The 57,671-nt window shown below is 71.4% G+C and carries 47 protein-coding genes, 9 tRNA genes, 1 pseudogene and 1 riboswitch (1 of these 58 running past the window's edge); of the genes and pseudogenes, 30 read left to right on the plus strand and 27 right to left on the minus strand.

Features of this window, described 5'->3' with window-relative positions; genetic code table 11:
- The 5 genes and pseudogenes from ACP4IX_RS31145 to ACP4IX_RS31165 all read left to right on the plus strand — a co-directional run.
- Positions 1–977: pseudogene (locus ACP4IX_RS31145) on the plus strand (DNA polymerase III subunit gamma and tau); the annotation flags it as partial.
- A 129-nt stretch (positions 978–1,106) separates the two neighbouring features.
- Complete coding sequence (purD, locus tag ACP4IX_RS31150) at positions 1,107–2,360, plus strand: phosphoribosylamine--glycine ligase (protein WP_426523006.1); 1,254 nt, start codon at positions 1,107–1,109, stop codon at positions 2,358–2,360.
- A gap of 298 nt (positions 2,361–2,658) precedes the next feature.
- On the plus strand, positions 2,659–4,917 hold the full coding sequence (locus ACP4IX_RS31155; RefSeq protein WP_426557868.1) for a hypothetical protein: 2,259 nt from the start codon (positions 2,659–2,661) through the stop codon (positions 4,915–4,917).
- Between the two features lie 294 nt (positions 4,918–5,211).
- Positions 5,212–6,714, plus strand: coding sequence for a N,N-dimethylformamidase beta subunit family domain-containing protein (locus ACP4IX_RS31160; protein ID WP_426523008.1), 1,503 nt, complete (start codon positions 5,212–5,214; stop codon positions 6,712–6,714).
- A gap of 214 nt (positions 6,715–6,928) precedes the next feature.
- Positions 6,929–7,837 (plus strand): phosphoribosylaminoimidazolesuccinocarboxamide synthase, encoded by a 909-nt coding sequence (locus ACP4IX_RS31165; protein ID WP_426523009.1) that lies wholly within the window; start codon positions 6,929–6,931, stop codon positions 7,835–7,837.
- A 58-nt stretch (positions 7,838–7,895) separates the two neighbouring features.
- Here the strand turns inward: ACP4IX_RS31165 and ACP4IX_RS31170 are convergent.
- The 8 genes from ACP4IX_RS31170 to ACP4IX_RS31205 all read right to left on the minus strand — a co-directional run bounded on the left by ACP4IX_RS31170 (position 7,896) and on the right by ACP4IX_RS31205 (position 12,884).
- Positions 7,896–7,968, minus strand: a tRNA-Gly gene (locus ACP4IX_RS31170).
- Between the two features lie 35 nt (positions 7,969–8,003).
- A complete protein-coding gene (locus ACP4IX_RS31175) occupies positions 8,004–8,618 on the minus strand; it encodes a response regulator (RefSeq protein ID WP_426523010.1) in 615 nt (204 codons plus the stop codon).
- A complete protein-coding gene (locus tag ACP4IX_RS31180) occupies positions 8,615–10,030 on the minus strand; it encodes a sensor histidine kinase (RefSeq protein WP_426557870.1) in 1,416 nt (471 codons plus the stop codon). Before ACP4IX_RS31180 ends, ACP4IX_RS31175 begins: the two co-directional genes overlap by 4 nt.
- Positions 10,031–10,115: 85 nt before the next feature.
- Entirely contained in the window at positions 10,116–10,931 is an 816-nt protein-coding gene (locus ACP4IX_RS31185; RefSeq protein WP_426523012.1) for an ABC transporter permease, read from the minus strand.
- The gene (locus ACP4IX_RS31190; RefSeq protein ID WP_426523013.1) at positions 10,928–11,899 is read right to left on the minus strand and encodes an ABC transporter ATP-binding protein; all 972 of its coding nucleotides are present in this window, start codon (positions 11,897–11,899) and stop codon (positions 10,928–10,930) included. Before ACP4IX_RS31190 ends, ACP4IX_RS31185 begins: the two co-directional genes overlap by 4 nt.
- A 156-nt stretch (positions 11,900–12,055) precedes the next feature.
- Positions 12,056–12,128: transfer RNA gene (locus ACP4IX_RS31195), tRNA-Gly, on the minus strand.
- Positions 12,129–12,208: 80 nt separating this feature from the next.
- Positions 12,209–12,280 (minus strand) — tRNA-Gly (locus ACP4IX_RS31200).
- Positions 12,281–12,566: 286 nt separating this feature from the next.
- A complete protein-coding gene (locus tag ACP4IX_RS31205) occupies positions 12,567–12,884 on the minus strand; it encodes an Lsr2 family protein (protein WP_398134142.1) in 318 nt (105 codons plus the stop codon).
- A 340-nt stretch (positions 12,885–13,224) separates the two neighbouring features.
- Between ACP4IX_RS31205 and purS the strand changes: the two genes are divergently transcribed.
- From purS to purM, 9 genes are all read left to right on the plus strand, one after another.
- Positions 13,225–13,497, plus strand: coding sequence for a phosphoribosylformylglycinamidine synthase subunit PurS (gene purS / locus ACP4IX_RS31210; protein ID WP_053133538.1), 273 nt, complete (start codon positions 13,225–13,227; stop codon positions 13,495–13,497).
- Positions 13,494–14,174, plus strand: coding sequence for a phosphoribosylformylglycinamidine synthase subunit PurQ (purQ, locus tag ACP4IX_RS31215; protein ID WP_426523014.1), 681 nt, complete (start codon positions 13,494–13,496; stop codon positions 14,172–14,174). The genes purS and purQ overlap by 4 nt, the downstream gene beginning before the upstream one ends.
- Positions 14,171–16,429 (plus strand): phosphoribosylformylglycinamidine synthase subunit PurL, encoded by a 2,259-nt coding sequence (gene purL / locus ACP4IX_RS31220; protein ID WP_426557872.1) that lies wholly within the window; start codon positions 14,171–14,173, stop codon positions 16,427–16,429. The genes purQ and purL overlap by 4 nt, the downstream gene beginning before the upstream one ends.
- A 339-nt stretch (positions 16,430–16,768) precedes the next feature.
- Positions 16,769–17,278, plus strand: coding sequence for an ArsR/SmtB family transcription factor (locus ACP4IX_RS31225; protein WP_426523016.1), 510 nt, complete (start codon positions 16,769–16,771; stop codon positions 17,276–17,278).
- Positions 17,279–17,311: 33 nt separating this feature from the next.
- A complete protein-coding gene (locus tag ACP4IX_RS31230; RefSeq protein ID WP_426523017.1) occupies positions 17,312–18,148 on the plus strand; it encodes a M23 family metallopeptidase in 837 nt (278 codons plus the stop codon).
- A 9-nt stretch (positions 18,149–18,157) separates the two neighbouring features.
- A complete protein-coding gene (locus ACP4IX_RS31235) occupies positions 18,158–18,955 on the plus strand; it encodes a sterol carrier family protein (RefSeq protein WP_426557874.1) in 798 nt (265 codons plus the stop codon).
- A 45-nt stretch (positions 18,956–19,000) separates the two neighbouring features.
- Positions 19,001–19,798: an META domain-containing protein gene (locus tag ACP4IX_RS31240; protein WP_426523019.1), complete on the plus strand. Its 798-nt coding sequence runs from the start codon at positions 19,001–19,003 to the stop codon at positions 19,796–19,798.
- A 62-nt stretch (positions 19,799–19,860) separates the two neighbouring features.
- Complete coding sequence (gene purF / locus ACP4IX_RS31245; protein ID WP_426523020.1) at positions 19,861–21,387, plus strand: amidophosphoribosyltransferase; 1,527 nt, start codon at positions 19,861–19,863, stop codon at positions 21,385–21,387.
- A 52-nt stretch (positions 21,388–21,439) separates the two neighbouring features.
- Entirely contained in the window at positions 21,440–22,525 is a 1,086-nt protein-coding gene (gene purM, locus ACP4IX_RS31250) for a phosphoribosylformylglycinamidine cyclo-ligase (RefSeq protein WP_426523021.1), read from the plus strand.
- 159 nt (positions 22,526–22,684) lie between these two features.
- Here the strand turns inward: purM and ACP4IX_RS31255 are convergent, their stop codons facing one another.
- Positions 22,685–22,936, minus strand: coding sequence for a DUF3073 domain-containing protein (locus tag ACP4IX_RS31255; RefSeq protein ID WP_398134132.1), 252 nt, complete (start codon positions 22,934–22,936; stop codon positions 22,685–22,687).
- A 454-nt stretch (positions 22,937–23,390) separates the two neighbouring features.
- Positions 23,391–24,485, minus strand: coding sequence for a Leu/Phe/Val dehydrogenase (locus ACP4IX_RS31260; RefSeq protein WP_426523022.1), 1,095 nt, complete (start codon positions 24,483–24,485; stop codon positions 23,391–23,393).
- A gap of 243 nt (positions 24,486–24,728) precedes the next feature.
- On the opposite strand from ACP4IX_RS31260, the gene ACP4IX_RS31265 reads away from it, so the two are divergent.
- Positions 24,729–25,580 carry a hypothetical protein gene (locus ACP4IX_RS31265; protein WP_426557876.1) on the plus strand — a complete coding sequence of 284 codons (852 nt, stop codon included), beginning with the start codon at positions 24,729–24,731 and terminating at the stop codon, positions 25,578–25,580.
- Positions 25,581–26,113: 533 nt separating this feature from the next.
- Entirely contained in the window at positions 26,114–26,320 is a 207-nt protein-coding gene (gene bldC, locus ACP4IX_RS31270) for a developmental transcriptional regulator BldC (protein ID WP_003949541.1), read from the plus strand.
- A 431-nt stretch (positions 26,321–26,751) separates the two neighbouring features.
- Here the strand turns inward: bldC and ACP4IX_RS31275 are convergent, their stop codons facing one another.
- From ACP4IX_RS31275 to ACP4IX_RS31305, 7 genes are all read right to left on the minus strand, one after another.
- A complete protein-coding gene (locus ACP4IX_RS31275) occupies positions 26,752–26,946 on the minus strand; it encodes a DUF6274 family protein (protein ID WP_426523024.1) in 195 nt (64 codons plus the stop codon).
- 282 nt (positions 26,947–27,228) lie between these two features.
- Positions 27,229–27,303, minus strand: a tRNA-Asp gene (locus ACP4IX_RS31280).
- Between the two features lie 93 nt (positions 27,304–27,396).
- Positions 27,397–31,347: an ATP-dependent RNA helicase HrpA gene (gene hrpA / locus ACP4IX_RS31285; RefSeq protein WP_426523025.1), complete on the minus strand. Its 3,951-nt coding sequence runs from the start codon at positions 31,345–31,347 to the stop codon at positions 27,397–27,399.
- Positions 31,348–31,464: 117 nt separating this feature from the next.
- Positions 31,465–31,538 (minus strand) — tRNA-Phe (locus ACP4IX_RS31290).
- Between the two features lie 24 nt (positions 31,539–31,562).
- Positions 31,563–31,637 (minus strand) — tRNA-Asp (locus ACP4IX_RS31295).
- A 36-nt stretch (positions 31,638–31,673) separates the two neighbouring features.
- A tRNA-Glu gene (locus tag ACP4IX_RS31300) sits at positions 31,674–31,746 on the minus strand.
- Between the two features lie 80 nt (positions 31,747–31,826).
- Positions 31,827–33,497: a metallophosphoesterase family protein gene (locus ACP4IX_RS31305; protein ID WP_426557878.1), complete on the minus strand. Its 1,671-nt coding sequence runs from the start codon at positions 33,495–33,497 to the stop codon at positions 31,827–31,829.
- A 146-nt stretch (positions 33,498–33,643) separates the two neighbouring features.
- Between ACP4IX_RS31305 and ACP4IX_RS31310 the strand changes: the two genes are divergently transcribed.
- From ACP4IX_RS31310 to ACP4IX_RS31335, 6 genes are all read left to right on the plus strand, one after another.
- Positions 33,644–33,994, plus strand: a complete 351-nt coding sequence (locus tag ACP4IX_RS31310; RefSeq protein ID WP_426523027.1) for a metallopeptidase family protein — start codon at positions 33,644–33,646, stop codon at positions 33,992–33,994.
- A 250-nt stretch (positions 33,995–34,244) separates the two neighbouring features.
- On the plus strand, positions 34,245–34,811 hold the full coding sequence (locus ACP4IX_RS31315) for a hypothetical protein (RefSeq protein ID WP_426557880.1): 567 nt from the start codon (positions 34,245–34,247) through the stop codon (positions 34,809–34,811).
- Between the two features lie 283 nt (positions 34,812–35,094).
- On the plus strand, positions 35,095–37,308 hold the full coding sequence (locus ACP4IX_RS31320) for a DEAD/DEAH box helicase (RefSeq protein ID WP_426557882.1): 2,214 nt from the start codon (positions 35,095–35,097) through the stop codon (positions 37,306–37,308).
- 177 nt (positions 37,309–37,485) lie between these two features.
- Complete coding sequence (locus ACP4IX_RS31325) at positions 37,486–39,021, plus strand: amino acid permease (protein WP_426557884.1); 1,536 nt, start codon at positions 37,486–37,488, stop codon at positions 39,019–39,021.
- 118 nt (positions 39,022–39,139) lie between these two features.
- Positions 39,140–39,212, plus strand: a tRNA-Lys gene (locus tag ACP4IX_RS31330).
- Positions 39,213–39,525: 313 nt separating this feature from the next.
- On the plus strand, positions 39,526–39,690 hold the full coding sequence (locus tag ACP4IX_RS31335; protein WP_426557885.1) for a hypothetical protein: 165 nt from the start codon (positions 39,526–39,528) through the stop codon (positions 39,688–39,690).
- 491 nt (positions 39,691–40,181) lie between these two features.
- Here ACP4IX_RS31335 and ACP4IX_RS31340 read toward each other — a convergent pair whose 3' ends face one another.
- The 4 genes from ACP4IX_RS31340 to ACP4IX_RS31355 all read right to left on the minus strand — a co-directional run bounded on the left by ACP4IX_RS31340 (position 40,182) and on the right by ACP4IX_RS31355 (position 42,782).
- The gene (locus ACP4IX_RS31340; RefSeq protein ID WP_426557887.1) at positions 40,182–41,063 is read right to left on the minus strand and encodes an alpha/beta fold hydrolase; all 882 of its coding nucleotides are present in this window, start codon (positions 41,061–41,063) and stop codon (positions 40,182–40,184) included.
- A gap of 41 nt (positions 41,064–41,104) precedes the next feature.
- Positions 41,105–41,299 carry a hypothetical protein gene (locus ACP4IX_RS31345; RefSeq protein ID WP_426557889.1) on the minus strand — a complete coding sequence of 65 codons (195 nt, stop codon included), beginning with the start codon at positions 41,297–41,299 and terminating at the stop codon, positions 41,105–41,107.
- A 371-nt stretch (positions 41,300–41,670) separates the two neighbouring features.
- Positions 41,671–42,060, minus strand: coding sequence for a hypothetical protein (locus tag ACP4IX_RS31350; RefSeq protein WP_426557891.1), 390 nt, complete (start codon positions 42,058–42,060; stop codon positions 41,671–41,673).
- Between the two features lie 143 nt (positions 42,061–42,203).
- Positions 42,204–42,782, minus strand: coding sequence for a TetR/AcrR family transcriptional regulator (locus tag ACP4IX_RS31355; RefSeq protein WP_426557893.1), 579 nt, complete (start codon positions 42,780–42,782; stop codon positions 42,204–42,206).
- Between the two features lie 141 nt (positions 42,783–42,923).
- Between ACP4IX_RS31355 and ACP4IX_RS31360 the strand changes: the two genes are divergently transcribed.
- Positions 42,924–44,039: a hypothetical protein gene (locus ACP4IX_RS31360; protein ID WP_426557895.1), complete on the plus strand. Its 1,116-nt coding sequence runs from the start codon at positions 42,924–42,926 to the stop codon at positions 44,037–44,039.
- 697 nt (positions 44,040–44,736) lie between these two features.
- On the opposite strand, the gene ACP4IX_RS31365 is transcribed toward ACP4IX_RS31360, so the two are convergent.
- Positions 44,737–46,566: an alpha/beta hydrolase gene (locus tag ACP4IX_RS31365; RefSeq protein WP_426557897.1), complete on the minus strand. Its 1,830-nt coding sequence runs from the start codon at positions 46,564–46,566 to the stop codon at positions 44,737–44,739.
- Between the two features lie 6 nt (positions 46,567–46,572).
- Positions 46,573–47,022, minus strand: coding sequence for a hypothetical protein (locus tag ACP4IX_RS31370; protein ID WP_426557899.1), 450 nt, complete (start codon positions 47,020–47,022; stop codon positions 46,573–46,575).
- Between the two features lie 424 nt (positions 47,023–47,446).
- On the opposite strand from ACP4IX_RS31370, the gene ACP4IX_RS31375 reads away from it, so the two are divergent.
- The 7 genes from ACP4IX_RS31375 (at position 47,447) to ACP4IX_RS31405 (ending at position 53,256) form a co-directional block, all read left to right on the plus strand.
- Positions 47,447–47,743 carry a hypothetical protein gene (locus ACP4IX_RS31375; RefSeq protein ID WP_426557901.1) on the plus strand — a complete coding sequence of 99 codons (297 nt, stop codon included), beginning with the start codon at positions 47,447–47,449 and terminating at the stop codon, positions 47,741–47,743.
- The gene (locus ACP4IX_RS31380) at positions 47,731–47,868 is read left to right on the plus strand and encodes a hypothetical protein (protein ID WP_426557903.1); all 138 of its coding nucleotides are present in this window, start codon (positions 47,731–47,733) and stop codon (positions 47,866–47,868) included. The genes ACP4IX_RS31375 and ACP4IX_RS31380 overlap by 13 nt, the downstream gene beginning before the upstream one ends.
- Before the next feature lie 76 nt (positions 47,869–47,944).
- Positions 47,945–49,075, plus strand: coding sequence for a dihydrofolate reductase family protein (locus tag ACP4IX_RS31385; protein ID WP_426523041.1), 1,131 nt, complete (start codon positions 47,945–47,947; stop codon positions 49,073–49,075).
- Between the two features lie 78 nt (positions 49,076–49,153).
- A tRNA-Met gene (locus ACP4IX_RS31390) sits at positions 49,154–49,227 on the plus strand.
- Positions 49,228–49,428: 201 nt separating this feature from the next.
- Entirely contained in the window at positions 49,429–50,619 is a 1,191-nt protein-coding gene (locus ACP4IX_RS31395; RefSeq protein ID WP_426557905.1) for a PP2C family protein-serine/threonine phosphatase, read from the plus strand.
- 243 nt (positions 50,620–50,862) lie between these two features.
- Positions 50,863–51,020: riboswitch (cyclic di-AMP (ydaO/yuaA leader) on the plus strand.
- Between the two features lie 11 nt (positions 51,021–51,031).
- Entirely contained in the window at positions 51,032–52,069 is a 1,038-nt protein-coding gene (locus ACP4IX_RS31400) for a M23 family metallopeptidase (protein ID WP_426523043.1), read from the plus strand.
- A 242-nt stretch (positions 52,070–52,311) separates the two neighbouring features.
- Positions 52,312–53,256, plus strand: a complete 945-nt coding sequence (locus ACP4IX_RS31405; protein WP_426557907.1) for an aldo/keto reductase — start codon at positions 52,312–52,314, stop codon at positions 53,254–53,256.
- Between the two features lie 72 nt (positions 53,257–53,328).
- Here ACP4IX_RS31405 and ACP4IX_RS31410 read toward each other — a convergent pair whose 3' ends face one another.
- From ACP4IX_RS31410 to ACP4IX_RS31425, 4 genes are all read right to left on the minus strand, one after another.
- Positions 53,329–54,681, minus strand: coding sequence for a PrsW family intramembrane metalloprotease (locus ACP4IX_RS31410; protein WP_426557909.1), 1,353 nt, complete (start codon positions 54,679–54,681; stop codon positions 53,329–53,331).
- A gap of 10 nt (positions 54,682–54,691) precedes the next feature.
- Positions 54,692–55,531, minus strand: coding sequence for a tRNA (guanosine(46)-N7)-methyltransferase TrmB (trmB, locus tag ACP4IX_RS31415; protein WP_426557911.1), 840 nt, complete (start codon positions 55,529–55,531; stop codon positions 54,692–54,694).
- Positions 55,532–55,695: 164 nt separating this feature from the next.
- Positions 55,696–56,943 (minus strand): L-2-hydroxyglutarate oxidase, encoded by a 1,248-nt coding sequence (gene lhgO / locus ACP4IX_RS31420; RefSeq protein ID WP_426557913.1) that lies wholly within the window; start codon positions 56,941–56,943, stop codon positions 55,696–55,698.
- Between the two features lie 75 nt (positions 56,944–57,018).
- Positions 57,019–57,671, minus strand: partial view of an MFS transporter gene (locus tag ACP4IX_RS31425; protein WP_426523047.1) — the 3' end only. Its footprint extends 772 nt past the window's final position; 653 of the gene's 1,425 nt are visible here — the last part of the coding sequence; its start codon lies off the right edge, out of view — the gene reads right to left on this strand; it ends in the stop codon at positions 57,019–57,021.

Here is a 57,671-nt window from a genome sequence, read left to right on the forward strand (position 1 = left end):
CGGCCGGTGCCGGCACGGGGCCCGCTCCGCACGCAGGCGCACCCACGGGAGGCGGGCAGCCCCAGGACGCCGCCGCTCCCGCCTCGCCCCCCGCCGCTCCCGCCGCGGCGTCCCCAACGGCGCCCGCGCCCGGCGCCTGGCCGACCGCGGCTCCCGCCGGTGGCGGGCGGCGCCCCGGAGGGTGGCCCACGGCGGCACCGGCGGGCGGCGGTCAGCCACCCCGGTCACCAGCCGGCCCCGGTCCTGTCGCGGCCTCGGCACCAGCGCCGGCACCGGCAGCCGAGCCGACCGCCGCGCCCGCCCCCGCGCCAGCCCCTGCCTCTCCGGCGCCGGGTGCCGGAGTCGACCCCCGCACGATCTGGCCCAACATCCTGGAGGCGGTCAAGAACCGCCGCCGGTTCACCTGGATCCTGCTCAGCCAGAACGCCCAGGTGACCGGCTTCGACGGCACATCCCTCCAGATCGGGTTCGTCAACGCCGGCGCCCGCGACAACTTCCTGAGCAGTGGCAGCGAGGACGTGCTGCGGCAGGCCCTGGCCGAACAGTTCCACGTGCAGTGGAAGGTCGAGGCGGTCGTCGACCCCTCCGGCGGCTCGGCACCCCCGCCCCCCGCCGGGCCCTCCGGCGGCTACGGCGGTTCCGGTGCCGGTGGCGGCGGCTTCGGTGGCGGTGGCTTCGGTGGCGGTGGCGGTGGCGGCTTCGGGGGCGGCGCGCCCGTACAGCGCCCGCCGGCGCCGTCGCCCGCGGCCCCGCCGCCGGCTCCCGCGCCGTCCGCGCCCACCGCGCCGGGGCCGGCGTCCGGCCCGGCGTCCGCCCCCGCCCCCCGGCCCCCGGCGCCCGAGCCGCGCCCGGTGTCCCCGGAGGACGACGTTCCCGAGGACGACGATCCCGACCTCGACGAGTCGGCCCTGTCCGGCAAGGAACTGCTGGTACGGGAGCTGGGCGCGTCGGTGGTCGAGGAGATCCCGCACGAGTAGGAGGCGGAGTGCGGGACCGGAGGCCCCGGCTCCGTGCCCGCTGCGCTGGAGGAAGACACAAGCCTCCGCGCCCCGCCCTTTCGGAAGCCCGCACAAACCGCTCCGGCGCGTTCCCATTAGGCTGGCCCCGTGAAGGTCCTTGTCATCGGCGGCGGCGCCCGCGAACACGCCCTGTGCCGTTCCCTGTCCCTCGACCCCGACGTCACCGCGCTGCACTGCGCACCCGGCAACGCCGGTATCGCCGAGGTCGCCGAACTGCACCAGGTCGACGCCCTCGACGGCGCGGCCGTCACCGCGCTGGCCACGCGGCTCGGCGCCGAACTGGTCGTGGTCGGGCCCGAGGCGCCCCTCGTCGCCGGGGTCGCCGACGCCGTGCGCGAGGCGGGCATCCCGGTCTTCGGCCCCTCCGGGCAGGCGGCGCGGCTGGAGGGCTCCAAGGCCTTCGCCAAGGACGTCATGGCTGGCGCCGACGTCCCCACCGCCCGCTCCTACGTCTGTACCGACCCGGCCGAGGTCGACGCCGCCCTCGACGCCTTCGGCGCCCCCTACGTCGTCAAGGACGACGGGCTGGCCGCCGGAAAGGGCGTCGTCGTCACCGACGACATCGAGGCGGCCCGCGCGCACGCGAACGCGTGCGACCGCGTCGTCATCGAGGAGTTCCTGGACGGCCCCGAGGTCTCCCTCTTCGCCGTCACGGACGGCGAGAACGTACGCCCGCTCCAGCCCGCCCAGGACTTCAAGCGGGCGCTCGACGGCGACGAGGGCCCGAACACCGGCGGTATGGGCGCGTACTCGCCGCTGCCCTGGGCCGACCCCAAGCTGGTCGACGAGGTCGTGCACAGCGTCCTCCAGCCGACCGTCGACGAGATGCGCCGCCGCGGCACCCCGTTCTCCGGCCTGCTCTACGCCGGTCTCGCGATCACCTCGCGCGGCGTCCGCGTGATCGAGTTCAACGCCCGTTTCGGCGACCCCGAGACCCAGGTCGTACTGGCCCGCCTGAAGACGCCGCTCGCCGGTCTGCTGATGGCCGCCGCCACCGGCAACCTCGCCGACCTGGAGCCCCTGCGCTGGAGCGACGAGGCGGCCGTCACCGTGGTCGTCGCCTCCCACAACTACCCCGGCACCCCGCGCACCGGCGACCCGATCACCGGCCTCGACGAGGTGGCCGCAGAGGACGCCCCGCACGCCTACGTCCTGCACGCCGGCACCCGCGCCGAGGGCGACGCCGTGGTCAGCGCCGGGGGCCGCGTCCTGTCCGTCACGGCCACCGGCGCGGACCTCACCGAGGCCCGCGACCGCGCCTACCGGGCCGTCGCCCGCATCGGTCTCGACGGCTCCCAGTACCGTACGGACATCGCGGCGAAGGCAGCCGCGGGAGCCTGACCCGGCTCCGCGGGACACCCGCGCGCACCGAACCCGACAGGCCCCGGCTCCGTCTCAGGAGCCGGGGCCTGATCCTTGCTGTCAGCCGTCCACCTTTCCCCAAAGCCATTCCATCGAGTGACCGATGTGCCATACGGCTGACGGGCGCGAAGGCCCCAACTAGGGTGCCGCGCAAGCGTTCCGGCACTTGGCCCACCGGCATTGCGATGTCAGTGGCGGGTGCCACAGTGGGGGAATGAACGAGAGCCGGAGAGCAGCGCGAACGTCCAGGGCAGCAAGGAGGGGGTGAGGTCCGGCCGTGACCGGTATCGGTGGTGTGGAGATGGGCGCGCAGGCCGCGCGCTCCCGGGCGCTGGCCGTGCTGCGCATCCGCAGCCGGGCGCTGGCCGTCGCCCTGTTGCCCGCCGCCGCGGCCGTGATCCTGCTCGTGGGCGGCTCCACCGGGCACCTCGCGGGCGGGGGCTGGGACGTCGTCCGCTGGACCGTGTCCGCGCTGGCGCTTCTCGTGCTGGCCGCCGGCGCCTCGGTCGCCCTGGTCGTCGCCCGGTCCCGGCCCGCCGTCACCCCGACGGTCACGATCGCCGAGGAGTCGGCGCCGGACCTCTACCGGATGGTGCGTGACCTGGCCGACCGGCTCGACGTCCCCGCCCCCTCCGCGATAGCGCTCACGCCGGACTGCGACAGCTGGCTGGAGGACCGGACCCACCGGGCGCACGGCCCGCCGCCCGAGGAGGAGCACGACGACGTGGCCGGTACGGGCGGACCCGTCCACCGCCGGACCGCCGCCGCACCCGTCCTCGTCATCGGCTCACCCTTCCTGTGGTGGATGCGCGTCGGTGAGCTGCGGGCAGTCCTCGCCCCGGTCGTCGCGGGTACGGGGCCCTCGGCGCACCCCGACATAGCCGCCGCCCGCCGCTTCATACGCGGGCTGGACGCCGCGGTGGCGGTGACCTCCACGGGCGGGCGCGGACCCCTGTCCCGCGCGGTGCGCGCGGCCCTCGGCTGGGTGTCCAGGCTCCTGCTGCGCAGCTGCCGTGTCCACGCGGCCGAGATGGAACGTGGGGTCGCGGCGGCGGCAGCGGAGCGGGCCCAGGCTGTGGACTACGGTCTGCGGATCGTCGCGCAGGAGCAGGTCGGGCTCGCGTACGCGGGCTGGGACCGCCTGCTGACCCGGGTCGCGCTGCCCGCCTGGCGGATGGGCCGCTGGCCCGCCCGGCTGGACGTGGGCGTCGTCGCCGCGCTCACGGAGCTGTCGCGGCGCGACCGCCTGGCGGAGGGCTTCGCCTCCCGGCTGGGTGAGCGTCCCGCCTGCGACCTGCTGGAGGAGCCCGGGGCGATGGACGAGGCGGTCTCCCTCCTCGCCGCGCGCCTCTTCCACGGAGGGCCTGCCGAGACGGGCCCGGACTGGGCGCCGGTGGGGTGGGACGAGTACCCCGAGGAGGTCGTCGACCGGACCTGGCGCACGGACGCGGCCCGCCTCCACCGCGTCCTGGACGCCCTGGGTGTCCGTCGCGCTGCCGAAGGCGCAGCGCCGGGCACCGACGGCCCCACCCTGGCCCGTGTGCTGGACCACCTCACGACCTCGTCCACCCCGGCCGCCGACGGCCCCTCGGACCCACGGGAGACGGCCGCCGCGATCGACACGGGAGCCGCACCCGCACCGGAAACCGGGCCCCGCACCGAGCCCGGCGGCTGGGCCGGGCGCGGGTCCGGGGGCGCGACCGACGCGCGGACCGCTGAGGGGCGTACGGGGGCCGCCCCGGTGGCCGGGGCCGGGACCGGCGCTGAGCCCTGGACGGACACCGGCACCGAGGAGTGGCCCCGCGCCGACGCCGGAAGTCGCACCGACTCCCGGACCACCGGCACCGGCACCGCCACCGGCACCGGCACCGCCACCGGCACCGGCACCGCCACCGGCACCGCCACCGGCACCGGCACCGATGACGATGCGGGGGACGATGCCGGGGCCGTGTACGCGCCGTACGGCGTGCGCGACGCTCACACCAACCGTCTCGGCGCCCACGGTGACGCGGACGCCTCCCGGGCCCAGGGCGACGCGGACGCCCTCCGCGCCCACGCGGGCCCCCGCCCCGCCGACGCCCCTGCCGAGGACGACGACGACCTCGCCGGCACCACCGTCCGCGGTGCCGCCCTGGCCGCCGGGCTCAGTGCCCAGCTGGCCCGCGAGGAGGCGGAGGCGCAGCCGACCGGAGTCCAGCCGTCCGCCTCCGGGGCAGCCGCGGGACCGACCGGCCCCGACGCCGCTCTCTGGGCAGATGGCGCGCTCCCCCTCTTCCCCCTGCAACCCCCGCGCACCGGCCGCGAGATCCTCACCGCCCACATCACGGCGATGGTGTGCTGCGCGGCGATGGACACCGTCGGCGCCGCTCCCGGCCTCGACTGGCTCGACGGGCCGTCCCTCCTGGTCAACGGCGCCCGCGCCGCGGATCTGGCCCCCCACGTCCGCAGCCTCGTCGAGACCGGCGACCCGGGGCCCCTGCGCGACTGGATGAGCGAGCTCGGCATACGCCCGGAAAAGCCCGTGCGCCTGGTCTGACTCTCCCCGGCCCGGCCCTCCCGCCTCCCCTGCCCGGCCCCGCCCGACCCCGCTCGGTCCTGTTCCTGGGCCTCGGCCCAGGCCCACCCGCCCCCTCCGCCCCACCCGTCCCTGCACCGCCGTACGAAGCCGCATCGGAGCGCCGAATCGGACCCAGTGATTCCACTTTCGGCCACTTCGCAACGAACCGTGACAGCACGCGCGCGAAATGTGATGTGCTGGGACCGATCGCGCACATGGCAAGGGCGTTCGTCATAGGCACGACCGCGGGGGCACGAGGGAGGGGACTGTCCCATGGGGCCCGAGCAGATCCGCCGATGGGAGTCGGGAGCGCTCGCGCACGCCGTGACGGATCCCTTCGGACAGGGACCCGTCCCCTGGCTGCGCGGCGGCGAGACGTACTTCGGCGACACCGGCCAGGTCGTCGCCTGGTACGCGGACCAGGACGCCGTACCGGACCCGGACGGCAGGACCGGTGCGAGGGACCGGCGGCGGCGCACCGACGGCGGCGTCCCACGCGCCGCCGACGACGTTCGCCGCCAGATCAAGGGCTTCACCGCGACCGGAGCCGCCGCCCCCGGCGAGGCCATCGACTTCCACATCACCGTCGACCCTCCCCAGGAATTCAGCGTCGACGTCTACCGGATCGGCCACTACGGCGGTGACGGCGCCGCCAAGATCACCACCAGTCCCCGCCTGTCCGGCATCGTCCAGCCCGCGCCGCTGACCGCCGACCGCACGGTCTCCTGCCACCACTGGTGGCTCTCCTGGCGGCTGCAGATCCCGTCGTACTGGAACATCGGCGCGTACGTAGCCGTCCTCACCACCGCCGACGGCTACCGCTCCCACGTGCCCTTCACGGTCCGCGACAGCCACCCGGCCGACCTGCTCCTCGTGCTGCCGGACATCACCTGGCAGGCGTACAACCTCTACCCGGAGGACGGCCGCACCGGCGCCAGCCTCTACCACGCCTGGGACGAGGACGGCCGGCTGCTGGGCGAGGCGGACGCCGCGACGACCGTCTCCTTCGACCGCCCGTACGCGGGCGCGGGGCTGCCGCTGCACGTCGGCCACGCCTACGACTTCATCCGCTTCGCCGAGCGCTACGGCTACGACCTCGCGTACGCCGACGCCCGCGACCTGCACTCGGGCCGCGTCGACCCGACCCGCTACCGGGGGCTGGTCTTCCCCGGCCACGACGAGTACTGGTCCGCCGCCATGCGCCGCACCACGGAACTCGCCCGCGAGCACGGCACCTCCCTGGTCTTCCTCTCCGCCAACACCATGTACTGGCAGGTGGAGCTGGCCCCCTCCCCGTCCGGCGTCCCCGACCGCCTGCTGACCTGCCGCAAACGCCGGGGCCCTGGCCGGCCGGTGCTGTGGCGGGAGATCGACCGCGCCGAACAGCAACTCCTCGGCATCCAGTACGCCGGCCGCGTCCCCGAACCGCACCCGATGATCGTCCGCAACGCCGGTCACTGGCTCTGGGAGGCCACCGGCGCCCACGAGGGCGACGAGATCGAGGACCTGGTCGCAGGCGAGGCCGACCGCTACTTCCCGCGCGCCGCGCTCCCCGAGCACGACGAACGGGTCCTGCTCGCGCACAGCCCGTACACCGACGACGACGGCGCCCGGCGGCACCAGGAGACGTCGCTGTACCGGGCCCCGTCGGGTGCCTGGGTCTTCGCCTCCGGGACGTTCGCCTGGTCTCCGGCCCTGGACCGCCCCGGCCACGTCGACCCACGTGTCCAGCGCGCCACCGCCAACCTCCTGGACCGCATCTGCAAGCGTGACTGACCCGCCACCCCCGGCCCGCCACCTCCGGCCCGCCACCCCCGGCCCGCCACTCCCGACCCGCCACCCTCGCCCCGCCCCGTCCGGCCCGGACCCGATGGCCCGGGACCTGGTGCCCCGGACCCGATGGCCCGGGCTTCCGGACCCGCCCCCCTGTCCCCGGCACTCCGGACGTACGGGAGAATCGAGTCATTGGACAGAACCACGGGGAGGAACCGTGTCCGGATTCGTTGAAAAGCCCGAGCCGATCCAGGTTCCGGGTCTGGTGCATCTGCACACCGGCAAGGTGCGCGAGCTGTACCGGAACGAGGCGGGCGACCTCGTGATGGTCGCCAGCGACCGCATCTCCGCCTACGACTGGGTGCTGCCGACCGAGATCCCCGACAAGGGCCGGGTGCTCACCCAGCTCTCCCTGTGGTGGTTCGACCAGCTCGCCGACCTGGCCCCGAACCACGTCCTGAGCACCGAGCTGCCCCCCGGCGCCCCCGCCGACTGGGAGGGCCGCGCGCTGGTCTGCAAGTCCCTGCGGATGGTCCCCGTGGAGTGCGTGGCCCGCGGCTACCTCACCGGCTCCGGGCTGGCCGAGTACGACGAGAGCCGTACCGTCTGCGGCCTCGCCCTCCCCGAAGGCCTCGTCGACGGATCGGAGCTGCCCGCCCCGATCTTCACCCCGGCCACCAAGGCCGAGGTCGGCGAGCACGACGAGAACGTCTCCTACGAGGAGGTCGCCCGCCAGGTCGGCGCGGACACCGCGGCGGCGCTGCGCCAGGCGACCCTGGCCGTCTACTCGCGTGCCCGGGACATCGCCCGCGACCGGGGCGTCATCCTGGCGGACACCAAGTTCGAGTTCGGCTTCGAGGCCGGGCACCCCGAGGACCTGGTCCTCGCCGACGAGGTCCTCACCCCGGACTCCTCCCGCTTCTGGCCGGCCGACCAATGGCAGCCGGGCCGCGCGCAGCCGTCGTACGACAAGCAGTTCGTCCGGGACTGGCTGACCTCGGCCGGGTCCGGCTGGGACCGCCGCGGCGAGCAGCCCCCGCCGCCGCTGCCGCAGCAGGTCGTGGACGCGACCCGCGCCAAGTACGTGGAGGCCTACGAGCGCCTGACCGGCCTGAGCTGGTCGTAGACACGCTGAGGCGAACACGGGAAAGCCCCCGGCCGGAACCGGGGGCTTTCTCGTACGGAGCGAACGACGAGGTTCGAACTCGCGACCTCAACCTTGGCAAGGTTGCGCTCTACCAACTGAGCTACGTTCGCACTGCGACGTGGTCTTCGCCGTGGCGCGACAGCCACTATACCCAACCCCGCTCCCGCGCGAGCCGCACCGCCGCGTGCCGGTTCTCCGCCCCGAGTTTGCTCGCGGCCGACGACAGGTAGTTCCGTACGGTCCCCTCCGCGAGCGCGGCGCGGTCGGCGATCTCCGCGATGGGTGCCCCGTCGGCGGCGTGCTCCAGCACCTCGGCCTCGCGCGCGGTCAGCGGCGAATCCCCGGCGGAGATCGCGTCGGCGGCCAACTCCGGGTCGACGTAACGGTTTCCGGCATGCACGGTGCGGATCAGCTCGGCGAGCCGCTGGGCGCTGACCGTCTTGGGGACGAACCCGCGCACACCCGCCGCGAGCGCCCGCTTCAGGTGTCCGGGCCGCCCGTGACTGGTCACGATCAGCACTCTGCAGGCGGGCAGCGCGGTCCGCAGTGATGTGGCGACCTTCACACCGTCCGCGCCGGGCATCTGGAGATCCAGTACGGCGACGTCCGGCGTGTGCGCCCGTGCCATGGCCAGCGCCTCCGGGCCGGTGGCCGCCTCTGCGACCACGACGAGGTCGTCCTCCAGGGACAGCAGGGCCGCCAGCGCCCCGCGGATGAGGTGCTCGTCGTCGGCGAGCAGCACGCGTACGGGTTCCGTCACGACGCGACCTCCAGCACGGCCCCAGCCTCTGGCCCAGCTCCAGCCTTTGGCCCAGTCCCAGCCTTTGGCCCAGTCCCAGCCTTTGGCCCAGTCCCAGCCTCTGGCCCAGCTCCAGCCTCTGGCCCAGCTCCAGCCCCGGCCTCAGTCCCCGTCCCGGCGCCGCTCCCGGCCGGCGGCAGCGGCACCTCGGCCGTGAGCCGGAACACGCCCTTGCCGGCGCTCCCGGCCTCCAGCGTGCCGTCCACGGCGGACAGCCGTTCCCGCAGCCCCGCGAGCCCGGAGCCGCCCGCCGGCGCGGTACCGCCAGGGCCGTCCGGGCCGGCGGCGGGATCCGTCCCGGTCGTGTCGGCCACTCCGTCGTTCTCCACCGTCAGCACCACACGTCCCTCCGACATCCGCACCACGACGGCGACCTTCTCGGCGTCCCCGTGCCGCAGCACGTTCGTGGTCGCCTCCCGCACCACCCAGCCGAGCGCCGACTGCACCTCGGCGGGCAGCCCGGACGTCTCGCCGCGCACGTCGCAGTCGATTCCGGCCGCGGTGAGCACGCCCCGGGCGCCGGTGAGTTCGACCTCCAGGTCGGCCTCACGGTAGCCGCGTACGACGTCCCGGACCTCCCGCTGCGACTCCTGCGCGATGCGCTGCACTTCGATCATCTGCTCCACCGCTTCGGGCCGTCCGCGCCGGGACAGCTGGACGGCCAGCTCGCTCTTGAGCGCGATCACGGCCAGGTTCCGCCCCATCACGTCGTGCAGGTCCCGGCCGAACCGCAGCCGTTCCTCGGCGACCGCGAGCCGGGCGCGGGTCTCCTTCGCCTCGTCGAGCGTGTAGACCGCGTTGAGCAGCCAGACGGAGAAGACCGAGGTGAAGGCGAGGAACCCGCCGCCCACCAGCACCAGGCCCGCCACCGCGGCCGAGGCGATGCCCGGCATGCCCAGCGGGAACGAGACGACACCGGCCCCCAGCGCGAAGCCGCCGACGACGGCCACCACGCGCCGCCGGTTGCGCACGCCGAGCGTGATGGTGCCGGCGCCGAAGCACAGGGCGCCTCCGAAGACGGACCCGGCCGCGGTGTCCACCCCGTCGCCGCCCGGTCCGCGCTCCGCGATCCCGACCGCGCCGATCGCGATCACCGCCGTGAACACGGTGAGCACCCACATCAGCCGCAGGGGCTGCGCACGCCGGCCGCGCGTCCAGTCCAGTGCCCGGGAGGAGAAGAGCATGCAGACCGCGGCGTGCAGGACGACCAGCAGGGACAGCCCGGTGGCGAGCCGGGGCCCGACCTTGTCGAAGGCCGACAGCCCGATGGTGAGGATCTCGATGACCCCGAAGAAGTGGAACGACCACCGGGTGTACGTCTCCACCTTCGCCGGCGTACTCTTCCGCCCCCACCAGCGCCTTGGCCTGCGCATGCCCTCGCTCGCCCCGCTCTCCCTGGCCCGGTCCCGGCCCTGGTCCCGACTCCGGTCCTGGTCCTGGTTCCGGTCTTCCCGTACGTCAGTGCCGTGGCTCCCAGCGGAACCACCGCCGTACAGCAAACACCGAGACCACGGTCCAGGCCACCGCCGTGGCCACGGCGCCCAGCACCTCGTACGCCGGCAGGTCACCGGTCCAGCCACCGCGGACCAGGGTGACGACGGGCGTCAGCGGCAGCAGTTCGCAGACGGAGGCCAGCTGGTCGGGGAGCAGCTCCAGCGGGACGAACATGCCGGAGCCGAGCATCGAGACGAACGTGAACGGCAGCGGCGTGACCTGTGCGCTCTCGCCGGTCCGGGTGAAGCTCGCGGTGACGGCCGCGAGGGCGGCGCACATCACGAGGCCGAGCAGCAGGCCGAGGACGGCCAGATGGGGCGCGGACGGCACGGACAGGTCCAGCAGGGCGAAGCAGCCCGCCGCCAGCAGCAGGCTCTGCACGAGTCCGCTGAGCACGGCCGGCATCGCGGACCCGCTGAGGATCTCGACGTCCCGCAGTTCGCCGGTGCGCAGCCGCTTGAGGACGAGTTCCTCGCGCCGGACGACGAAGACGCCGACGAGGGCCGAGTAGACGGCGAACAGCAGGGAGAAGCCGATCGCGGCGGGCAGCACGAGCGTGCCGGTGGTCAGTCCGGCCTCGGCGAGGTCCATCTCCTGGGACGCCGACCAGACGCTGAACGGCAGCACCAGCGGGACGAAGAGGGCGGCGAAGACGGTGCCCTTGTTCCGCCCGAGCAGGGTCAGCTCGGCACGGGCGAGGGCGGTCATGCGCCCCATCGGCGTGGTGAGCGGGGCGTTCGTGGCGCGCCCCGTGGCGCGTTCCGTGGTCGGGGTGCTCATGCCGCGTACTCCTTCGTCGTCGTCCCCCGGGTGCTCCCCGCGGACGCCTCCTTCGCTATCTCCAGGAAGGCCTCCTCCAGGGACGCCGACCGTACGTCCAGGCGGCGCAGCTCCACGCCCGCCTGTCCGGCCCACATCAGCAGCCCGGTGGCCGCGCGCTGCAGTTCGTGGGTGCGCAGCCTGACCGTCCGGCCCTCGGTCTCGTGGCCGCTGACGCCGAGCTCGCCGAGCGGCGGCAGGTCGCCCACGAAGAAGCCGTCGGGCAGCTCGAAGGAGATCCGGGAGGGCCGTTCGGCGGTCACCTCGGCCGGGGTCCCGGTGGTGGCGATCCGGCCCTCGTGCATGATCGCGAGCCGGTCCGCGAGGTTCTCGGCCTCCTCCAGGTAGTGCGTGGTCAGCAGTACGGTCGTACCGCCGTCGCGCAGTGCGCTCACCAGCTCCCAGGTGTCCCGGCGGCCTTCGGCGTCCAGTCCGGTGCTGGGCTCGTCGAGGAAGAGCACCTCGGGGTCGCCGAGCAGTGCGAGCGCCAGGTCGAGGCGGCGCCGCTGGCCCCCGGACAGCTGCTTCACGCGGGTGCCGGCCTTGGACTCCAGCCCGACCACCCCCAGTACGTCCATCGGCGGGCGGGCCCCGCTCACGCATCCCGCCCACATCCGAGCGGTCTCGGCGACGGTCAGCTCGGACGGGAAGCCGCCCTCCTGGAGCATCACCCCGGTGCGGGGCCGTACGGCGTCCCGCTCGGTGTACGGGTCGTGCCCGAGGACGCGTACCCGTCCGCCGGCCGGGGCGGCGAGGCCCTCCAGCAGCTCGACCGTCGACGTCTTGCCGGCGCCGTTGGTGCCCAGCAGGGCGAATACCTCTCCGCGGCGCACGGAGAAGTCGATCCCGCGCACGGCCTCGAACCCGCCCCCGTACACACGTCGCAGGTCGGTGACCTCAATCACGTGTTCGTGTCCGCTTGATTGCATGCCTCAAGCATTCCGGCGCCCCGGGGCGGACGGCAGTGCGGTCCGTCATCACCCGGCATGACAAATGTCAGACGGGCGCCCGCGCTCCCGGGGCGGGTCCCGGTCAGGGGCACACGACAAGACCCCGGTCCTCGGAGGACCGGGGTCTGATTCCCGAGCGGACGACGAGGTTCGAACTCGCGACCTCAACCTTGGCAAGGTTGCGCTCTACCAGCTGAGCTACGTCCGCATTGCCCCCGACCGGCTTTCACCGATCGGTGCGAGCACCAGCCTACCCGATCGACTTGCGTGATCGGTATGGCGATGCAGAGCGGGTGACAGGAATTGCACACTGCGCCTTCCTCCTGGAAGGAGGATGTTCTACTACTGAACTACACCCGCATGTTCCGTGAGCTGGGCTTTCCGGCCCCGCCCCTCGGCGTGCTCCAGACTTTAGCTGATCACCCGGGGTGCTGCGCAAGTCGGTTGCCGCGAGGGGCGGCTGGACGGCTCAGCGGCGGTCGGCCGCCGGCCGTCGGAGCTCCGGTCACTGGGAGCGGCTCACCGTGTGGGACTCACCGGGGCGCGGCTCATCGTGTACGGCCGACCGGGTGCGGCCGGCCGCGTACGGCTCATCGCGTGCGGCAGGCCGCGTACGGTTCCCCGCGTCCAGTGCGCGGGTGCGGGCTCACTGCGCCTCGGCGAACGCCTCGTACACCTTCTTCGGGATCCGGCCCCGCGCGGGCACGTCCATCTTGTTCGCCTGTGCCCAGGCCCGGACCGCCGCCGGGTCGGGGGCGACCTCCGTCTGCCGGTACGCCTTGCCGGAACGCGACCGCTTGCGGCCGGCCGAGACGTACGGCTCGAGCGCCTTGCGCAGTTCCCGGGCATTGGTTTCGTTCAGGTCGATCTCGTACATCCGGCCGTCGACACCGAAGGCGATCGTCTCCGCCGCTTCCGAGCCGTCGATGTCGTCAAAGAGAGTGACTACGACACGCTGCGCCACGAATATCGGTCCCTTCGTGCGGCATCTCCGCCATGACGTGCCAGGACGCCGCGATGATGCCGACTGTTCGCCTGTAATTGGGCAAAGTATCGGCTAATGACATTTCATTTGTACAGTGCCCGGCATTGCATTGGGAAGCCCGACTAAATCTCTCCGCGTGTCCTCCGCGCAATAGGCGTCCAGGATCGATCCGGGATCTTTCCCGAAGCTTTTCGTGACCACGTCCCTCCGATGCCGGATCGTGACAGGGCTCACGTACTTTCCTCCAAGGCTACGCGCGTAGAAAATTTGTACGGGTAGTCTGAAGGGACCTGCTCAGCACCACACACCGGGAGTGCCAGTGGCACGCGTCGTAGTCGACGTCATGCTCAAGCCGGAGATCCTCGACCCCCAGGGCCAGGCGGTGCAGCGCGCACTGCCGCGGCTGGGTTTCGAGGGGATCTCGGACGTACGTCAGGGAAAGCGATTCGAACTGGAAGTGGACGGGCCGGTCGACGACGCCGCCCTCGCCCGCATCCACGATCTTGCGGAATCCTTCCTCGCCAACACCGTGATCGAGGACTTCACCGTCAAGGTCGAGTCCGATGACGTAGTCGCGGGGGCCGTGAAGTGACCGCTCGTATTGGCGTCGTCACTTTCCCCGGCAGTCTCGACGACCGGGACACGCAGCGCGCGATCCGCGTCGCCGGCGCCGAACCCGTCGCCCTCTGGCACAAGGACAAGGACCTCAAGCAGGTCGACGCCGTGGTGCTCTGCGGTGGTTTCTCCTACGGCGACTACCTGCGCGCCGGCGCCATCGCGCGCTTCTCGCCGGTGATGGACACCGTCATCGACCAGGCCAGGGCCGGCCTCCCGGTGCTCGGCATCTGCAACGGCTTCCAGATCCTCACCGAGGCGCACCTGCTCCCCGGCGGCATGCTGGGCAACGACCACCTGCACTTCATCTGCCGCGACCAGAAGCTGCGGGTGGAGAACACGGACACGTCCTGGACCAGCGACTACAGCGCGGGCCAGGAGATCCACATCCCGCTGAAGAACATGGACGGGCGCTACGTCGCCGACCGGCGCACGCTGGACGAACTGGAGGCCGAGGGCCGCGTCGCCTTCCGCTACCTCGACGTCAACCCCAACGGCTCGCTCAACGACATCGCCGGCATCACCAACGCCGCCGGGAACGTCGTCGGCCTCATGCCGCACCCCGAGCACGCCGTCGAGCCGCTGATCGGCACCGGCCGCACCGACGGCCTCCCGTTCTTCACCTCGATCCTCAAGAAGCTGGTCAACGCATGAGCCGGACGCCTCTGGACACGGTCGAACACGCGGCCGCGACCCCCGACGTCGAGCTGCCCTGGGCCGAGCTGGGCCTGAAGAAGGACGAGTACGAGAGGGTCGTGGAGATCCTCGGCCGCCGCCCCACGGGGGCGGAGCTGGCCATGTACTCCGTCATGTGGTCCGAGCACTGCTCGTACAAGAGCAGCAAGGTCCACCTGCGCCAGTTCGGCGAGAAGGCCCCCGAGTCCGACGCGATGCTCGTCGGCATCGGCGAGAACGCCGGTGTCGTCGACGTCGGCCAGGGCTACGCGGTCACCTTCAAGGTCGAGTCGCACAACCACCCCTCCTACGTCGAGCCCTACCAGGGCGCGGCCACGGGCGTGGGCGGCATCGTCCGCGACATCATCGCGATGGGCGCCCGCCCGGTCGCCGTCGTGGACCCGCTGCGCTTCGGCGCCGCCGACCACCCCGACACCAAGCGCGTCCTGCCGGGCGTCGTCGCCGGCATCGGCGGCTACGGCAACTGCCTGGGCCTGCCCAACATCGGCGGCGAGGTCGTCTTCGACGCCTGCTACCAGGGCAACCCGCTGGTCAACGCCGGTGCCATCGGCGTCATGCGGCACGAGGACATCCACCTCGCCAAGGCGTCCGGCACGGGCAACAAGGTCATCCTCTACGGGGCCCGCACCGGCGGCGACGGCATCGGCGGCGCCTCGATCCTGGCCTCGGAGACCTTCGACGACGCCAAGCCCTCCAAGCGTCCCGCCGTCCAGGTCGGCGACCCCTTCCAGGAGAAGCTGCTCATCGAGTGCACCCTGGAGGCGTTCAAGGAGAAGCTGGTCGTCGGCATCCAGGACCTGGGAGCCGCGGGCCTGTCCTGCGCGACCAGCGAACTGGCCTCGAACGGCTCCGGCGGCATGCGCGTCACCCTCGACGACGTCCCCCTGCGCGACTCCACGCTCTCGCCCGAGGAAATCCTCATGAGCGAGTCGCAGGAACGCATGTGCGCGGTCGTCGAGCCGGGCAAGGTGGACCGCTTCCTGGAGATCTGCGAGAAGTGGGACGTCATCGCCACCGTCATCGGTGAGGTGACCGACGGCGACCGCCTGGAGATCTACTGGCACGGCGGCAAGATCGTCGACGTCGACCCGCGCACGGTCGCGCACGAGGGCCCGGTCTACGAGCGCCCCTACGCCCGCCCGTCCTGGCAGGACGAGCTCCAGGCCGACGACGCGAACAAGCTGCCCCGGCCGGAGACGTCCGACGAGCTGAAGGACCAGGTCCTCAAGCTGGTCGCCTCCCCCAACCAGGCGTCCAAGCAGTGGATCACCCAGCAGTACGACCACTTCGTGCAGGGCAACACGGTCCTCGCCCAGCCCGAGGACTCCGGCATGATCCGCATCGACGAGGAGTCCGGCCTCGGCGTCGCCATCGCCACCGACGGCAACGGCCGCTACGCCAAGCTCGACCCGTACACGGGCGCGCAGCTGGCCCTCGCGGAGGCCTACCGCAACGTCGCGACGACCGGCGCGAAGCCCCTCGCGGTCTCCGACTGCCTGAACTTCGGCTCGCCCGAGGACCCGGCGGTCATGTGGCAGTTCGCGGAGGCCGTGCGCGGTCTCGCCGACGGCTGTCAGCAGCTCGGCACCCCGGTGACCGGCGGCAACGTCTCCCTCTACAACCAGACGGGCGAGGCCGCCATCCACCCGACCCCGGTGGTCGCGGTCCTCGGCGTCATCGACGACGTGGCCCGCCGCACGCCGGTCGCCTTCCAGGAGGACGGCCAGCTGCTCTACCTCCTCGGCGACACGCGTGAGGAGTTCGGCGGCTCGGCCTGGTCCCAGGTGATCCACGACCACCTCGGCGGCCTGCCCCCGAAGGTCGACCTGGAACGGGAGCGCCTCCTCGGCGAGATCCTGGTCTCCGCCTCCCGCGACGGCATGATCGACTCCGCGCACGACCTGTCCGACGGCGGTCTGGTCCAGGCGGTCGTCGAGTCGGCGCTGCTGGGCGGGAAGGGCGCGCGTCTGGTCGTACCGGACGGGCTGGACGCCTTCACGTTCCTGTTCTCGGAGTCGGCGGGCCGCGCGGTCGTCGCCGTCCCGCGCTCGGAGGAGCTCCGCTTCACCGACATGTGCGGTGCGCGGGGCCTGCCCGCCACCCGCGTGGGTGTCGTGGACGGGGACGCGGTGGAGGTCCAGGGCGAGTTCTCGCTGTCCCTGGCCGAACTGCGCACGGCGCACGAGGAGACGATCCCGGCGCTGCTCGCGTAGCGGTCGCGGGAGTCCGTACGAGTACGAGCCGAGGTCCCGTCCGGTCGGTTCCGGGCGGGACCTCGTCGTTCTCGTCGCTTCAGCGGACGTAGTTCCTGAGGATCTCCGTGTCGAGCTCGATGCCCATCGGGCCGGGGAGGGCGACCGCCCCCCGAACTTCGCGACACGGACGTCGCGGTAGCCGCCGACCCGCCGCGGTCCGGGGAGCTGTGCACCGTGACCGCGCAGGAGTCCCGCGGCGCTCCGCGTGCGGTTTTCCCGGCCGGACACACGTACGGGTGACTGGCCTTGTGCGTCTCACTCTTGCATGGGATTACGTAATTACGTACTCTCGGACGAGTGGAACAACTGGAACGACGCGTAACCGACCTCGAACGGCGCCTCGCCGCCCTGGAAGCCGCCGACCGCCCCGCGCCCCGCCTCTCGGAGGGTGACTTCTGGGCCCTGGAAGGGCTGAAGGCGCAGCTCGCCGAGGCGGGGGAGGGGGCGGCCGACGGCGGCGTGCTGTTCACCGGCGCCGTCCGCCTGCCTACCGGTGAGCGGTACGAGTGGCAGCACGGTGCTCTGACCGAAGGGCTGCTGGCCACCGACTGGACGGAGGCGGCGGAGGCGTTCGCGGCGCTCGGCCATCCCGTCCGGCTGCGGCTGCTGCGCGAGATCCTCGGCGGCCGGCGCACCGCCGCCGAGCTGGCCGAGCTGGACGAGGTGGGCACGACCGGCCAGATCTACCACCACCTCCGCCAGCTCACCGGCGCCGGCTGGCTGCACACCACCGGCCGGGGCCGCCACGAGGTGCCGCCGGGGCGGGTCGTACCGCTGCTGGTGGCGCTGTCGGCGGCCCGGGGCTGACCGGTCCGAACCAGGTCCGACCAAGGGGGAACCATGTCCGCACGCAAGTTGGCCATGATCGCTTTCCGGGCACTGCAACTGGGCTTCCTGGCCCTGGTGACCGCCCACATCGTCTTCGGCTTCGGGTACCCGTGGTGGTGGAACTTCCTGCCGCTCGTCCTGGCCTACGTCCTGATCACCGTCGTCAACCGGTGGGGCGGCGGCGCCCCCGACGCCCCGCGGGTCGCCCGGGAACCCGTCGAGGTGGGTCCGCCCGTCACCGGCCGCTGGTCCGCGCTGAACGGCCCCGCAGACCGCACCCCGAGCCACGGCACCCACGCCTACGGCCAGACCTTCGCCATCGACCTCGTCGCCGAGCCGGAGCCCGGCGCCCGTCCCGGCTTCCGCGTCCTGTGGCCGCTCACCCGCCGCAACCACCACTTCCCGGCGTTCGGCGCACCCCTGCTCGCGGTGGCCGACGGCACGGTCGTCCGGACCGACGACACCCAGCGCGACCACCTGAGCCGCAACTCACTGCCCGCGCTGCTGTACCTGATGCTCGTCGAGGGCTCGGTCCGCGAGATGGGCGGGGTCCGCCGGATCGTCGGCAACCATCTGGTGCTGGACCTCGGCGGCGGCACGTACGCGATGTACGCCCACGTGCGGCGCGGTTCGTTCGCCGTCCGCGAGGGCGACCGGGTGCGGGCCGGGCAGGTGCTCGCCCGGTGCGGCAACTCCGGCAACTCCACCGAACCGCACGTCCACTTCCAGCTGATGGACGGCCCCGACCCGGACACCGCCCGGGGCGTTCCCTTCACCTGGCGCGGCATCGGGGTCCCCCGCAACGGCGAGGTGTTCGACGCGCCTTCGCCGACGACCGCACCCGCATAGGCTCACCCCATGCCCCCGGCCAGAAAACGCCCCCGCGCCTACGATCCCGCCCGCACCCGCACCGCCGTGCTCGCCCAGTTCGGCAACGTACGGGCGGCCGTCCGCACCCTCACCCCCGAGCAGCTCGCGCTGCCGACGCGGCTCGGGGCGTGGACCGTGCGGGAGCTCGTCGCGCACGTCGGGACGGCGCTGACGGCCGTGGACCGGCTGCTCGGCGAGCCCGAGCCCGCGCGGCAGGACGGGCGGCTGCTCGACTGGCCGTTCGCGATCGCCGCCGACGCGGACGCCATCGCCGCGACCGCCCGCGGACTGGCGGCGGAGCACCCGGACCTCGACGCCCACCTCGCCGACGTCGAGCGGCGCTTCACCGAACGCCTCGACGCCCAGCCGGGCAGCAGGCTGCTGCCCACCGGCGCGGGCGCCCTGCCGCTCGCCGACTACGTCGTCACCCGCACCGTCGAGCTGGTCGTCCACACCGGCGACCTGAACGACGCCGTGCCCGGCCTCGACATCCCGTACGACCGGCAGGCGCTGGCCGCCGCGACCCGGCTGCTGGCCGACGCGCTCGCCGTGAAGGCACCGGGCGGCTCGACGGAGGTGCGGATCCCGCCGTACGCCGTCGTGCAGTGCGTCGAGGGCCCCCGGCACACCCGCGGTACCCCGCCCAACGTCGTCGAGACCGACCCGCTGACCTGGGTCCGCCTGGCGACCGGGCGGCTGGCCTGGAAGGACGCCGTGGACGACGCGAAGGTGAGCGCGAGCGGGGAGCGGGCCGACCTCGGAGAACTGCTGCCGCTGCTCAGCTGAGCGAGCGGAGGGGAACCAGACCCTCCGCTCCTCCGTCGGATCGGCATGTACCGGCAGAAGCAGCAGCGCAGCAAGACCCAGACCCTGTCCCTGACCGTGGCCGCCGTCGCCGCGCTCGTCCCCCTCGCGGCGGCCTGCGGCAGCGAGCGGGCCGACGGCGGCAGCGGCTCCGTCGGCGCGGGCGAGCCCGTCACCGGCGTCCGGTGGAGCATCGACTCCGTCACCGTGGACGGCACCACCCACCAGGCGCCCGCCTCCGCGCGGGTCCGGATCGACGACCGCGGTGAGGCGTCCGGCAGCACCGGCTGCAACACCTTCAGCGCCCGCGCCGACATCGACGGCGAGCGCATCCGGCTCAGCGACGCCGTGTTCACCGAGAAGGGCTGCGCGGACACGCCCGCCGGCTTCGAGAAGTCGCTCGGCCGCGCCCTCGACGCCGAACTCACCGCCAGGACCCGGGGCGAACGGCTCACCCTGACCACCGCCGGCGGTGACACCGTCGAGCTCAGCAGGCAGGAGGACGCGCCCCTGCACGGCACGAAGTGGACCGTCACGACGCCCGGTCGCGAGGGCGGCACCCACCTCACCTTCGACCGCGACGCGAAGACCGTCACCGGCCGCCTGCCCTGCAACCACGTCAACGCCGAGGCCACTGTCCGCGACGGACATATCACCCTCGGCGCCCCCTCCACCACCCGAATGATGTGCGAAGGTTCACTCATGGACGCCGAGAAGCGGATACTGCGCTTCTTCGGCGACCGGATCGACTACCGAATCGATCATGAAAACCTCACGCTGACCAGCAAGGACGGCGATACCCTCCGAGCCGTCGCCGAGCAGTGAGCCACGCGTGAGCCCCTGTCCCCAATTCGGACCAGTGGTCGACCTCGCCTACACTCGGAGGCGTGCCACGTGGTGACGGTCGACTCAATCACGATCTGCTTCCCGGCGAGAAGGGCCCCCAGGACGCTTGCGGCGTCTTCGGTGTCTGGGCTCCGGGCGAAGAGGTCGCAAAGCTCACGTACTTCGGGCTCTACGCCCTCCAGCATCGGGGCCAGGAATCCGCGGGAATCGCGGTCAGCAACGGCTCCCAGATCCTCGTCTTCAAGGACATGGGCCTGGTTTCCCAGGTCTTCGACGAAACCTCTCTCGGTTCGCTCCAGGGTCACATCGCGGTCGGTCACGCCCGCTACTCGACCACCGGCGCCTCCGTGTGGGAGAACGCCCAGCCGACGTTCCGTGCCACCGCCCAGGGCTCCATCGCGCTCGGGCACAACGGCAACCTCGTCAACACCGCCCAGCTCGCCGAGATGGTCGCCGACCTGCCCAAGCAGGACGGACGCTCCACGCGGGTCGCGGCGACCAACGACACCGACCTGCTGACCGCGCTCCTCGCGGCCCAGGTCGACGACGACGGCAAGCCGCTGACCATCGAGGAGGCGGCCGGCAAGGTGCTGCCCCAGGTGCGCGGCGCCTTCAGCCTCGTTTTCATGGACGAGCACACCCTCTACGCCGCCCGTGACCCGCAGGGCATCCGCCCCCTGGTCCTCGGCCGGCTGGAGCGCGGCTGGGTCGTCGCCTCCGAGTCCGCCGCCCTCGACATCTGCGGCGCCTCCTACGTCCGCGAGATCGAACCGGGCGAGTTCGTCGCCATCGACGAGAACGGCCTGCGTACGTCCCGATTCGCGGAAGCGAAGCCCAAGGGCTGTGTCTTCGAGTACGTGTACCTGGCCCGCCCGGACACCGACATCGCCGGCCGCAACGTCTACCTCTCGCGCGTCGAGATGGGCCGCAAGCTGGCGAAGGAGGCCCCCGCCGAGGCGGACCTCGTCATAGCGACCCCGGAGTCCGGCACCCCCGCCGCCATTGGCTACGCCGAGGCCTCCGGTATCCCGTTCGGCGCCGGCCTGGTGAAGAACGCCTACGTCGGCCGCACCTTCATCCAGCCCTCGCAGACCATCCGCCAGCTCGGCATCCGCCTGAAGCTGAATCCCCTGAAGGAAGTCATCAAGGGCAAGCGGCTGGTCGTCGTGGACGACTCCATCGTCCGCGGCAACACCCAGCGGGCCCTGGTCCGCATGCTCCGCGAGGCCGGCGCCGCCGAGGTCCACATCCGGATCTCGTCCCCGCCCGTGAAGTGGCCCTGCTTCTTCGGCATCGACTTCGCGACCCGCGCCGAGCTCATCGCCAACGGCATGAGTGTCGAGGAGATCGGCACCTCCATGGGCGCCGACTCCCTGGCGTACATCTCCATCGACGGCATGATCGAGGCGACCACCATCGCCAAGCCGAACCTGTGCCGCGCCTGCTTCGACGGCGAGTACCCGATGGAACTCCCCGACCCCGAGCTGCTCGGCAAGCAGCTCCTGGAGACCGAGCTGGCCGCCGGGCCCGCCGGTACGGCCGCCACCGACGCCATCCGTCGCCCGTAGCCGTCCGCCTCCCAGGCCCTCCCCGCCGTACGACACGAAGGTTCTCATCGTCATGCCTGACACAACTGGTGCCAGCAACGCCGCAGCCTCCTACAAGACAGCAGGCGTCGACATCGAGGCGGGCGACCGCGCCGTCGAGCTCATGAAGGAGTGGGTGAAGAAGACGCGGCGCCCCGAGGTCCTCGGCGGCCTCGGCGGCTTCGCCGGCCTCTTCGACGCCTCCGCCCTCAAGCGCTACGAGCGCCCCCTGCTCGCCTCCGCCACGGACGGCGTCGGCACCAAGGTCGACATCGCCCGGCAGCTCGGCGTCTACGACACCATCGGCCACGACCTGGTCGCCATGGTCATGGACGACATCGTGGTGTGCGGCGCGGAGCCGCTCTTCATGACCGACTACATCTGCGTCGGCAAGGTCCACCCCGAGCGTGTCGCCGCCATCGTCAAGGGCATCGCCGAGGGCTGCGTACTGGCCGGCTGCGCCCTGGTGGGCGGCGAGACGGCAGAGCACCCCGGCCTGCTCGGCGAGGACGACTTCGACGTCGCCGGCGCGGGAACGGGTGTCGTGGAGGCCGACCGGCTGCTGGGCGCCGATCGCATCCGCGCGGGTGACGCGGTCGTCGCCATGGCGGCCTCCGGGCTTCACTCGAACGGGTACTCGCTCGTCCGCCACGTCCTGCTGAACGAGGGCGGCCTGTCCCTGGACGCGCACCTCGACGGCCTCGGCCGCACCCTCGGCGAGGAGCTGCTGGAGCCCACCAAGATCTACTCCCTGGACTGCCTGGCCCTCACGCGCACCACCGAGGTCCACGCCTTCAGCCACGTCACCGGTGGCGGACTCGCCGCCAACCTGGCCCGAGTGATCCCCGACGGCCTGCACGCCGTCGTCGACCGCTCCACCTGGACCCCGGGCGCGATCTTCGACCTCGTCGGCACGACGGGCCGGGTGGAGCGCCTGGAGCTGGAGAAGACCCTCAACATGGGCGTGGGCATGATCGCCATCGTCCCCGAGGAGTCGACCGACGTGGCCCTGGCGACCCTGGCCGACCGCGGCGTGGACGCCTGGGTGGCAGGCGAGATCACCGACCGCGGCGACCACCACGAGACGGGCGCGGCCCTCGTCGGCGACTACGCCGCCTGAGGCCACGGCCGTGCGCATGGCACAGAACCCGACGACCGTACGGGTCGTACAGAACCCGGCGACTGCACGGGCGGTACAGGACCCGACGGCCGTACGGGTGGTAGCACAGAACCCGGTCGGTGACGTGAGTCACCGACCGGGTGAGTGTTCAGTGCAGGGTCAAGCGCCGCGTCGCTGTTGCGGGGACTGGCCGTCCTCGTCCTGGTCGTCGTCCTCATAGAGGTCGGCGTACCGTGCGTACACGTCATCGTCCTGCTCATCGTCCTCGAATTGCTCGCCGTTAGGCGGTTGCGGATTCGACGGCGATGCGCCCAGCTCCTCGGCCAGGCGGGAGAGATCAGTCCCACCGCTGTTGTACTTCAGCTGGCGGGCGACCTTCGTCTGCTTGGCCTTGGCCCGGCCGCGCCCCATGGCTCGACCCCCTCAACGACGGGGCTCGACGGCCCCAGAGTCTTGACACGCGTTCATGGTCCGGAACGGGCTCTCCGTGGAGAGACCGGTCCGTAGGGCTTCCACGGTACCTGAGCCCACGCCCATACGGTACGTCGCCCGTAGGACGTGGCCACGCCCAGGACCTTCGAGGCGCCCCGTCCTCGCTGGTCAACGGCGATTTTAACCACCTTTCGACGCTCGACCCGCCGGGATAAGTGAGAGTTCTCTCCAACTGGCCCCCGGCGGGTACCGCTCAAACATTCGAAGAACCTTCGCCGAACCCGCGCCCGATCACCGCAGAACACTGCCGGATCGCCGCCGGATCGCGCCGGACCGCCGCCGGGCCGTGGCTGGATCGCAGCCGGCCCGCCGACGGCCCGCCGACGGGCCGGCGCGCGGTGCGCGTGCGGTCAGCCGCGCGGTGCGCGTGCGGTCAGCGCCGGGCGCGTGCCTCCGCCATCCGCTGCTCGGCGATCCGGTCGGCCGCGGCGGCCGGCGGAATACCGTCCTCCTTCGCACGTGCGAATATGGCCAGCGTGGTGTCGTAGATCTTCGCGGCCTTCGCCTTGCACCGGTCGAAGTCGAAACCGTGCAGCTCGTCGGCGACCTGGATGACACCGCCGGCGTTCACCACGTAGTCCGGCGCGTAGAGGATCCCGCGGTCGGCGAGGTCCTTCTCCACACCCGGGTGGGCGAGCTGGTTGTTGGCCGCGCCGCACACCACCTTGGCGGTCAGCACCGGCACGGTGTCGTCGTTCAGCGCGCCGCCGAGCGCGCAGGGCGCGTAGATGTCCAGGTTCTCCACCCGGATCAGCGCGTCGGTGTCGGAGACGGCGATCACCGACGGGTGCCGCTCGGTGATGGACCGCACGACGTCCTTGCGCACGTCCGTGATGACGACGTGCGCGCCCTCGGCGAGCAGGTGCTCGACCAGGTGGTGGCCGACCTTGCCGACGCCCGCGATGCCGACGGTGCGGTCGCGCAGCGTCGGGTCGCCCCACAGGTGCTGGGCGGCGGCCCGCATGCCCTGGTAGACGCCGAAGGAGGTGAGCACGGAGGAGTCGCCCGCGCCGCCGTTCTCGGGCGAGCGACCGGTCGTCCAGCGGCACTCGCGCGCCACGACGTCCATGTCGGCGACATAGGTGCCGACGTCGCAGGCGGTGACGTACCGGCCGCCGAGCGAGGCGACGAACCGGCCGTAGGCGAGGAGCAGCTCCTCGCTCTTGATCTGCTCCGGATCACCGATGATCACGGCCTTGCCGCCGCCGTGCTCGAGGCCGGCCATGGCGTTCTTGTACGACATCCCGCGCGCGAGGTTCAGCGCGTCGGCGACGGCCTCCGCCTCGCTCGCGTACGGGTAGAAGCGCGTACCGCCGAGCGCGGGGCCCAGGTCGGTGGAGTGGAGGGCGATGACGGCCTTGAGGCCGCTGGCACGGTCCTGGCAGAGCACGACCTGCTCATGTCCCCCCTGGTCCGAGTGGAACAGGGTGTGCAGTACATCAGCAGGTGCGCCGGTTACGTCGGTCACGGTGGTGACTCCTGTGTAGGTGCGGCGGGTGGTGACGGTCCCCGTGGGCCACCCCCCGCTTGTGGCGGAAAGGGGCGGCGGGGACTTCGGCATGAGATTAGAGCCTGGGGGCGCCCGTCCGCCGCACAGTGCCCAGGATCACCTCCGCACGGAGTACGGAGGTGCGACGATGCGCAGGGTTTTCGCGCGCCCGTGATCCGCTCCCGCGGGTTTCCGCGGCGGCGTGCGGGGGAGGGAGCAGGCGTGCCCAAGGTGTCCTCGGTGATCGTCCCGTACGCGGCGTACCTGCGTGTGTACGAGCCGCTGGCCGCCTTCCCGGAGGAGGAGCGGGGCCACTGGACCCGCTACGCCCACCGCACCGACCTGCCCTCCTGCCAGGACGAACTCCGCCGCTCCCTGACCGATCTGCTGCCCACCCCGCCCGTGGCGGTGCCGGTGCACGAGAGCGCCGACGCCTTCGTGGCCGAGGTCGACGGCGTGGTCTGCGTCTGCCCCTGGCGGACCCGGCTGCGCGGCTGGCAGGCCCTGGGGGAACTGGCCGAGGACTTCCCGGAACCGGTGCTGGACGCCCTGCTCCCGCCGGTCGTACGCCGTCAGACCGCCCAGGACTACGAGCGCTGGCTGGAGCGCAACCCCGACGCCCGCCCCTGGATCCGCACCGCGACCTGGCAGGTCCCGATCAACTGGTTCGTGCTGGTCTCCGACGCGGAGCGGGAGTACGGCAAGGGCGGGGACGGCGAGGGGGCGGCCGCGCCGGTGCTGCGCTACCGGACACCGATGGCGCAGGCCCGCCGGAGGGTGGCCCGGGGCCTGCGGGCCCTGAAGGAGGCGATGGACGAGGGGCCGCTCATCGACGGCCTGGTGGACGTCGGGCGCTGGCTGGAGGAGTTCCACCCGCGCTCACTGGTGGAACTCGACTACGGCGGACTCGTGCACGCCCTGCCGGCCGGTGAGTTGGAGGACGACCACTCCGCGGCGGACGTGGCCGAGGGCATCGACGCGCTGCGCCGCGGCGACGGGGTGACGGCGGGGGCCGCGTACGGGCGGCTCGTGGAGCGCTGGCGGGCGGTGCGGGACCGGCGGTCGGCGAACTGACGTTTGACGTACCGCCCGATGTGGGGTTTCGTCTTCCGATCCGACACCCGCCCGGTGTGGGCTGATGTTCTGCCAACAAGGGACGTAGGTCCCGATCCGGGCGTATGTGTCAAGCGTGACGGACTGCACGTACGGCACTCTTGCGCCGCTTCCCCCTCCTCGTGCCAAAATAGGACAAGGAGCCCGGGGAGGGCTCCTTCCGTCCTGCTGTGGTGCACTGTGGGTGGATTCTCAGCATTGCACGCTTTGGGGGGTCTGGTGACTCCTGCACGCCACTGTGACTGATCGTCACAGTGGCGTGACTGTCCGCTATGGCATGGTCCATCGGCTTCCGTCGCTGATGAACACCTGGGAGGGCAATTCCATCGGTTTGGCCGACGCGGCTGGACAGATGGTGTAGTTGTAGTGCCGAGGACAAGCCGTTCGTCCTATAACCGACTCGACTCGCGTCCGCCATTTCGGGCAACGCGGGTCAAGGTGCAGAATTTAGAGGAAAGAACCGAGAAGGTTCGGTTCTCCCGAGGAGGCCGCTCATGACCGCTCGCACCCCTGATGCCGAGCCGCTGCTGACCCCGGCTGAGGTCGCCACCATGTTCCGCGTCGACCCGAAGACGGTCACGCGCTGGGCGAAGGCCGGCAAGCTCACGTCGATCCGCACGCTCGGCGGGCATCGCCGCTACCGCGAAGCCGAGGTCCGTGCTCTGCTCGCGGGCATTCCGCAGCAGCGCAGCGAAGCCTGAACAACTGAATAACCGGGCAAAACGGCAGATCCCCCAATCTGTCGAGCTGCTCGGAACCGCAGCTTCGAACGGCGCCGTTCCTGCCCCAACAGGGGTGCGTCGTGGATCGCGCTGGACTCCGCCGGGTCCAGCGCGATCTTTTTGTGTCCGGTCCTGTGCCCGGCCGATGGGCTGCGGGCGGGTCCTGTGAGCGGCCTTGTCGGAGTCTGGGGAGGGGTGTCGGATCCGCTGTGTGCGCACCGCGGGGGGGTGGTGCAATTGCACATATTAAATTGACCAGTTGTAGGGGAGTCGTAAGTGCCGCGGTTTCACAATCTCATACAGTGACACCCGTCACACGGTGCGATGCTTGTTGGCGTCGGCCCATGTGCGCTAAAGGAGGCGGGGGCCCCAGCGGGTCGGCGTGGCAAGGGCGTTGGGGCCGGCGGCCTTCACGGGGTGGACGTGCCCCCCTCTCCGGCGATCTCCTGACGGCCCGTAGGGGACTGCGTGGCGGGCGAGTCCAGCGCCAGTCGCAGCAGCCGGTGGCAGATCGGGCAGTGGCGCGTCAGATGGCCGTACGACGACGCGGCCGACAGGTGCGCGCGGAGCAGGGCCCGCGTCTCGTGCCTGACCGATGCCGCCATACGCCACCTCCAGGGGCCACACGGAGAACGTGCCCTGTCTTTGGAGTACCGAGTGAATGTGACGCCGTCAAGGCCGCCAGGGGGCCACTGAGCGCTTTTCGGGGGAGGGGGCGTGCCCGCGGTGGGCCAGGCGCGTGTGCGGAGGCTCGTACCGAGGATGTGCGGGCTCTCTCGCGGTCCTGACGGGGCAGGCCGTACTCGGTGACGGCGCCTCGGGGGCCGGGGGAGGGCCGGGGGCAAGAAGAAGGCCCGCATCGATGACGATGCGGGCCTTCTTCGCTGCGGTCCTGACGGGATTTGAACCCGCGGCCTCCACCTTGACAGGGTGGCGAGCACTCCAAACTGCTCCACAGGACCAGGTTTTGCCGCGCTTTCCTGCGTTGCGCTGCGAGAAGAGACTCTACAGGAGGGCGGGCCCCCGGGTCGAACTCACCCTCCGTGCGAGTCCCGTCACGGCGCGAGCGCGTCGATCGCCTTCACGATCCGCTTGTCGGAGACGGGGTACGCCGTGCCCAACGCGTGCGCGAAATAGCTGACCCGGAGCTCCTCGATCATCCAGCGGACGTCCAGGACCTGCTGCGGGACCGGCCGGCCCTGCGGCATCTGCTCCAGCAGCCACGCGTATTCGTCCCGCATCTCGTGGACCTTCTCCATCCGGGACGTGTCCCGCTGGACGCCGGTCGGCATCTGCTGCAGCCGGCGGTCGGCGGCGACCAGGTAGCGCATCAGGTCCGGCAGCCGTCCGATCCCCGCCTCCGTGACGAACCCGGGCTTCACCAGCGCGTCCAACTGCCCCCGCACGTCCTGGAGGTTCGCCAGCAGCGCGGGGCTCCGCACGGCCTTCAGACGGCGTTCGCAGGCCTGCCAGGCGGCCAGTACCTGCTGCACCTGGCCCACGGTGCGGACGGTCGTGTCGACGATCTCCGCGCGGACCTTGTCGTAGAGCTTCCGGTACGACTCCTCGTCCCACGCCGGCCCGCCGAAGTCCGCGATCAGCCGGTCCGCCGCCGCCGTCGCGCAGTCGTCGAACAGGGCCTGGATCGAACCGTGCGGATTCGCCGACAGACCCAGCTTCTGCTGGTTGGTCAGCTTCTCGGATGCGAACTTCGCTGGATTGACCGGAATGTTGCGCAGGATCAGCCGGCGCGTGCCCTTCCACATCGCCTGCGCCTGCTCGGCCTCGGTGTCGAAGAGGCGTACGGAAACCGTGTCGCCGTCGTCGACCAGCGCCGGATACGCCTTCACCGGCTGACCGGCCCGGCGCGTCTCGAAGACCCGGGACAGCGTGCCGATCGTCCAGTCGGTCAGCCCGGCACGCTCCAGGGACTCGCCGCCGCTCCGCTCGGCGGTGGCCGCCGCTGCCTGGGAAAGGGCCTTGCGCGCCTTCGGTTTCAGCCGGAGCTTCAGGACCTCCAGGTCCTTGTCCTCCGCCAGCTTGCGGCGCCGCTCGTCGACGATCCGGAAAGTGATCTTCAGGTGGTCGGGCACCTTGGCCCAGTCGAAGTCCTCGGCGTCGAACGGCACCCCCACCATGCGCTTCAGCTCCCGCGCCATGGTCACCGTCAACGGCTCCTGAAGGGGCACGGCCCGCTCCAGGAACGCCTGCGCGTAGTTCGGGGCGGGTACGTAGTGGCGGCGGATCGGCTTGGGAAGGGAACGGATCAGCTCCGTGACGACCTGCTCCCGCAGTCCCGGGATCTGCCAGTCGAAGCCCTCGTCCGTGACCTGGTTGAGCACGTGGAGCGGAACGTGGACGGTCACGCCGTCGGCGTCCGCGCCCGGCTCGAACTGGTAGGTCACGCGGAACTTCAGCGGCCCCTGACGCCAGGAGTCCGGATAGTCGTCCTTGGTGACCGCCCCCGCCTTCTCGTTGATGAGCATCTCGCGCTCGAAGTCGAGGAAGTCCGGCTGCTCGTGCCGCTTGTGCTTCCACCACGAGTCGAAGTGCGCGCCCGAGACGACGTGTTCGGGTACCCGCTGGTCGTAGAAGTCGAACAGCGTCTCGTCGTCGACCAGGATGTCCCGGCGCCGCGCGCGGTGTTCCAGCTCCTCGACCTCGGTCAGCAGCCGGCGGTTGTCGGCGAAGAACTTGTGGTGCGTACGCCAGTCGCCCTCGACCAGGGCGTTGCGGATGAAAAGCTCGCGGCTGGTCTCGGGGTCGATCCGTCCGTAGTTCACCTTGCGCTGGGCCACGATCGGTACGCCGTACAGCGTGACCTTCTCGTAGGCCATCACGGCCGCCTGGTCCTTCTCCCAGTGCGGCTCGCTGTACGTGCGCTTGAGGAGGTGTCCGGCGAGCGGCTCCACCCACTCCGGCTCGATCTTCGCGTTGACACGGGCCCAGAGGCGGGAGGTCTCCACCAGCTCGGCGGACATCACGAAACGCGGTGGTTTCTTGAAGAGCGCCGAACCCGGGAAGATCGCGAACTTGGCGCTGCGGGCACCCAGGTACTCGTTCTTCGCGCCCTCCTTCACGTCCTTCATGCCGACGTGGGAGAGCAGTCCCGCCAGCAGGGACACGTGCACACGGTCGTCCGGCGCGGCGTTGTCGTCGTCGTTGAGATGGAGGCCCATCTGCTTGGCGACCGTGCGCAGCTGCGTGTAGATGTCCTGCCACTCGCGGATCCGCAGGAAGTTGAGGTACTCCTGCTTGCACATCCGGCGGAAGGACGACGAGCCCCGCTCCTTCTGCTGCTCCCGGACGTACCGCCAGAGGTTCAGGAATGCCAGGAAGTCGCTGGTCTCGTCCTTGAAACGGGCGTGCTGCTGGTCGGCCTGCGCCTGCTTCTCGGCCGGGCGCTCCCGCGGGTCCTGGATCGACAGCGCCGCCGCGATGACCATGACCTCGCGGACGCAGCCGTTCTTGTCGGCCTCCAGCACCATCCGGGCCAGCCGCGGGTCGACGGGCAGCTGGGCCAGCTTCCGCCCGGTGTCCGTGAGCCGTTTCCGTACGTCCTTCTGCGCGGGGTCGAGCGCGCCCAGCTCCTGGAGGAGCTGCACACCGTCACGGATGTTGCGGTGGTCCGGCGGGTCGATGAAGGGGAACTTCTCGATGTCGCCGAGGCCGGCCGCGGTCATCTGCAGGATGACGGAGGCGAGGTTGGTGCGGAGGATCTCCGCGTCCGTGAACTCCGGGCGGGCGTCGAAGTCGTCCTCGGAGTACAGCCGGATGCAGATGCCGTCGCTGGTCCGCCCGCAACGGCCCTTGCGCTGGTTGGCGCTGGCCTGCGAGACGGGTTCGATCGGCAGCCGCTGCACCTTGGTGCGGTGGCTGTACCGGGAGATCCGGGCGAAGCCGGGGTCGATGACGTACTTGATGCCCGGGACGGTGAGGGAGGTCTCGGCGACGTTGGTCGCCAGCACGATCCGGCGCCCGGTGTGCTGCTGGAAGACGCGGTGCTGCTCGGCGTGCGAAAGCCGCGCGTACAGCGGCAGTACCTCGGTGAATCTGTACTTCTTCTTCTCCAGCGCGTCCGCGGTGTCCCGGATCTCCCGCTCACCGGAGAGGAAGACGAGGATGTCGCCCTTGCCCTCCCCCATCAGCTCCTCGACGGCGTCGGTGATCGCGGTGATCTGGTCCCGGTCGGCGTCGTCGCCGCCCTCTTCGAGGAGCGGCCGGTACCGGACCTCCACGGGATACGTCCGCCCGCTGACCTCGATGATCGGGGCGTCTCCGAAGTGCCGGGAGAAGCGCTCGGGGTCGATGGTCGCCGAGGTGATGACGACCTTGAGGTCCGGCCGCTTCGGCAGCAGCTGCGCCAGGTACCCCAGGAGGAAGTCGATGTTGAGGGACCGCTCGTGGGCCTCGTCGATGATGATCGTGTCGTAGGCGCGCAGCTCGCGGTCGGTCTGGATCTCGGCGAGCAGGATGCCGTCCGTCATCAGCTTGATGAAGGTGGCGTCCGGGTTCACCTGGTCGGTGAACCGCACCTTCCAGCCGACGGCCTCGCCGAGCGGGGTGTCCAGCTCGTCGGCCACCCGCTCGGCGACGGTACGCGCGGCGATCCGCCGCGGCTGGGTGTGCCCGATCATGCCGCGCACACCGCGGCCCAGCTCGACACAGATCTTCGGGATCTGGGTGGTCTTCCCGGACCCCGTCTCACCGGCGACGATGACGACCTGGTGATCACGGATGGCCTCCGCGATCACGTCCTTCTTCTGGCTGACGGGCAGTTGCTCGGGATAGCTGACGGCGGGCACGCGGGCCCGGCGCTCACCGATGCGCTGCTCGGCCTTGGCCACCTCCGCCTCGATCTCGGCGAGAACGGCGGCGCGGGCCTCCGGCTTACGGATCTTCCGCGCACCCTCGAGCCTCCGACCGAGCCGGTGCGAGTCGCGCAGGGACAGCTCGGTCAGCCGGGGTGCGAGGGCGCCGAGGGCGGGGGCGGGGTGCGTAGACATACGGATTCCAGGATCTCATCCCCGCCAATTTCGTGGCGAACGATTTCCGACCGGTCGAGCCGGCCGTCCCTCGCGCAACACAAAACCCCCGTCGTTGATCCCGACGGGGGTTGCATGTGGCTGGGGCCGGGGTCGAACCGGCGACCTATCGCTTTTCAGGCGATCGCTCGTACCAACTGAGCTACCCAGCCGAGAGGTTTCACGTGAAACCTCAGCGGTCCTGACGGGATTTGAACCCGCGGCCTCCACCTTGACAGGGTGGCGAGCACTCCAAACTGCTCCACAGGACCAAGCTTGTGTACGACAGTGTCGCACACCGTACTGCGTGCCCCCAACGGGATTCGAACCCGTGCTACCGCCTTGAAAGGGCGGCGTCCTAGGCCGCTAGACGATGAGGGCTATCGGCCCGCCTGGGCGCTTCTCAGCGCGTCGGGGACGTGAGAAGCATATGGGATGGCGAGAGGTATCGCCAAAACGGTTTACGGCGGGCTGGGGGACGGGCTGGTCGAAGCGGCGCCGGCGGAGCCCCTGCCGGCGGGCCCCGTGCCGGCGGGGGAGCGGCCCGTGCCGGTGGGGGAAGGGCTGGTGCCCGTCGGGGACGGGGTCGCGCCGGGCTGGTTCTCCTTGGGCAGGTGGCGGCTGACCTCCGCCGTCGACAGGCCCAGGCCGCCGAGCTTGATCTCGTCCCACGCCTGGAGGCGCCGGCTGCCCCGGTCGAAGTAGAGGATCGACGCCTGGATCGGATCGGGGTACTCGCCCTCGACCGCGCGCAGGCCGCTGCCGCCGGTGGACCCCTCGATGCGCAGGCGGGTGCCGTACTTCATGACCTCCATGTCCTCGCGGTGGACGTGACCGGCGAGCACCAGCGGCACCTCGCCGTCCACCTCGCGGGCCGCCGACGGCTCGTGGGCGACGGCGACGTCCACGGGGGTGCCGGCCGCGCGCTGGTCGCGCAGGGCGGAGGCCAGCCGGGCGCCGGCGAGCTCCTGGGAGGCCTCGGCACCCTCCGGCTTGGAGCGGTCGGGGGTGAACTGCGGGTCGCCGATGCCGGCGAAGCGCAGGCCGGCGACGGTCCGGGCCCGGCCGTCGTCCAGGACGTGCACGTTCTTCAGGTTCTTCAGGTACTCCTGGGTGACGCGGGAGTCGTGGTTGCCGCGGACCCAGACATACGGGGCGCCGAGGTCCTCGATGGGGTCGAGGAAGCCGTTCTCCGCCGCGGTGCCGTGGTCCATCGTGTCGCCGGAGTCGACGATCACGTTCACCTTGTACTGCTCCACCAGCGAGGCGATGATCTTCCAGCTCGCCGGGTTCAGATGGATGTCCGACACGTGCAGGACGCGGAGCGTGGTCGGGTCGGGCTGGTAGGCGGGGAGCGTGGAGGTGGCGTCGTAGAGCTTGGTCACGTTCGTGACCAGGCGGGCCAGCTCCTTCTGGTAGACGTCGAACTCCGTGACGATGCTGCGCGCGTTGCCGACGAGGGAGGGCGCGGAGGAGAGCAGTCCGGAGAATCTCGGTTCGAGCACGGAGTCGGGGTTCCAGGTCGCGTACGCGGTGCCGCCAGAGGCGACCAGGAGGGTGAGGGCGAGGCCGCCGGCCGCGAGGGCGGGCCGGGGGCGCCGGTAGACGGCGAGGCCGAGGGCGGTGGCGCCGGTGACGACGGCGGCGCAGGAGCGGACGGCGAGGTCGAGGGTGCCGCGTCCGACGTCCTGCGCGACCTCGTCCTGGAGGCCGGAGAGGCGTTCGGGGTGATCGACGAGGGCCTGGGCGCGGTCGGGGTCGAGCTGGTCGACGTTGACGTCGAGGCGGACCGGGGCGACGTGGCTGTCGAGCTGGAGGGCGCCCAGCGGCGAGACGTTGATCTTCGTGCCGCCCGCGACGGACGGGCGCAGGGTCATCGTCGTGTTCATGGGGCCGACCGGGACGCGGACGTCGCCCACGACCAGCAGGCCCAGCCAGGCGCCGAGCAGGACGACGGCGACGAGACCGGCGGCGCGGGTCCAGGGGCGCGACCGGGGGGTGAGGCCGGCCGCCGTGGACGCCCGGCGGGCCGGGTGGCGGTGGGTGAGGGTGCGTGAGGCGTTGCGAAGGGGGCGGATGGGGTTCATCACCTCGGCCAGGGCGTGCAGGGCTGCGGCGGGGACGCGGGCCATTGGTCCCGTATGCCCAAGGCCCGGGGCGGGTATGCGGGCGGCGGCCTCCGGCTGCCGGGACGGTGGTGGCGACGCGGCGCGGAACGCGACGGGGCGCCGGCGGAACGGCTGTGTCGTACTCCACGGTCGTACCCGACAATGGGCCTGTGCTGGAGATGACGCGCGAGGAGTTCGAGGAACTGGTCGCCGAGGCCCTGGACCGGATCCCGCCGGAGTTGACGCGGCTGATGGACAACGTCGCGGTGTTCGTCGAGGACGAACCGCCGGCCGACGATCCCGAGCTGCTCGGGCTGTACGAGGGGACGCCGCTCACCGAGCGCGGCGAGTGGTACGCGGGCGTGCTGCCGGACCGGATCACCATCTACCGGGGGCCGACGCTGCGGTTCTGCGAGTCGCGCGAGGACGTCGTCGCGGAGACCGAGGTGACGGTGGTCCACGAGATCGCGCACCACTTCGGGATCGACGACGAGCGGCTGCACGCCCTGGGGTACGGGTGATCCTCTCGGGTGGGCTCACCCGGTGCCCTGGGGGCCTCCCGGGTGGGCCTTCCGGGTGCGGGTGATCCTCTCGGGCGTGCTTCTCGGGTGCGGGGATGCCTCCGGGAGCGGGTGACGCGCTCGGGCGCGGGCGACTCCTCCGGGTACGGGGGACACGCTCGGGTCAAGGTCCGCGGCGCGCGGCGCGTGTCCTCTTGTGGGTGAAGAGAGTTGGGCACGGCGACTCCTTGACCCCCGGAGGTGGCCGCCCGTGCGTCCCTTGTACGTACCCGTCCGTCTGGCCGTCACGGCCGTGGCCGTCGCCGCCGTCGCCGGCTGCATGAGCGTCGGCGACGACGTGTCCGATGGGGGCGTCAGGCCGTCGCGCTCCGCCGGTGAGCGGGACGGCGAGGCGTCCGGGGGCGGCCCCGAGGTGTCGGGCGGCACCGCCGGGCACGGCGCGGCGGCGGCCGACGAGAGGCGCGGGCGGGGGAAGGGGGAGAAGGGCAAGGACGACGGCAAGGGCAAGGGCAAGGACGAGGGCCGGAGCAAGGACGAGGGCGGCAAGGGCAAGGACGCCCAGCCCTCGGACCCGGCGCCCGTGGGCCCGGCCGGGCCCACGCCGGGGAAGGGCGGGGACGACGAACCGGCGCCCACCCGGACGCCGCCCGCGGAGCCCACCCGGCCGGTCGAGCCGCAGCCGACACCGACCGCCGAGCCGCCCGCTTCCCCGACGCCGGAGCCGACGGTGGCGGAGCCCTCCTCGTCGGCGCACGAGCCTCCGGGGACCCAGCTGGCACAGCGGGAGCCGGCCCCCGAGGCGGGGCAGCCGGTGTAGGGCCGCCGGGGCGGTCCGGGGGCCTGGGCGCCGGCGGACGCGCGGGTCGGCAGCCCCGCTGAGCTGGGCATGCGCTATCCGGTTTGCCTTCGGAGGTGCGGGGTGCGTATGGTAGTAGATCGTCTGATCCCATTTGCCCGGCGCCACCGCAGAGCGCGCCGTGTGGCGCGTACTCTCTCCCTTGCCGTGGTGGACCGCATTGAGGCGGTCGTATTGCGAATCGCGATTCACGGAGTTGACGGGCGCGTGCCGACTGAGAGACTCCGGAAGGTTTCGCATTCGCATGTCCATCATCAGTACTGATCACGTCGTCGTGCCCGAGAACGCCGACACCCCCGACATCGCCGAGGCGGTCGAGGAGACCGGGGCGGAGGCCGTCGAGGAGACCGGGGCGGAGGCCGTCGAGGCCGCTCCCGAGGTCACCTTCGCCTCGCTCGGCCTGCCCGAGGGCGTCGTGCGCAAGCTCGCGCAGAACGGCGTGACCACCCCCTTCCCGATCCAGGCCGCGACCATCCCGGACGCCCTGGCCGGCAAGGACATCCTCGGCCGGGGCCGCACCGGCTCCGGCAAGACCCTCTCCTTCGGTCTGCCGACCCTGGCCACGCTGGCCGGCGGCCGCACCGAGAAGCACAAGCCGCGCGCCGTCATCCTGACGCCGACCCGTGAGCTGGCCATGCAGGTCGCGGACGCGCTCCAGCCGTACGGGGACGTCCTCGGGCTGAAGATGAAGGTCGTGTGCGGCGGCACCTCCATGGGCAACCAGATCTACGCCCTGGAGCGCGGCGTCGACGTCCTCGTCGCCACCCCGGGCCGTCTGCGCGACATCATCAAGCGCGGCGCCTGCTCCCTGGAGAACGTGGAGATCGCCGTCCTCGACGAGGCGGACCAGATGTCCGACCTGGGCTTCATGCCCGAGGTCACCGAGCTCCTCGACCAGGTTCCGGCGGGCGGTCAGCGGATGCTGTTCTCCGCGACCATGGAGAACGAGATCAAGACCCTCGTCGACCGGTACCTGAAGGACCCGGTCAGCCACGAGGTCGACGCCGCCCAGGGCGCCGTGACGACCATGTCGCACCACATCCTGGTCGTGAAGCCCAAGGACAAGGCGCCGGTCACCGCGGCCATCGCCTCCCGCAAGGGCCGCACCATCATCTTCGTCCGCACCCAGCTCGGCGCCGACCGCGTCGCCGAGCAGCTGCGCGACGCCGGAGCGAAGGCCGACGCGCTGCACGGCGGCATGACCCAGGGCGCCCGTACGCGCACGCTGGCCGACTTCAAGGACGGGTACGTCAACGTCCTGGTCGCCACCGACGTCGCCGCCCGCGGTATCCACGTCGACGGCATCGACCTGGTCCTGAACGTGGACCCGGCCGGCGACCACAAGGACTACCTGCACCGCGCCGGCCGTACGGCGCGCGCCGGCCGTACCGGCACCGTCGTCTCCCTCTCCCTGCCGCACCAGCGGCGCCAGATCTTCCGGCTGATGGAGGACGCGGGCGTCGACGCCGCGCGCCACATCATCCAGGGCGGCGCGGCCTTCGACCCGGAGGTCGCCGAGATCACCGGCGCCCGGTCGATGACCGAGGTCCAGGCCGAGTCCGCGGGCAACGCGGCGCAGCAGGCCGAGCGCGAGGTCGCCCAGCTCAACAAGGAGCTGGAGCGGGCCCAGCGGCGTGCGACCGAGCTGCGCGAGGAGGCGGACCGGCTGGTCGCCAGGGTCGCGCGGGAGCGCGGCGAGGACCCGGAGACGGTGCTGGCCGAGGTGGCCGCCGCCGCGTCCGAGGCCGACACCGAGGTCTCGCTGCCCGAGCAGCCGGGCGCGCGGGACGTGGAGAAGACCGAGCGGAGCGGCGGCTACGGCCGGGACCGTTCCTACGACCGCGGTGACCGCGGTGACCGCGGTGACCGTGGTGGGCGTTCCTTCGAGCGTCGTGACGACCGCCGGGACGACCGGGGTGGCGACCGTGGTGGCTTCCGCCGGGACGACCGCGGTGGTGACCGTGGTGGCTTCCGCCGGGACGACCGCGGTGGTGACCGTGGTGGCTTCCGCCGGGACGACCGTGGCGGTGACCGTGGCGGGCGTTCGTTCGAGCGTCGTGACGACCGTGGCGGTGACCGCGGTGGCCGTTCCTTCGACCGCCGTGACGACCGCGGTGGCCGTTCGTTCGAGCGTCGTGACGACCGTGGTGGTGACCGTGGCGGGCGTTCGTTCGAGCGTCGTGACGACCGTGGCGGTGACCGCGGTGGCCGTTCCTTCGACCGCCGTGACGACCGTGGCGGTGACCGCGGTGGACACCGTGGCAGCGACCGCCCCTTCAACCGCGACCGCCAGGGCGACCGCCCCGGCAGCGACCGTCCGTTCAACCGCGACCGTCAGGGCGACCGCCCCGGCTTCCGCTCCGGCGGCCACGACCGCCCGTACGGCCGTCGGGACGACCACCGCGGTTCCTCCTTCGGCCGCCGTGACGACAAGCCGCGCTGGAAGCGCAACGGCTGACGCCTGAAAGTCTGAACGTCAGAACGTCTGAACGTCTGAACGCGCCGTGGCCTCCACCCCACCGGGTGGAGGCCACGGTGCTTTGTCTCCCGGTCTCCCGGTCTCCCGGTCTTTCGGACCGCTTTTCGGCCACGGAGTGACGCATGTCACGTTCCCCGCAGGGGAATTGCTGGGGGCATGACAGATGACGCCAAGGCGAGTGGGCTGTCGGACGAGGAACGGCTGGCCCAGCTCGGCTACACCCAGGTTCTGGCCCGCCGCATGTCGGCGTTCTCCAACTACGCGGTCTCCTTCACCATCATCTCGGTCCTCTCCGGCTGCCTGACCCTCTACCTGTTCGGCATGAACACGGGCGGCCCCGCCGTCATCACCTGGGGCTGGGTCGCCGTAGGCCTGATGACCCTCTTCGTCGGCCTGGCGATGGCCGAGATCTGCTCGGCGTACCCCACCTCGGCCGGCCTGTACTTCTGGGCGCACCGCCTCGCGCCGCCCCGTACGGCGGCCGCCTGGGCGTGGTTCACGGGCTGGTTCAACGTGCTGGGCCAGGTCGCGGTGACCGCCGGCATCGACTTCGGCGCCGCGTCCTTCCTGGGCGCCTACCTGAACCTCCAGTTCGGCTTCGAGGTGACGCCGGGCCGCACGATCCTCCTCTTCGCGGCCATCCTGGTCCTCCACGGCCTGCTCAACACCTTCGGCGTCCGCATCGTCGGCCTGCTGAACAGCGTCAGCGTCTGGTGGCACGTCCTCGGCGTGGCGGTCATCGTCGGCGCGCTGACCTTCGCGCCCGACCAGCACCAGTCGGCGTCCTTCGTCTTCGGCGAGTTCGTCAACAACACCGGCTGGGGCAGCGGCGTCTACGTCGTCCTGATCGGCCTGCTGATGGCCCAGTACACGTTCACCGGCTACGACGCCTCCGCCCACATGACCGAGGAGACGCACGACGCGTCCACGGCCGGCCCCAAGGGCATCGTCCGCTCGATCTGGACCTCCTGGATCGCCGGCTTCGTCCTCCTCCTCGGCTTCACCTTCGCCATCCAGTCCTACGAGGGCGCCCTCACGTCCCCGACCGGCGCGCCGCCCGCGCAGATCCTGCTCGACGCGCTCGGCGCGACCGCGGGCAAACTGCTCCTCCTCGTCGTCATCGGGGCGCAGCTGTTCTGCGGCATGGCGTCGGTCACGGCCAACAGCCGCATGATCTACGCCTTCTCACGCGACGGCGCGCTGCCCTACTCCCACCTCTGGCACACGGTGAACCCGCGCACCCGCACGCCGGTCGCGGCGGTCTGGCTGGCGGCACTGGCCGCGCTGGTCCTCGGACTGCCGTACCTGATCAACGAAACGGCGTACGCGGCCGTCACCTCCATCGCGGTCATCGGCCTCTACATCGCGTACGTCATCCCGACCCTGCTGCGCGTCCGCAAGGGCGCCGCCTTCGAACGCGGGCCGTGGCACCTGGGCCGCTGGTCTCAGGTGGTGGGCGTGGTCGCGGTGACGTGGGTCGGCGTCATCACGGTCCTGTTCATGCTGCCCCAGGTCTCCCCGGTCACCTGGGAGACCTTCAACTACGCGCCCATCGCCGTCCTGGTCGTCCTCGGCTTCGCCGCGACCTGGTGGCTGGTCTCGGCCCGCCACTGGTTCCTCGACCCCGACCACGAACGCACCCGGGCCCGCGCGGCGGCCCGCGCGAGCGCCCCCGAGCCGGCGGACCCGTAGCCTCCGCTTCCCCGCACCCCCGCCGACGCGGCCGTGACCCCGATACCCGATCGGCGTCCCGGCCGTGTCGGGCTATGCTCGGTGTGGCAACATCACGCAGCACCGCGCAACACCCCCTGGGCCCTTAGCTCAATTGGCAGAGCAGTGGACTTTTAATCCATTGGTTGTGGGTTCGAGTCCCACAGGGCCTACACGTTGGACCCCAGCTCAGAGTAGGAATGAGCTGGGGTCCTGCCCGTTTTTTGCCCCCGTCGTGATCGCTTGCTGGCCCGTGGCTGGCCTGAGCGTGCGTGAGCGGGGCAGGGCGCCGCGGAAACGGAGCGGGCGGTCACTTCCGCTGTGGGATGACCGCCCTGCCCTGCGTCCGACGTCCTCTCCGTTCCCCGCCGGGTACGTCTGGCGCGGGGTGGGCTTGCAGTAACCGCGGAGCACGAGGACTTCGCCAGCGCCCGTGGGCGAATCGGTCATGATCCGCTTGGGCTCGCCTGCTCTTTTGACGGCGACATGATCGTCACGCCGCTGCTGACGCACAGCGTGGGCCACGACGCACTGACCCTGCACCTGCGGCGGCAGCAGGACGACGGCATGTTCGACAGGTTCGACTCCCACGTAGAGGAGCTGTGGGCCCGCGGGACGCCAGTGTGGGAGGAGCCCGATGGGCAGGCGTGACTACGAGGACGATCCGGCGGCACCGCCGGCCAACCAGGGCTTCGTGATGCACGCCGAGACAACAGATTCCACCGCAGCTCGTCGACGGTTCGCTCGACCATGGAGCCGGTGCCCGGATCGATCACCCGGAGCACCTGGTCGGCGCTGACCACGTGCCGGATAACCGGGATGACCCGGGCATGGAGCGCCAGAGCCACGTCCGCAGCTGCGGTGCGGTGGTTGGAGATCACCACTACGGGTCGGCCGTCGGTCGGCGCGCAGGCACGGACGAACGCCTGCCGGTAGGCGCCCCAGTCCGAGACCTCTTAGGCACGGGTGGGGGAGCAGCGGCCGGCGGCCGTTTCGCTGGGGAGTGCTTGGAGAGCGCCCGCCGGGCGCTGGTGGGGCCGAGGGGGCCTCGTGGCTGTGCGGAACCAGATCGTTCGTTTCAGGCACGAGGTCCTCGCCGTGCCGGGCCGCTTCAGATCGCCGGCCTCGGCGGCCGGGTGCGGTTACTGGTGCGTGGCCAGGAACGGCAGGAGGACGTCGGCCATCTCGTCGGGTACTTCCTCTGCGAGGTCGTGGCCGGCGTCGAAGACATGCCCGGTGACGTCGTGAGCCATGAGTCGCATCTGGGACTCGGCGCGGTCGCCGATGAACGCGGATCCGCCCAGCGCCAGGACCGGGATGTCCAGCTTCTTCTGTGCGGTCTGCCGGTTCTGTTCGGCGTCGATGAGCATGGCCCGGTAGATGGAGAGCATCGCGCGGATGCCGCCGGGCATGGAGTAGCAGCGCACGTATTCGTCGAGCGCGTCGGGGGTGGCGGTGTCGGGCCGGCTGCGCTCGTACTTGATCATGTAGGTGATCAGCTCGCGCTCGTGTCCGCTGATCAGCATCTCGGGTATGTCGGGCTGGAAGTAGAAGCCCAGATGCCACAGGTGCATGCCGCTGGAGACGTTCTCGGGGGTGAGGGCCGTGTGGTCCTCGAAGCCGAATCCGGGGAACAGTGCCTCGGCGAACACGAGAGCGGCGACGTGGTCCCGGTGGCGGGCAGCGAGCTGATAGCCGATCACCGCTCCCCAGTCCTCACCCACCACGGCGTATGTCCGGTGTCCGAGGTGGTTCATCAGCGCGGCGATGTCGTCGCTCATGGTGGCGGAGTCGTAGCCGTCCGGCGGTCGGGCGGAGTCGCCGAGACCGCGGAGGTCCGGCACGACGACGGTGTGGTGGGGCGTCAGCCTGGGAACGAGGTGGCGCCAGTGGTAGCTGGTCTTGGGTACGCCGTGCAGGAGCACCACCGCGGGGCCGGACCCGGCTGTGCGGTAGTGCAGACTCGTTCCGTTCACAGCGGTTCGGCCCGTGCGGACGGGCGTTCCTTCATGGTCGAACATCATGTTCTTCTTCAACCTTCTTGTTGTGCGTGGCGATGCGGGCGTCAGTGGGCTTGCGCGGGGTCGACGAGGATCGTCAGGTGGCTCGGTCCGGTGCCGTCCGCGGTCGTCCGGGCAGCGGGACGGCCGGCGGGGCGCAGGGTGAGGTTCTCCGGGTAGAGCCGGCCGAGCAGGGCCAGTACGACGAGGTCGTCTCGACCGGTGGCGTCCAGGGTGACGTCGCCGCTCTGCGTCCACACCAGTCCCGGCGCGCGCAGCGCGGACCAGGCGTCGGCGGTGCCGGATGCGTCGCCTGCGGCGGGGCTCTCACGTTGGGTGAAGCGGTGGCCGCGCAGGGCCTGGCCGAGGTCGACGTGGGCGGTGGTGCCGTCGTGGGTGACCTCGATGCGGGCGGTGCGGGTCCCGTCTGCGACCGGCGCGGTGACGGGACGGGCGGCGAGCGGGCCGGATGTGGTGATGGCGGGCGGCAGGTCCTCGACGAGGGTGCGGGGTGCGGCGTAGTAGTCCTGTACCTCGGCGACATACGTGGCGGCTTCACCAGCTGCATCGTGACCGGTCCGCCGCGGCGTCCGCGGAGCAGATCGGCTGCTGGAGGGGTGAGCAGGTGGCCCTAGCAGTGGCTGCGGACGACCAGGGGGCCGGCGGGCAGCGGTACCGGATCGGTGAGCAGCCTCTCCAGCGCCTCGGTCGCCCAGGAGGCGAGCTCCTGGCCGATCGTCTCGGCCTGCGCGCCCAGTTCGCGCGCCGCCGGGGCACTGTCCGGGCCGAGGAACAGCGGGAGGGAGGTCTCCCGGGAGCCGAGGGCGAGTGTCGCGAGGATCTGGCCCTCCAGCACCTCGCCGTCGGCGCTGGTGAGGGCGTTGTCGTCGATGATGCCCTGGAGCAGCGGCTCGGTGGCGGCGAAGAACTCGCGGGCGGTCAGGGTGGTGCCGGCCGCGGGGAAGGTGTTCCAGCGGCTTCCGCCGAGAGCGGGATTATCCGGGATGGATGTGCGGGGCATGGGTCCTCCGAAGTCTTCGATCAGGGTGCAAGCGGGGCGGGGGTGCCGGATCCCGTGCCCGGGCGGACGCCGTCGATTTTCTGGATCACCCGATATCGGCCGATTTTCTGGATCGCCTGTTACAGATTCCGGCCATGAAAAAGTCAGTCGAGGGCGGCCAGCGCGACCTCCACGAGGGGTTCGAGGGCGCGGACGTCGGGCGTGATCTTCGCGGAGACCAGCAGTCCGTTGAGGAAGGTGACGAGGAAAGCGGCGAGGGCGTACGGGTCGTGCCGCTCCGCGATCTCGCCCCGCTCCGCCGCGGCCCGCAGCACTTCGGCGAGTGCGTCCCGGCTGGCGTCCTGCATGTCGCGCACGGTGCGCCGGATAGCCGCATCCTCCGGCAGGCGCTCGCAGGCGGCATTGACCACCAGGCACCCCCGGCCGTTGTCCTGCGCGGCGATCCGGACCCGCTCGACCAGCATCGCGCGGATCGCCGACCGGGCGTCCGCCCCTTCCTCCAGACTGCGCAGGGCAGCCGCCGCGAGGGTGGTGCGGTAGTGCTCCAGAGCTGCCCGGTACAGGCCGTCCTTGTCGCCGAACGCGGCATACAAGGACCCCTGCCCGATCCCCAGGTGCCCGGTCAGGTCGCGCACCGAGGTGGCCTCGTAGCCGCGCGTCCAGAACAGCTCCATCGCGCGGCTCACCGCCGCTTCCGTGTCGAACTCCCGGGTCCTTGCCATGACCTCACCGTAACGTATCTGGATCGTGCGCTCAAGAAAAGAGCCTGTAGCCGCCCGGCCATTCGCTGACCTGCAGGCCGCCTCACGACGACTCGTCGGCGGCGTCCTCGGCGGTGTCCGGTCGCGCAGCGGGCGCAGGCCATGCCCGGGGCCGCTGGATTTGATGTTGAACACGTAGCGGAACTCTTCCCACTGGACCTGGACCTGTACCTGTACCTGGACCTGGACCTGGACCTGGACCTGCGTATCTCCCAGGCCCCCGCGGGTGTACGCGCCGACGCCGGCATAGGCGTCGGGGACCTGATCGCCCGTATCCGCGCTCGTTTCCCGGGGCTGGACGTCCTGGCCGACTCCACGTACGTGGAGTTGGAGGAGGCCCTCGCCCAGACCGACTTCCCGCTCACCTACGACCATCAGCGGAAGCGGTTCATGCCGCGGGTCCGCGAAACCGACGGCAGTCGTTACGAGCCCTCGGTGTCCATGCTCACCAGTACCGGCACCCTCATCGCGGCCGCGCAGAGCGAGCTGGCCGTGGGGAACGATCCTCGCCGGATCATGACGGCGCGATTGCAGGCCGCACGCCGGCGCGGCGGGTTCCTGGCGCTCACCGTCAAGGCGTCCGAACTCCCGGGCGTCGCGGAACGGCTGGCGGAGCGCTCCGACGTCGTGCCGGTCTCGCTGGACGACCTGTTCCTCACGGCGCTGCGGGAGCTGGCCGCGGAGAACGGCGTCGAGTGGCAGGCACTGCTGCGCGCGGACGCCGCGTTCGCCACCTCGGGCACACTCGGCGCGGGCCTGGCCTCCTACGCGCGGGCCGCGACCGAGCGGGTCGCCGAGCGGGCGGTCGCCCTCGCGGAACAGTCGGGTCCGCGCACGGTGCTCTTCGCCCACGAGGCCGCGCTCACCGCCCGTTACTGGGCGGCCGGCGGCCGGGAACTGCTGGTGGCGCTCCAGGCTGGAGTCACCCATTCAAGTTCAACCCCATGGCGCGCACTGTGCCGTTGGGCCGCCGCGGCTCTGAGCCAGACCGCGGTCTCGGGTACCGCACCGGTCGTCACCGCAATGCGTACAACGCCGGTGGTGGACGGGGACACCTGGACGATGCTCCCGTCCCTGGAATTACGGGCGACTATTGAGAGGCCAGCAGCCCCTGATGAGACGCGCATGGTCCATCCTGCGGTCTCGAAGAAGTCCCGCGCACGTGCCATCACCACGGCGGTCTCCTCTGTCGTGAGCGGTCGCGTCGACCAGAAGTGATGCGAGTACGTGTCCCTGCCGTCTTGGTAAGTGCCGATACCTTCGCCGTCCCGGGCTGATGCGTGGGGTACTCGAAGCGCGTCGTAGAGGCGACTGGAGTGCTCCAGCACACGGCGCTCCGCCTGTTCGTCGGTGACGGTCCGGAAGGAGGCAGGGTCGGCGGAGGCGGTGCTGTCGTCGGCGAAGCACGGTGAGGTCACACTGATGGACGCCAATCCTACCCCGTCCGCCCGGTCCACGACCCCAGTGAGGGCGGTCATCCAGAAGTCGTCGGGCACCGTGCGCATGCTGACGGACGGGAAAGGGTCGGACCAGTCGGCATCCGAACCCTGGAACTTGTATCCGCGCTCCACCCAGGCGTCTCGAGCCTGGCGCACCAGCTTCTTCGCTGCGTCATCCGGCACATCGGTCAGCTGGTACGTGATGCGGACCTGCACGCGCTCGCCGGGGGTGTGGTCGTCGGCCAAACAGGGACCGACTGGCCGCAATCCGGTCCGCTTGAGCGTCGGCTGGGGCGACATGATGTCCACGGCTTGGTGGATGACTTCTTCCGCGCGCTGGGTTGCCTGCTGCTCGTCCAATGCGACCTGTTTCGATGGTGTCCTGCTGCTGGTGCTTCCTGTCTGCCCCGATCCACATGCTGTCGTCCCGATCGTCATGATCAGTACAGCGATGACAAACTTCGTCTGGGACTGTCTCACGGAGTTCCTCCAGTCACGATTCTCGCCATGTGATTCAGTGAGTTTCCCTCCCAGTACTGAGAGTGAGCGGGCATTAAGCCGTCCGAACCCGGCAGCATGCCGTCAGCTACTGGAAATACTTGTCCGCCGAACTCATCGGATATCGGGTCGTTCCCGTACATGATCGAGTGGTCATCGAAGAGTCGCATGTACGCCTTCGGGTTCAGCGGCGCCAGAGTGCCGGCTGGTGGCGGGGCCAGGTTCACCAGGTCGTTCTGGGCGGTGGCCGCGAAAACGCGGTCAGCTCCGATGTTGAGTTCTTTGGCGTGGTCGACACCCACCCCGGGGCTGCCCACCAGGATCGCATTGTCCACGGGCAGGTCGGGGTGGTCTCGCATGGTCTCCCCGGCTACCAGGGTGCCGTAACTGTGGCCAAGAACAGTTGAGTTCACGCTCCCGTTGTGAACCGTGTCAATGCCGGTCAGGAAGTTACTCAACGGTTCGCGGGCGTTGTCGGCGTACTTGGAGTCGGTCGCATCACTGAGGAGGCCCTGCGGCGCGTCGTAACCGAGCCACATGATGGATGCGGTGCTGTGGGCGAGATCGGTCGAGTTCGCTCGGTCGTGGAGCACTTCTGCGCGGTTGATGTCGCCGTCGATGCTGCTCAGCTTGGAGCCAGTCCCGGGAACGTACGTCACGACGTTGTCCGCGGTGTCGGGGTTGCCGACGGAGACGATGACACGGCCGTTGTTCTTGTCGTCGAAGCCCAGCAGGTAGGGGCGGGTATTCTCGTCCACGTAGGTGTCGAAACGGCTCTGGATCGCATCCATGCCATCGACAGGGCCCTGCAGTTCCTTCCGCTTCTTCTCCCACTCACGCCATTCCTCGGTGGGAACTCTTGCCGTCCATCGCTCACCGGTCTGGGCGTTGATGATCTCGCGGTCGACGTAGGCCGGTTTGGGTTCCTTCGCCATCCAGGAATCCAGGTCGGTCTGCGCGACACCGCGAGCCTCTGCCAGCACGGTCCGATTTGCCTCGTCGCGCACAGTGGCGGGAAGCCCGTCCATCCAGCCGATTGAGTCGGGATGCACAGAGATGTAGGCAGCTTGCTGCTCTTCGGTAAGGCCGTGCCACCACTTGGCATTCTCCTCGGGCGTCCCCTGCTTGGGTGGCTCCCTGAACGAGTCCAGGTAGTCACCTGCTCCCTTGAGGACACCAGCGGTGTCTTCCTTCACGTCGACCCAGTCCGAGTCGGAGACGGTGAGGTCGTCGTCCGCCTTCAGCGCCCGCAGTTTCGGTGCCCATTTCTCGTCTGCTTCCGTCGCCTCTTTGAGAGCGGTGGCGATGAGGTCGGCGCAGTCCTGAGCGAGGCGGTGATTGGGGTTCGGGTCGAGGTTGGCCGCCTGCCGGCCGACGGCGGAGGCTGTGCCGTCCGTCAAGCCGCTCACCGTGCCGCCCGCCGGGGTTTTGCCGTCCCCGCCTTTGTCGCCTCCCGGCGGGTAGGAGACCGAGCCGTCGGCGTTCACGGTGAGTCCGGCCGCCTTGGCGCTCTCGAGGGCCGCGTCGAGCTTCCGCTTGGCCGCTTCCGTCTCGTACGAGAAGGCGTCGAGCGCGGTGCTCGCGAGGCCGCACTGCACCTGGATGTAGTGGAAGTTCTGGCTCAGTTCCCCCAACTGCTTGCCTGCCGCGGTGGCTGCCTCGCCCTCCAGCTGGGTCCTCATCGCCACCTGGATCCGGTTGTCGATGGCGTCCTTGGCCGCGCTGGCCATGTCAGAGGTGCTGCGGTAACCGCCGGCCGCTTCGGAGTACTCGGTGGGCTTGAGAGCCTTGAGCGTCGCGAGATCCATGTCTCGTTACCGCCCCTGCCCCTGCCCCTGACCGCCGACAGCCGGCGTATCCGCGTAGGACAGCGTCAGGGCAACGATTTCTGCTTCGATCGACTCGTCCGTCGCCACCTGGTCGGTGCCCGCCTTCACCAGGAGGCCGGAAAGCGTTCCGCAGCGTCCGCTGACGCGTTCCACGTAGGTCGCCCAGGACTCGTGGACATCCTTCTGAGCAGCAGCGGTCAGACAGCCGGCGTCGCTGCCGAAACCCGTCTGGCCGTCCTTGAGCTTCGCCATCGCCTTGCTGATGTCCTCACGCAGCGAGCCGATGTCCGTCCCGGCCTGTGTCCAGGCCGACCTGTTGGAGATGAGGTCGGCCTTGCCCCCGGAACGTTCCGCCGGTAACTGGTTCAGCTGCATGTGCGTGCCCTGCCGTTCGGCCGCAGCGGCCTTGAGCTGTTCCCATTCGTCCCATGCCATGCGTGGCCCCTCCCCTGTCCTACGCCGCCAAGCGGGTCGAAACGTATGACCGCACACTGCCGTGATCGATACGGACGGTAGCGACCTGTCACATTCGCATCATCCGTATCGGCCACCATGCCGTCTGAGTACTCGTACTCAGACGGAATCCGGCCACCCGACCAGGCCTGCGGCGCTTCTCATTCCGTTGAGGGAAGGGGGACTTCGGGCGGGCACTCAGCCCCGCTCCGGTGACCGGCGCGCGGCGGATCCACGGTACGGGGGGCAAGGAAGTCTTTGTCTCTAAGCTGTGGGAACGGTCCTGCCCCGAATCCGCGCGTACCCGGAGTTGACCCGACACGGCAGCGAACGAACCGCATCACGAGCCGAGTTCAGTGGCGGCCGATTCGGAAAGTCAGGACCGGTCCATGGATAAGATCCGAATGTGCCGGAGACCTTACAAGAGGATCAGTTCGCCAAGGCGGCGAAGCGTCACTTCGAGGACGCCGACTACGTTCACCGCGACAGCCGCCTGCCGACAGCCGACCACCTCTACGGCTTCGCGGCGGAGTGCGCGGTCAAGAGCCTGCTGCTGCGCTTCACGGATGTGGAGATGGGCCCCTCCAACAAGCCGGAGATCCCGCACCCCAGCACGCCCGAGGACGGTGGCGCGCCGCCCTCGCCGACGCCCTCTCGGGGCTGTGCCCGCCCGAGGTCGACGAGCGGGCGGTGCGCGGCCTGAAGTTCGGGGAGGCGTTGCCGCCCCGACTCGCGGCGGCGACACTCGCCGCCCGCACCTCGGACGTGACCAACGCCGAGACGGTCCTGGCCGAGCCGGTGCGGTTCGTCCGTCCCACCGACTCGTAACGCCGTCCCGTGTCAGTCAGCCCGTCCCACAGTCCCAGGCGTCCCACGCCTCCCACACGTCCCACCGGAGTGCCTGATGCCCCTCCCGTACGTCCTCCTCTCCGCCGCCGTCTCCCTCGACGGCTACCTGGACGACACCGGCCCCGACCGGCTCCTGCTCTCCTCCCCGGCCGACTTCGACCGGGTCGACGAGGTGCGGGCGTCCGTCGACGCGGTGCTGGTCGGGGCCGGCACGATCCGGGCGGACAATCCGCGGCTGCTGGTCAACTCGGCCGAGCGGCGGGCCGCCCGGGTCGCGGCGGGGAAGGCGGAGTACCCGCTCAAGGTGACGGTCAGCGCCACCGGGGACCTGGACCCGGCGGCGTCGTTCTGGCACACCGGTGGGGAGAAGGCGCTCCTGACCACGGACGAGGGCGCCCGGCGGGCCCGCGCCCTCGGTGTCGCCGCCGACGTCGTGCCGCTCGGGGCGGTACTCGACTGGCGGGCGGCGCTGGAGTACCTGCACGACCGGCGGGGTGTGCGGCGGCTGATGGTCGAGGGCGGAGGGACCGTGCACACCCAGCTGTTGCAGCAGGAACTCGTCGACGAACTGCAGCTCGCCCTCGCCCCGCTGATCGTCGGTGACCCGGACGCGCCCCGGCTCTTCGGGCCCGGCGCGTACCAGGGCGGGCGGCTGCGGCTGGTGGAGACGCGGCGCATCGAGGACGTGGTGCTGACGCGGTACCTGCCCACCGCACCCGGCACCGGCGACCGCGTGACCGCCGCCGACCGGCACTGGCTGGCGCTCACCTGCGAGCTGGCCGAGCTGTGCCCGCCGTCCGGGACGGCGTTCAGTGTCGGGGCGGTCGTGGTCGCCGCCGACGGGACGGAGCTGGCGCGCGGGCACTCGCGGGAGGGCGGCGATCCCGTCGTGCACGCCGAGGAGGCCGCGCTCGCGAAGGCGGACCCCGCCGACCCGCGGCTGGCGACCGCCACCGTGTACAGCAGCCTGGAACCGTGCGCCCGCCGCGCCTCCCGGCCCGCGCCCTGCGCCCGGCTCGTCCTCGACGCCGGGGTGCGCCGCGTGGTCACGGCCTGGCGGGAGCCGGACACCTTCGTACCGGGAGCCGACGGCAGCGGAGTGCTCGCGGCCGGGGGCGCCACCGTCGTCGTACTGCCGGAGTACGAGGAGCGGGCGAAGGCGCCGAACCGCCATCTGGAGGGGTAGCGGAGGGCAGCTGGGGGGGGTGGGGAGGTACGGATGTGCATTCCACCCCCGGGATGAAGTACAGTAAAGACACAACGACGCGGGGTGGAGCAGCTCGGTAGCTCGCTGGGCTCATAACCCAGAGGTCGCAGGTTCAAATCCTGTCCCCGCTACTGAAGACCGAAGGCCGGAATCCTTGAGGATTCCGGCCTTCGGTGCGTTCGCGTTCGCGTTCGCGACACACGCACCCGCTCCGTCACCCGGTCGGCCCTCACCGCTCGCCCCCCACCCCCGCTCCGGGAAACCTGGACGAAGGGACGGCAAGCGGCGCAGACGTGCGGGGTGGCGGGAGGCCAGTGGTGCGGCCAGGTGACGTGGACGACGAGGGGACGTACGCCAGAGCCGGCGGCCGACTCCCCGGCGACCCCGTGCCCGACCCCGGCGTCGGAGACGTCCCGGAGCCACCCCGGCCGGGCGCAGGCCCGCCGCGGGCGTGGCGGACCTCGTACGGGCGGGCCGTCGTACGCCTGCTGCCCGTACTGCTGATCGTCGTCGCCATCCTGTACGACCTCTTCACCCCGAGGTACTTCACCGCAGGCCCCCTCTACACGGCCGCGCCCCTGGTCGCCGCCCCGATCTACTCCCGGCGCGGCACGGCGCTCACCGGTGCCGCCGTGGTCGCCGCCGTCGTCGGGCTGCAGCTGAGCAAGGGCGTCATCCACTACGTCGACTCCCTCACCGAGCTGATCACCATCGCGACGGTCGCCGTGCTCGCCGTCCTCGTGAACGGCTTCGTCCGCCGCACCGGCGAGCGCCTCGTCTCCGTGCGCGAGATCGCCGAGGCCGCCCAGCGCGCCGTGCTGCCCGAGCCCGCCGAGCGGATCGGCGGCTTCGAGATCGCCGCCTGCTACGAGGCCGCGCAGGCCGACGCCTTCATCGGCGGCGACCTCTACGCCGTACAGGACAGCGCGCGCGGCATCCGGCTCATCGTCGGGGACGTGCGCGGCAAGGGCATGGGCGCGGTGGGCGCCGTCGCCGTCGTGATCGGCGCCTTCCGGGAGGCCGCCGAACAGGAGGCGACGCTGGAGGCGGTGGCGCAGCGGCTGGAGCGGGCGCTGGCCCGCGAGGGTTCCCGGCGGGACGGCCTGGACGCCTTCGAGGGATTCACCACCGCCGTGCTCGCCGAACTCCCCCACGGCGACGGGGTCGTCCGCATCGTCAACCGAGGCCACCCGCCGCCCCTGCTGCTGTACGCCGACGGCACCCTGCGCCCGCTGCCCGCCCGGGAGTCGGCGCTGCCGCTCGGCATGGGCGAGCTCGGCGTGTGGCCCGACCGTGCGGAGGAGGCCGACTTCCCCGGTGGGGCCACACTGCTGCTGTACACGGACGGAGTCTCGGAAGCCCGGGACGCCCAGGGCGAGTTCTACGACCCGCAGGCGCGGCTGGCCGGCCGCGTCTTCCGGCATCCGTCGGAGCTGCTCGGCACCCTCGCCGACGACGTGCGCCGGCACTCCGGGGGCGGCATGGCCGACGACATGGCACTGCTCGCCGTACGACGGCCCTGACCGATGTCACGGGACGTGACCGGCCGACCGCCCTCCGCATAACAACTGACACACCATCAGAAAGTTGTGACGCGAGGGGGAATACTGAGAGGGGGTCAACTCGCCCGGCTTTGGCCCTCCATGAGGCGTACGTCCCGGCCGGAATCGTTAATGATCAAGAGGAACCGCTTGGAATCCGAGCCTCGCGTCTATTAACGTTCGATAACGCAGCGCGGTCGTCCCAGCCGTCACAGAAGGCGGCTCCGTGCGCACGCGCCGAATCCCGCAAGGGAACCGGGGAACCACCACATTGGGGTGAATCGGGCGTACGACGCCGTGGAGACACGGCGGATATACGCGCGTAGGAGACCTTCCTGCTCCGAACCCGTCAGCTAACCCGGTAGGCGAGAAGGAAGGAAAGGAGTACGCCCACGTGGCGTCCAACCGGCCTGCCCCCGAGGCCCCGTTCGTGCCGAACCAGCACGACGCCGACACCTTCGGCTACGACGGCTACCGCGCCGAAGAGGGTCCCTGGGAGGAGTGGAATCCCACCGCGGAATCCATCCGTCCCGTACGCGGCCGGCACCGCGTCGCCAAGCAGCGCGGCGGACTCGCCCGCAGCTCCACCGTCCTCGGCGTCGGTGTCATAGCGGCCGTCGGCGCGGGTGGCATGGCCAGCGCGCAGACCGGCAAGCCGCCGGTGTCGATCTCCATGCCGGACCTGCCGAACGTCGGCTCGCTCATCTCCGACGACGAGGAGCCGGAACCCGAGGGCTCCGCCACCCCGCTCAGTGGCATCGGCGTCGCGGCCGGCACCGACACCGGCAGCGAGAGCACCGCCGACGCCGGTGAGACGCTGCGGGCCCGGATCATGGCGCAGGCCGAGCAGCAGCAGGCCCAGGTGGAGAGCAAGGCCGCCGCCGAAGCCGTCGCCGCGGCCGAGAAGAAGGCCGCGGAAGCCGCCGCCAAGGCGGAGAAGGAGGCCCAGGCCAAGGCCGCCGCCGCCAAGAAGAAGGCGGAGGCGGAAGCCGCGAAGAAGGCCGAGGCCGAACGGCTCGCGAAGCTGGCCAAGCAGTACACCCTGCCGACCTCGTCCTACACGATCTCCTCGAGCTTCGGTCAGGCCGGCGTCTACTGGTCCTCCGGTTACCACACCGGCCTGGACTTCGCCGCCCCCACGGGCACGCTGCTCAAGGCGGTCCACAGCGGCACCATCACGTCGGCCGGCTACGACGGGTCCTACGGCTACAAGACCGTGCTGACCCTCGAGGACGGAACCGAGATCTGGTACGCCCACCAGTCCTCCATCAGCGTCAGCGTCGGCCAGAAGGTCGCCACCGGCGACATCATCGGCCGCGTCGGAGCCACCGGCAACGTCACCGGCGCCCACCTCCACATGGAGGTCCACACGGCCGACGGCGCCGGTATCGACCCGATGGCGTGGCTGCAGAACAAGGGCCTCAACCCCTGAGCACCGGCCTCGCGCCGCTGACGAGCACCGGCCTCTCGCCGCTGAGGGCCGGGCTCGCGCCCCTGAGCACCGGCCTCTCGCCCCTGAGGGCCGGGCTCGTGCCTCGCGCTGCCCCGTCCATCTGATCCCCGCTGATCGCCGGCGGTCCTGACGGCAACCCCCCGACGTCAGGGCTGCCGGTTTGCGGGATCTTTGCGCCGCTGCCGGAATCACATCGTCCGGTGTGTTCGTTGACGCAGGACATGACTTCTCTGCGCAAGCTCGGCTCCTCCGACCTCGAGGTCTTCCCCCTCGCCCTCGGCGGCAACGTCCTCGGCTGGACCGCCGACCGCGACCGCTCCTTCGCCGTCCTGGACGCCTACACCGCGGCCGGCGGCAACTTCCTCGACACCGCCGACTCCTACTCGGCGTGGGTCGACGGCAACAGCGGCGGCGAGTCCGAAACGCTCATCGGCGAGTGGCTCGCCTCCCGCGGCAACCGCGGCGACGTCGTCCTCGCCACCAAGGTCAGCCAGCACCCCGAGTACCCGGGACTGACCGCCGCGAACATCAAGGCCGCCGCCGACGCCTCACTGCGCCGCCTGCGCACCGACCACATCGACCTCTACTACACCCACTTCGACAAGCCCGAGGTGCCGGTGGAGGAGATCATCGGCGCGCTCGACGAGCTGGTGAGGGCGGGCAAGGTCCGGCACATCGCCGCCTCCAACATCTCCGCGGAGCGGCTCGCGGAGTCCCTGGCCTTCTCCGACCGCGAGGGCCTCGCCCGCTACGTGGCCCTCCAGCCCCACTACAACCTGGTCTCGCGCGACACGTACGAGGGCGAGCTGCGCGACCTCGCCGAGCAGGCCGGCCTGGCCGCAGTGCCGTACTACGCCCTCGCGTCCGGCTTCCTCACGGGCAAGTACCGGCCCGGTGCGGACGTCGACAGTCCTCGGGCGGGCGGCGCCGCGAAGCACCTGGAGACCGGGCGCGGCCGGCGGGTCCTCACCGCCCTCGACGAGATCGCCGAGGCCCACGACGCTCCCGTCGCCACGGTCGCCCTGGCCTGGCTGGCCGCACAGCCGACGGTGGCCGCGCCGATCGCGTCCGCGCGCACGGTGGAGCAGCTGCCGGCACTGCTGGGGGTGGCGGAGCTGAGCCTGACGGAGGACGAGGTCGGGAAGCTCACGGAGGCATCGGCCTGAGGGCCGCTCGCGGCGGGCGGGCGGGCGGACCGAGCGGGCGGACCGGACGCGGTGCGCCGGGCGGCTGCGGGCTTACGGCCGGTAGGGGGCGTACGGGCTGGGCGGGGCGTAGGGGTTGTGCGGGGCGTATGCGCCCGGTGCGGGGTACGGTGCCGGGGCCACCGCGGGACGGCCGGGGCCGTACGGCCCGTACGAGTACGGCCAGGGCGGTACCGCCACCGGCACGGGCGGCGCGGTGGCCCGGGCCGCGTAGTCCAGCGCCGGTCGCGCCACGTCGCGCCGGTGCCACAGGGCGTCGAGCAGTTCCCGCTCCCGTACGGTGAAGTCGGCGCCCGCCGTGCCCCGCCGCCCCCGCTGCCGGAGCAACGCCAGCGAGGTCGCGTACGCCTCGTACCGCGCCACCGCCCGCGCCGCCTCCTTCCCGCCGTGCCGGTGTGCGTGCTGCCGGGCGATGCGCCGGGCGCGCATCGAGCCGAGCGCGTACGGTTCGGCCGGCCCCAGCCACCCGGCCGTGACGTACACCGGCAGTTCGGCCCGTACGGTGCCCAGTTCGCGCTGCCGGGTCCAGATCACCAGCCAGGTCACCAGGCCGAAGGAGGGCACCATGAACGCCGTGTACACGGCGAGGAAGCCGTACTCGCCGAACGAGGCCGAGCCGTTCCACAGGGCGTGCATGCCCATCGCGAGCAGCAGGCCGCACAGGGGGAGCAGGGCCCGGCGCAGGCGGTGACGGCCCGCCCGGAGCGCGGCGATGCCGAAGCCGATGCCGGTGAGCACGGTGAAGAGCGGGTGGGCGAACGGCGACATCACGATGCGGACGAAGAAGGTCGCCGCGGTGACGGACGTGAGGCCGCTGTCGCCGGTGAGCTGGTCGGTGCCGAAGGCGGTGCCGAGGTAGAGGATGTTCTCGGTGAAGGCGAAGCCGGTGGCGGTGACACCGGCGACGACCACGCCGTCGACGATGCCGGTGAAGTGGTGCCGGCGGAACAGGAAGACCAGCAGGACGGCGGCGGCCTTGGCGGACTCCTCGACGACCGGGGCTATGACCGTGGCGCCCAGGGTGTCCGCGCCGGCCGGGTCGGCGGTGGCCGTCGCTATCCATCTCGTCGCGAAGCTGTTCGCGACGATCGCTATCAGCGCCGCCGCGCAGGCACCCCAGGCGAAGCAGAACAGCAGGTTCCGCCAGGGCCCGGGATCGACCCGGTCCAGCCAGCGGAACACGGCCACGAGCAGCGGCACGGGCAGCACCGCGAGACCCAGCCCCACCAGGAACCCCTGCGTACCGGTCTGTTCGCGCACCAGGGCCAGGATCACCAGGCCGGCCAGCACGAGCAGCGCGACCAGTGCGCCGTGCCGGACCCAGGTCCGCTGCCACCAGTGCGGATGCGTGTGCGGACGCGTCGGGTACGGAGGACTGGTGGCCACGGCATGGACCCTAACCGGTGGGGGGCTGCTCCTTGTGCTGTACGCGGTGGAAGAGCAAGTCGTTCACCACATGCCCCTTGTCCAGTCCCTGGCCCTCGAAACGGGTCAGCGGGCGGTGGGCGGGGCGCGGCGCGAATCCGCCGCCCGGCACGCTGTTCTCGAAGTCGGGGTGTGCGGTGAGGACCTCGAGCATCTGCTCCGCGTACGGCTCCCAGTCGGTGGCGCAGTGCACGAAGGCGCCCGGCGCGAGCCGGGTCGCGGCCAGGGTCAGGAACTCCGGCTGGATCAGGCGCCGCTTGTGGTGCCGCTTCTTGGGCCAGGGGTCGGGGAAGTAGACGCGCAGCCCGGCGAGGGAGTCGGGGGCGAGCATCTCGCGCAGGAGGATGATCGCGTCGCCGTTGGCCACCCGGACGTTGGCCAGTCCGTCCCGTTCCGCGAGACCGAGCAGGTTGCCCTGGCCGGGGGTGTGGACGTCCACGGCGAGGATGTTGGTGTCCTGGTCGGCGGCGGCCATCTGGGCGGTGGCCTCGCCCATGCCGAAGCCGATCTCCAGGACGACGGGGCGGGAGTTCCCGAACAGCTCGCCGAGGTCGATGACCCGCTGCCCGTCGATGTCCAGCCCCCACACGGGCCACAGCCGCTGCAGCGCGTCCGCCTGCCCGGCGGTCACCCGGCTCCGGCGGGGCTGGAAACTCCGGATCCGCCGCTCGAAGTGCGAACCGGCGGGATCGGCCTTCGGCCCGTCGGGAAACCGGGGCTCACCCTTGGTACGGGTGTGCCGGACGGAGACGCCGGTGTGCGGTGCGGCGGGCTGGGGGGCGGCTTCGGGGGCACGGTGGAAGTCAGACACAGTGCCTCAATTTTACGGCCACCGGTCCGCGTCGCTGCGGGCAGTCGTGGCGCCTCCCGTACCTGAACGGCCCGGGAGGTACCCGCAGGGGCGGCACGGGGTGGTGGAGGCTGCCCCCGCTCGAGCTGCCCGCCCCCGCGCCGGGCGACGGAACAGACCCCGGATCACCGCACCTCCCCCAGCATCGCCAGCGCCCTCCGTCCCACCTCCCGCCCGATCGGCAGCGACGCCGTCGCCGCGGGCGAGGGCGCGTTCAGGACGTGCACGGCGTGGGCGCCCTCGCGGATCAGGAAGTCGTCCACCAGCGTCCCGTCCGCCAGCACCGCCTGCGCCCGCACCCCCGCGGGCGCCGCCACCAGGTCCCCCTCCGTCACCGCGGGCAGCAGTCTGCGCACGGCGGTGGTGAACGCCCCCTTGGACAGCGACCGCCGCAGCTCGCCCGCCCCGTACCTCCAGTGCCGCCGGGCTATCCGCCACGACCCCGGCCAGGTCAGCGTCCCGCCCAGCTCCCGGGGGCGCACCACGCCCCAGCCGTATCCCTCCCGGGCCAGCGCGGGCACCGCGTTCGGCCCGACGTGGACGCTCCCGTCGATGCCGCGGGTCAGATGCACGCCGAGGAACGGGAACGCCGGGTCCGGCACCGGATACACCAGTCCCCGCACCAGCTCCGGGCGCGCCAGCTCGTAGTACTCACCCCGGAAGGGGACGATCCGCATGCCGGGCTCGTCCCCCGTCATGCGGGTGATCCCGTCGCAGTGCAGCCCGGCGCAGTTGACCAGGACCCGGGCGCGGAGCACGTCCCCGGAGCGGGTGCGGGCGGCGACTCCGAGGCCCGGACGGCGGTCGATGTGCCGCACTTCGGCGCCGTAGCGGATCTCCGCGCCGGATGCGCGGGCGAGCTGCCGGGCCACGGCGGTGTAGTCGCAGATGCCGGTCGTGCCGACGTGGATGGCGGCGAGGCCGCGCACCTCGGGCTCGTACTCCGGGATCTGGGCGGCGCCGAGCTCGCGTACCGGTATGCCGTTCTCCCGGCCGCGCTGGACGAGGGCGTGCAGCCGGGGCAGCTCGGCGCGGTCGGTGGCGACGATCAGCTTGCCGGTGACGGCGTGGGCGATGCCGTACTCGGAGCAGAACTTGACCATCTCCGCCGCGCCCCGGACCGCGTAGCGGGCCTTCAGCGAGCCCGGGCGGTAGTAGACGCCGCTGTGGATGACGCCGCTGTTGCGGCCCGTCTGGTGCCGGGCGGGTCCCGGCTCCTTCTCCAGCACCGTCACCCGGGTGCCCGGCGCCGTGCGTGTGATCGCGTACGCCGTCGACAGGCCGACGATTCCGCCGCCGATCACCAGCACGTCGCAGTCGTACGCGCTCCCGCGCGCGATGCCGTGCGGGACCCCGCTCCGCACTCGTTCCATCTCCGGCCCACCTCCCGGCTTCGATAGTGCACTGCGCCACTGACAATGCCTTCAAACCCGGGAGGCGGGGGCGGATCAGGCCGTGGTCATCAGCAGTGGCCGGGCGCGCTCGCGCAGCTCGACCACGCGTGGTTCGTCGCCGTACGGCTCCAGGCGGTGGAGGAGGTCCTTGACGTACTCGGTGGTGCGGGCGGAGGAGATGCGGCCGGCCACCTCGACCGCCCGCACCCCCTGCTCGCAGGCCGCGTCCAGATTGCCCGACTCCAGCTCGGCCACCGCCGAGACGACGAGCCTGAGGCCGTGCGAGCGTACGAACTCCTCCGTCGGCTTCGACAGGGCCTGCTCGGTGAAGCGGCGGACCTGGCGTGGTGCCTTCAGGTCGCGGTAGCACTCGGCCGCGTCGGCGGCGAACCGGTCGTAGGAGTAGAAACCCAGCCACGTCGGGTCGCTGTCGCCGGGGCGGGCGCGCTCCAGCCAGCTCTCGGCGGCCTTCAGGGCCGCGCCGGCCGCCGCCGCGTCGTTCGCGCGCGCGTGGGCGCGGGCCTCGACCAGGCGGAAGAAGCTCATGGTGCGGGCCGTGGCCAGGCCGCGGTTGCGTTCCAGCGCGGCCTGCGCGAGGTCCACGCCCTCGTCGCCGAAGCCGCGGTAGGTCGCCTGGAGGGACATGGAGGCGAGCACGTAGCCGCCCAGCGGCACGTCGGCCGCCGCGCGGGACAGGCGCAGGGCCT

It is taken from the genome of Streptomyces sp. WG5 (assembly GCF_049974565.1).
Lineage (GTDB): Bacteria > Actinomycetota > Actinomycetes > Streptomycetales > Streptomycetaceae > Streptomyces.

Bases quoted from the DNA above. Each gene is read 5' to 3' on its own strand.
- purM (WP_426523021.1), top strand. From the start codon at position 21,440: ATGCCTGACACAACTGGTGCCAGCAACGCCGCAGCCTCCTACAAGACA.
- ACP4IX_RS31350 (WP_426557891.1), bottom strand. From the start codon at position 42,060: ATGCCCCGCACATCCATCCCGGATAATCCCGCTCTCGGCGGAAGCCGC.
- ACP4IX_RS31180 (WP_426557870.1), bottom strand. From the start codon at position 10,030: ATGCGCAGGCCAAGGCGCTGGTGGGGGCGGAAGAGTACGCCGGCGAAG.
- ACP4IX_RS31305 (WP_426557878.1), bottom strand. From the start codon at position 33,497: ATGGCCCGCGTCCCCGCCGCAGCCCTGCACGCCCTGGCCGAGGTGATG.
- ACP4IX_RS31320 (WP_426557882.1), top strand. From the start codon at position 35,095: ATGTCCATCATCAGTACTGATCACGTCGTCGTGCCCGAGAACGCCGAC.
- ACP4IX_RS31160 (WP_426523008.1), top strand. From the start codon at position 5,212: ATGGGGCCCGAGCAGATCCGCCGATGGGAGTCGGGAGCGCTCGCGCAC.
- lhgO (WP_426557913.1), bottom strand. From the start codon at position 56,943: ATGGAACGAGTGCGGAGCGGGGTCCCGCACGGCATCGCGCGCGGGAGC.
- ACP4IX_RS31365 (WP_426557897.1), bottom strand. From the start codon at position 46,566: ATGGATCTCGCGACGCTCAAGGCTCTCAAGCCCACCGAGTACTCCGAA.
- ACP4IX_RS31240 (WP_426523019.1), top strand. From the start codon at position 19,001: ATGTACCGGCAGAAGCAGCAGCGCAGCAAGACCCAGACCCTGTCCCTG.
- ACP4IX_RS31230 (WP_426523017.1), top strand. From the start codon at position 17,312: ATGTCCGCACGCAAGTTGGCCATGATCGCTTTCCGGGCACTGCAACTG.
- ACP4IX_RS31185 (WP_426523012.1), bottom strand. From the start codon at position 10,931: ATGAGCACCCCGACCACGGAACGCGCCACGGGGCGCGCCACGAACGCC.
- ACP4IX_RS31370 (WP_426557899.1), bottom strand. From the start codon at position 47,022: ATGGCATGGGACGAATGGGAACAGCTCAAGGCCGCTGCGGCCGAACGG.
- ACP4IX_RS31405 (WP_426557907.1), top strand. From the start codon at position 52,312: ATGACTTCTCTGCGCAAGCTCGGCTCCTCCGACCTCGAGGTCTTCCCC.
- ACP4IX_RS31385 (WP_426523041.1), top strand. From the start codon at position 47,945: ATGCCCCTCCCGTACGTCCTCCTCTCCGCCGCCGTCTCCCTCGACGGC.
- ACP4IX_RS31360 (WP_426557895.1), top strand. From the start codon at position 42,924: ATGCCCGGGGCCGCTGGATTTGATGTTGAACACGTAGCGGAACTCTTC.
- ACP4IX_RS31325 (WP_426557884.1), top strand. From the start codon at position 37,486: ATGACAGATGACGCCAAGGCGAGTGGGCTGTCGGACGAGGAACGGCTG.
- bldC (WP_003949541.1), top strand. From the start codon at position 26,114: ATGACCGCTCGCACCCCTGATGCCGAGCCGCTGCTGACCCCGGCTGAG.
- ACP4IX_RS31255 (WP_398134132.1), bottom strand. From the start codon at position 22,936: ATGGGGCGCGGCCGGGCCAAGGCCAAGCAGACGAAGGTCGCCCGCCAG.
- ACP4IX_RS31190 (WP_426523013.1), bottom strand. From the start codon at position 11,899: ATGCAATCAAGCGGACACGAACACGTGATTGAGGTCACCGACCTGCGA.
- purL (WP_426557872.1), top strand. From the start codon at position 14,171: ATGAGCCGGACGCCTCTGGACACGGTCGAACACGCGGCCGCGACCCCC.
- ACP4IX_RS31275 (WP_426523024.1), bottom strand. From the start codon at position 26,946: ATGGCGGCATCGGTCAGGCACGAGACGCGGGCCCTGCTCCGCGCGCAC.
- ACP4IX_RS31355 (WP_426557893.1), bottom strand. From the start codon at position 42,782: ATGGCAAGGACCCGGGAGTTCGACACGGAAGCGGCGGTGAGCCGCGCG.
- ACP4IX_RS31335 (WP_426557885.1), top strand. From the start codon at position 39,526: ATGATCGTCACGCCGCTGCTGACGCACAGCGTGGGCCACGACGCACTG.
- ACP4IX_RS31235 (WP_426557874.1), top strand. From the start codon at position 18,158: ATGCCCCCGGCCAGAAAACGCCCCCGCGCCTACGATCCCGCCCGCACC.
- hrpA (WP_426523025.1), bottom strand. From the start codon at position 31,347: ATGTCTACGCACCCCGCCCCCGCCCTCGGCGCCCTCGCACCCCGGCTG.
- ACP4IX_RS31340 (WP_426557887.1), bottom strand. From the start codon at position 41,063: ATGATGTTCGACCATGAAGGAACGCCCGTCCGCACGGGCCGAACCGCT.